Annotated in this window: 50 protein-coding genes, 3 pseudogenes and 1 riboswitch (2 of these 54 only partly in view); of the genes and pseudogenes, 32 read left to right on the forward strand and 21 right to left on the reverse strand. The window is 72.4% G+C overall.

Annotated features, from left to right (window positions below; translation table 11 throughout):
* The 4 genes from PUR71_RS17995 to PUR71_RS18010 all read left to right on the forward strand — a co-directional run.
* A protein-coding gene (locus PUR71_RS17995; protein WP_329928024.1) for an ABC transporter substrate-binding protein crosses the window boundary here: on the forward strand, positions 1-632 show its 3' portion. 301 nt of this gene lie to the left of the window's left edge; the window shows 632 of its 933 coding nt (coding positions 302-933); its start codon lies beyond the left edge, outside the window; its stop codon occupies positions 630-632.
* A gap of 121 nt (positions 633-753) precedes the next feature.
* Complete coding sequence (locus PUR71_RS18000; RefSeq protein ID WP_329928025.1) at positions 754-1,644, forward strand: amino acid ABC transporter permease; 891 nt, start codon at positions 754-756, stop codon at positions 1,642-1,644.
* A 38-nt stretch (positions 1,645-1,682) separates the two neighbouring features.
* Complete coding sequence (locus PUR71_RS18005; RefSeq protein ID WP_329928155.1) at positions 1,683-2,435, forward strand: amino acid ABC transporter ATP-binding protein; 753 nt, start codon at positions 1,683-1,685, stop codon at positions 2,433-2,435.
* A gap of 124 nt (positions 2,436-2,559) precedes the next feature.
* Positions 2,560-3,183, forward strand: a complete 624-nt coding sequence (locus PUR71_RS18010; RefSeq protein ID WP_329928026.1) for a CGNR zinc finger domain-containing protein — start codon at positions 2,560-2,562, stop codon at positions 3,181-3,183.
* Here the strand turns inward: PUR71_RS18010 and sodX are convergent.
* The gene (gene sodX, locus PUR71_RS18015) at positions 3,180-3,617 is read right to left on the reverse strand and encodes a nickel-type superoxide dismutase maturation protease (RefSeq protein WP_329928027.1); all 438 of its coding nucleotides are present in this window, start codon (positions 3,615-3,617) and stop codon (positions 3,180-3,182) included. The genes PUR71_RS18010 and sodX overlap by 4 nt on opposite strands.
* A 185-nt stretch (positions 3,618-3,802) precedes the next feature.
* Here sodX and sodN point away from each other — a divergent pair, with 185 nt between their 5' ends.
* The 8 genes from sodN (at position 3,803) to PUR71_RS18055 (ending at position 10,234) form a co-directional block, all read left to right on the forward strand.
* Positions 3,803-4,198, forward strand: coding sequence for a superoxide dismutase, Ni (gene sodN / locus PUR71_RS18020; RefSeq protein WP_238865337.1), 396 nt, complete (start codon positions 3,803-3,805; stop codon positions 4,196-4,198).
* Between the two features lie 423 nt (positions 4,199-4,621).
* Entirely contained in the window at positions 4,622-5,677 is a 1,056-nt protein-coding gene (locus PUR71_RS18025) for a FecCD family ABC transporter permease (protein WP_329928028.1), read from the forward strand.
* Entirely contained in the window at positions 5,677-6,471 is a 795-nt protein-coding gene (locus PUR71_RS18030) for an ABC transporter ATP-binding protein (protein ID WP_329928029.1), read from the forward strand. Before PUR71_RS18025 ends, PUR71_RS18030 begins: the two co-directional genes overlap by 1 nt.
* A 47-nt stretch (positions 6,472-6,518) precedes the next feature.
* The gene (locus PUR71_RS18035; RefSeq protein WP_329928030.1) at positions 6,519-7,514 is read left to right on the forward strand and encodes an ABC transporter substrate-binding protein; all 996 of its coding nucleotides are present in this window, start codon (positions 6,519-6,521) and stop codon (positions 7,512-7,514) included.
* A 78-nt stretch (positions 7,515-7,592) separates the two neighbouring features.
* On the forward strand, positions 7,593-7,976 hold the full coding sequence (locus PUR71_RS18040) for a nuclear transport factor 2 family protein (RefSeq protein ID WP_329928031.1): 384 nt from the start codon (positions 7,593-7,595) through the stop codon (positions 7,974-7,976).
* 10 nt (positions 7,977-7,986) lie between these two features.
* On the forward strand, positions 7,987-8,463 hold the full coding sequence (locus PUR71_RS18045; protein ID WP_329928032.1) for a GNAT family N-acetyltransferase: 477 nt from the start codon (positions 7,987-7,989) through the stop codon (positions 8,461-8,463).
* Positions 8,464-8,658: 195 nt separating this feature from the next.
* Positions 8,659-9,069 carry an anti-sigma regulatory factor gene (locus tag PUR71_RS18050; RefSeq protein ID WP_270144190.1) on the forward strand — a complete coding sequence of 137 codons (411 nt, stop codon included), beginning with the start codon at positions 8,659-8,661 and terminating at the stop codon, positions 9,067-9,069.
* Between the two features lie 172 nt (positions 9,070-9,241).
* Complete coding sequence (locus tag PUR71_RS18055; RefSeq protein WP_380438546.1) at positions 9,242-10,234, forward strand: RNA polymerase sigma factor SigF; 993 nt, start codon at positions 9,242-9,244, stop codon at positions 10,232-10,234.
* A 51-nt stretch (positions 10,235-10,285) separates the two neighbouring features.
* Here the strand turns inward: PUR71_RS18055 and PUR71_RS18060 are convergent, their stop codons facing one another.
* Positions 10,286-10,729: a hypothetical protein gene (locus PUR71_RS18060; RefSeq protein ID WP_329928033.1), complete on the reverse strand. Its 444-nt coding sequence runs from the start codon at positions 10,727-10,729 to the stop codon at positions 10,286-10,288.
* A gap of 50 nt (positions 10,730-10,779) precedes the next feature.
* Between PUR71_RS18060 and PUR71_RS18065 the strand changes: the two genes are divergently transcribed.
* Positions 10,780-11,751, forward strand: coding sequence for a diacylglycerol/lipid kinase family protein (locus PUR71_RS18065; RefSeq protein ID WP_329928034.1), 972 nt, complete (start codon positions 10,780-10,782; stop codon positions 11,749-11,751).
* Between the two features lie 370 nt (positions 11,752-12,121).
* Positions 12,122-12,373, forward strand: a complete 252-nt coding sequence (locus tag PUR71_RS18070; RefSeq protein ID WP_014138019.1) for a WhiB family transcriptional regulator — start codon at positions 12,122-12,124, stop codon at positions 12,371-12,373.
* 441 nt (positions 12,374-12,814) lie between these two features.
* Here PUR71_RS18070 and PUR71_RS18075 read toward each other — a convergent pair whose 3' ends face one another.
* The 7 genes from PUR71_RS18075 to PUR71_RS18105 form a co-directional block, all read right to left on the reverse strand.
* Positions 12,815-14,335 (reverse strand): sensor histidine kinase, encoded by a 1,521-nt coding sequence (locus PUR71_RS18075; RefSeq protein ID WP_329928035.1) that lies wholly within the window; start codon positions 14,333-14,335, stop codon positions 12,815-12,817.
* A 416-nt stretch (positions 14,336-14,751) separates the two neighbouring features.
* Positions 14,752-15,810 (reverse strand): SIS domain-containing protein, encoded by a 1,059-nt coding sequence (locus PUR71_RS18080; RefSeq protein WP_329928036.1) that lies wholly within the window; start codon positions 15,808-15,810, stop codon positions 14,752-14,754.
* Positions 15,811-15,978: 168 nt separating this feature from the next.
* The gene (locus PUR71_RS18085) at positions 15,979-17,289 is read right to left on the reverse strand and encodes an extracellular solute-binding protein (RefSeq protein ID WP_329928037.1); all 1,311 of its coding nucleotides are present in this window, start codon (positions 17,287-17,289) and stop codon (positions 15,979-15,981) included.
* Between the two features lie 428 nt (positions 17,290-17,717).
* Positions 17,718-19,271 carry a glycoside hydrolase family 3 protein gene (locus PUR71_RS18090; protein WP_329928038.1) on the reverse strand — a complete coding sequence of 518 codons (1,554 nt, stop codon included), beginning with the start codon at positions 19,269-19,271 and terminating at the stop codon, positions 17,718-17,720.
* A gap of 6 nt (positions 19,272-19,277) precedes the next feature.
* A complete protein-coding gene (locus PUR71_RS18095; protein WP_329928039.1) occupies positions 19,278-20,108 on the reverse strand; it encodes a carbohydrate ABC transporter permease in 831 nt (276 codons plus the stop codon).
* Positions 20,105-21,067: a carbohydrate ABC transporter permease gene (locus tag PUR71_RS18100; RefSeq protein WP_443077481.1), complete on the reverse strand. Its 963-nt coding sequence runs from the start codon at positions 21,065-21,067 to the stop codon at positions 20,105-20,107. The genes PUR71_RS18095 and PUR71_RS18100 overlap by 4 nt, the downstream gene beginning before the upstream one ends.
* A gap of 153 nt (positions 21,068-21,220) precedes the next feature.
* On the reverse strand, positions 21,221-22,501 hold the full coding sequence (locus PUR71_RS18105; RefSeq protein WP_329928041.1) for an extracellular solute-binding protein: 1,281 nt from the start codon (positions 22,499-22,501) through the stop codon (positions 21,221-21,223).
* A 337-nt stretch (positions 22,502-22,838) separates the two neighbouring features.
* Here PUR71_RS18105 and PUR71_RS18110 point away from each other — a divergent pair, with 337 nt between their 5' ends.
* The 4 genes from PUR71_RS18110 to PUR71_RS18125 all read left to right on the forward strand — a co-directional run bounded on the left by PUR71_RS18110 (position 22,839) and on the right by PUR71_RS18125 (position 26,791).
* Positions 22,839-23,630, forward strand: coding sequence for a GntR family transcriptional regulator (locus tag PUR71_RS18110; protein ID WP_329928042.1), 792 nt, complete (start codon positions 22,839-22,841; stop codon positions 23,628-23,630).
* A 295-nt stretch (positions 23,631-23,925) separates the two neighbouring features.
* Positions 23,926-24,222 (forward strand): DUF3311 domain-containing protein, encoded by a 297-nt coding sequence (locus tag PUR71_RS18115; protein ID WP_329928043.1) that lies wholly within the window; start codon positions 23,926-23,928, stop codon positions 24,220-24,222.
* Entirely contained in the window at positions 24,219-25,835 is a 1,617-nt protein-coding gene (gene mctP / locus PUR71_RS18120; RefSeq protein ID WP_329928044.1) for a monocarboxylate uptake permease MctP, read from the forward strand. The genes PUR71_RS18115 and mctP overlap by 4 nt, the downstream gene beginning before the upstream one ends.
* 158 nt (positions 25,836-25,993) lie before the next feature.
* Complete coding sequence (locus PUR71_RS18125; protein WP_329928045.1) at positions 25,994-26,791, forward strand: histidine phosphatase family protein; 798 nt, start codon at positions 25,994-25,996, stop codon at positions 26,789-26,791.
* Positions 26,792-26,795: 4 nt separating this feature from the next.
* Here the strand turns inward: PUR71_RS18125 and PUR71_RS18130 are convergent, their stop codons facing one another.
* Complete coding sequence (locus tag PUR71_RS18130) at positions 26,796-27,767, reverse strand: helix-turn-helix domain-containing protein (RefSeq protein ID WP_329928046.1); 972 nt, start codon at positions 27,765-27,767, stop codon at positions 26,796-26,798.
* A gap of 398 nt (positions 27,768-28,165) precedes the next feature.
* On the opposite strand from PUR71_RS18130, the gene PUR71_RS18135 reads away from it, so the two are divergent.
* The 7 genes from PUR71_RS18135 to PUR71_RS18165 all read left to right on the forward strand — a co-directional run bounded on the left by PUR71_RS18135 (position 28,166) and on the right by PUR71_RS18165 (position 38,665).
* Positions 28,166-28,660, forward strand: a complete 495-nt coding sequence (locus PUR71_RS18135; RefSeq protein ID WP_329928047.1) for a GNAT family N-acetyltransferase — start codon at positions 28,166-28,168, stop codon at positions 28,658-28,660.
* Positions 28,661-28,747: 87 nt separating this feature from the next.
* Entirely contained in the window at positions 28,748-29,875 is a 1,128-nt protein-coding gene (locus tag PUR71_RS18140) for a DUF2510 domain-containing protein (RefSeq protein WP_329928048.1), read from the forward strand.
* A 261-nt stretch (positions 29,876-30,136) separates the two neighbouring features.
* On the forward strand, positions 30,137-32,173 hold the full coding sequence (locus tag PUR71_RS18145) for a glycosyltransferase family 2 protein (RefSeq protein ID WP_329928049.1): 2,037 nt from the start codon (positions 30,137-30,139) through the stop codon (positions 32,171-32,173).
* Entirely contained in the window at positions 32,173-33,492 is a 1,320-nt protein-coding gene (locus PUR71_RS18150) for a glycoside hydrolase family 26 protein (protein WP_329928050.1), read from the forward strand. The genes PUR71_RS18145 and PUR71_RS18150 overlap by 1 nt, the downstream gene beginning before the upstream one ends.
* Positions 33,493-33,554: 62 nt before the next feature.
* Positions 33,555-34,841, forward strand: coding sequence for a GH12 family glycosyl hydrolase domain-containing protein (locus PUR71_RS18155; protein WP_329928051.1), 1,287 nt, complete (start codon positions 33,555-33,557; stop codon positions 34,839-34,841).
* A 78-nt stretch (positions 34,842-34,919) separates the two neighbouring features.
* Positions 34,920-35,050: riboswitch (cobalamin riboswitch) on the forward strand.
* A gap of 166 nt (positions 35,051-35,216) precedes the next feature.
* The gene (locus tag PUR71_RS18160) at positions 35,217-37,646 is read left to right on the forward strand and encodes a ribonucleoside-diphosphate reductase subunit alpha (RefSeq protein WP_443077473.1); all 2,430 of its coding nucleotides are present in this window, start codon (positions 35,217-35,219) and stop codon (positions 37,644-37,646) included.
* Positions 37,646-38,665, forward strand: coding sequence for a ribonucleotide-diphosphate reductase subunit beta (locus PUR71_RS18165; RefSeq protein WP_329928052.1), 1,020 nt, complete (start codon positions 37,646-37,648; stop codon positions 38,663-38,665). Before PUR71_RS18160 ends, PUR71_RS18165 begins: the two co-directional genes overlap by 1 nt.
* Before the next feature lie 62 nt (positions 38,666-38,727).
* Here the strand turns inward: PUR71_RS18165 and PUR71_RS18170 are convergent.
* Positions 38,728-38,886, reverse strand: a pseudogene (locus PUR71_RS18170) (DUF397 domain-containing protein); the annotation flags it as partial.
* A 192-nt stretch (positions 38,887-39,078) separates the two neighbouring features.
* On the opposite strand from PUR71_RS18170, the gene PUR71_RS18175 reads away from it, so the two are divergent.
* On the forward strand, positions 39,079-40,140 hold the full coding sequence (locus tag PUR71_RS18175; protein WP_329928054.1) for a ferritin-like domain-containing protein: 1,062 nt from the start codon (positions 39,079-39,081) through the stop codon (positions 40,138-40,140).
* A gap of 67 nt (positions 40,141-40,207) precedes the next feature.
* Here PUR71_RS18175 and def read toward each other — a convergent pair.
* The 8 genes and pseudogenes from def to PUR71_RS18215 all read right to left on the reverse strand — a co-directional run.
* Positions 40,208-40,747: pseudogene (gene def / locus PUR71_RS18180) on the reverse strand (peptide deformylase); the annotation flags it as partial.
* Positions 40,748-40,888: 141 nt separating this feature from the next.
* Positions 40,889-41,881 carry a tetratricopeptide repeat protein gene (locus PUR71_RS18185; RefSeq protein ID WP_329928055.1) on the reverse strand — a complete coding sequence of 331 codons (993 nt, stop codon included), beginning with the start codon at positions 41,879-41,881 and terminating at the stop codon, positions 40,889-40,891.
* 299 nt (positions 41,882-42,180) lie between these two features.
* On the reverse strand, positions 42,181-43,536 hold the full coding sequence (locus PUR71_RS18190) for an HD-GYP domain-containing protein (RefSeq protein ID WP_329928056.1): 1,356 nt from the start codon (positions 43,534-43,536) through the stop codon (positions 42,181-42,183).
* Positions 43,533-44,972: an HD-GYP domain-containing protein gene (locus PUR71_RS18195; RefSeq protein WP_329928057.1), complete on the reverse strand. Its 1,440-nt coding sequence runs from the start codon at positions 44,970-44,972 to the stop codon at positions 43,533-43,535. Before PUR71_RS18195 ends, PUR71_RS18190 begins: the two co-directional genes overlap by 4 nt.
* Before the next feature lie 434 nt (positions 44,973-45,406).
* A pseudogene (gene rsrA, locus PUR71_RS18200) lies at positions 45,407-45,700 on the reverse strand (mycothiol system anti-sigma-R factor); the annotation flags it as partial.
* Entirely contained in the window at positions 45,697-46,440 is a 744-nt protein-coding gene (locus PUR71_RS18205; RefSeq protein ID WP_329928158.1) for a sigma-70 family RNA polymerase sigma factor, read from the reverse strand. The gene PUR71_RS18205 and the pseudogene rsrA, both read right to left, overlap by 4 nt.
* Before the next feature lie 322 nt (positions 46,441-46,762).
* Positions 46,763-47,401 carry an alpha/beta hydrolase family protein gene (locus PUR71_RS18210; protein WP_329928059.1) on the reverse strand — a complete coding sequence of 213 codons (639 nt, stop codon included), beginning with the start codon at positions 47,399-47,401 and terminating at the stop codon, positions 46,763-46,765.
* Between the two features lie 41 nt (positions 47,402-47,442).
* Positions 47,443-48,195, reverse strand: coding sequence for an SOS response-associated peptidase (locus PUR71_RS18215; RefSeq protein WP_329928060.1), 753 nt, complete (start codon positions 48,193-48,195; stop codon positions 47,443-47,445).
* A 151-nt stretch (positions 48,196-48,346) separates the two neighbouring features.
* Here PUR71_RS18215 and PUR71_RS18220 point away from each other — a divergent pair, with 151 nt between their 5' ends.
* The 5 genes from PUR71_RS18220 to hisN all read left to right on the forward strand — a co-directional run bounded on the left by PUR71_RS18220 (position 48,347) and on the right by hisN (position 52,913).
* Complete coding sequence (locus tag PUR71_RS18220; protein WP_329928061.1) at positions 48,347-49,081, forward strand: M50 family metallopeptidase; 735 nt, start codon at positions 48,347-48,349, stop codon at positions 49,079-49,081.
* A 96-nt stretch (positions 49,082-49,177) separates the two neighbouring features.
* Complete coding sequence (aroA, locus tag PUR71_RS18225) at positions 49,178-50,509, forward strand: 3-phosphoshikimate 1-carboxyvinyltransferase (RefSeq protein WP_329928062.1); 1,332 nt, start codon at positions 49,178-49,180, stop codon at positions 50,507-50,509.
* A gap of 15 nt (positions 50,510-50,524) precedes the next feature.
* Positions 50,525-51,580, forward strand: coding sequence for a ribosome small subunit-dependent GTPase A (gene rsgA / locus PUR71_RS18230; protein ID WP_329928063.1), 1,056 nt, complete (start codon positions 50,525-50,527; stop codon positions 51,578-51,580).
* Between the two features lie 138 nt (positions 51,581-51,718).
* The gene (locus tag PUR71_RS18235; RefSeq protein ID WP_329928064.1) at positions 51,719-52,042 is read left to right on the forward strand and encodes a DMT family transporter; all 324 of its coding nucleotides are present in this window, start codon (positions 51,719-51,721) and stop codon (positions 52,040-52,042) included.
* Positions 52,043-52,115: 73 nt separating this feature from the next.
* Positions 52,116-52,913, forward strand: a complete 798-nt coding sequence (gene hisN, locus PUR71_RS18240) for a histidinol-phosphatase (protein WP_329928065.1) — start codon at positions 52,116-52,118, stop codon at positions 52,911-52,913.
* A 90-nt stretch (positions 52,914-53,003) separates the two neighbouring features.
* Here hisN and PUR71_RS18245 read toward each other — a convergent pair whose 3' ends face one another.
* The gene (locus PUR71_RS18245) at positions 53,004-54,479 is read right to left on the reverse strand and encodes a catalase (RefSeq protein WP_329928066.1); all 1,476 of its coding nucleotides are present in this window, start codon (positions 54,477-54,479) and stop codon (positions 53,004-53,006) included.
* A 105-nt stretch (positions 54,480-54,584) separates the two neighbouring features.
* Between PUR71_RS18245 and PUR71_RS18250 the strand changes: the two genes are divergently transcribed.
* Positions 54,585-55,028 carry a Fur family transcriptional regulator gene (locus tag PUR71_RS18250; RefSeq protein ID WP_329928067.1) on the forward strand — a complete coding sequence of 148 codons (444 nt, stop codon included), beginning with the start codon at positions 54,585-54,587 and terminating at the stop codon, positions 55,026-55,028.
* A 55-nt stretch (positions 55,029-55,083) separates the two neighbouring features.
* Here the strand turns inward: PUR71_RS18250 and PUR71_RS18255 are convergent, their stop codons facing one another.
* Positions 55,084-56,991, reverse strand: the 3' portion of a protein-coding gene (locus tag PUR71_RS18255) for a tetratricopeptide repeat protein (protein WP_329928068.1). It continues 66 nt past the right edge of the window; the window shows 1,908 of its 1,974 coding nt (coding positions 67-1,974); its start codon lies beyond the right edge, outside the window; it ends in the stop codon at positions 55,084-55,086.

Consider the following 56,991-nt stretch of genomic DNA (forward strand, 5'->3'; position numbering starts at 1 on the left):
CCAAGAAGCTGGGTCTGACCGCCGACGTGCAGAACGCCACGTTCGACTCGATCATCCCGGGCATCACGGGCAAGAAGTACACCCTCAGCATGAGCTCCTTCACCGACACGAAGGAGCGCGAGGCCACGGTCGACATGGTCACGTACTTCAGCGCCGGCACGGGCGCCGCGGTCAAGAAGGGCAACCCGGAGAAGGTCGACCCCAAGGACCTGTGCGGCAAGAAGGTCGCCGTCCAGACCGGCACCACCCAGGCCGACTCGATCAAGGACACGATCAACCCCGCCTGCGTCAAGGCCGGCAAGCCGACCGTCCCGAACGACGGCGACAAGTTCGACCTGCAGACGGACGTCACCCAGGCACTGGTCTCCGGCCGCGACCAGGTCATGCTGGCCGACTCCCCGGTCGTCGACTACGCGATCAAGCAGACCAACGGCCAGCTGGAGAAGGTCGGCGACGTCACCGACACCGCCCCGTACGGCGTCGTGCTCGCCAAGGGCTCGGACCTGACCAAGGCCGTCCAGGGCGCCGTCCAGTCCCTGATGGCGGACGGCACGTACAAGAGCATCCTGGAGAAGTGGGGCGTCCAGGCGGGCGCGATCGACAAGCCCGTCGTCAACGGCGCCACCAGCTGAACCCGCTCTTCGGACACACAACCCCTGAGGCCACACAGTGAACCCTTCCGACCAGGGGTCGGTGCCCCCGGGACGGCCTGAGACCATCAAGGCCGTCCCGGTCCGCCACCCCGGACGCTGGGTGGGAGCAGCCGTCGTCGCCGTCCTCGCGGCGATGCTGATCCACGCCCTCATCACCAACAGCCAGTTCCAGTGGGACGTCGTCGGGAAGTACCTCTTCGACCCCTCGATCACGCACGGCCTCGGTGTCACGCTCGAACTGACCTTCCTGTCGATGGCGATCGGCATCGCCGGCGGCATCACGCTGGCGATCATGCGCCTGTCGCCGAACCCGGTGCTCTCCAGCACGGCCTGGTTCTACATCTGGGTCTTCCGCGGCACCCCGGTGCTCGTGCAGCTGCTGTTCTGGAACTTCCTGGGCTCGCTCTGGGCCAACATCTCCATCGGCATCCCGTTCGGCCCGGCCTTCTGGTCCGAGCCGACCAACAAGGCGATCCCGCTGTTCGTCGCGGCGCTGCTGGGCCTCGGCCTCAACGAGGCCGCGTACATGGCCGAGATCGTCCGCGGCGGCATCCAGTCCGTGCCGCTCGGCCAGACCGAGGCCGCGCACGCGCTGGGCATGAGCCAGTTCAAGACCATGCGGCGGATCATCCTGCCGCAGGCGATGCGCGTGATCATCCCGCCGACCGGCAACGAGACCATCTCGATGCTGAAGACCACCTCGCTGGTCTCGGCGATCTCGCTGGAGGAGTTGCTCCGGGCCGGCCAGAACATCTACTCGCGCACCTTCCAGACCATTCCACTGCTGCTCGTCGTCAGCATCTGGTACCTGCTGATGACCTCGATCCTCACCGTGGGCCAGTACTACGTCGAGCGCCACTACGCCCGCGGCGCCAACCGTGCGCTCCCGCCGACCCCGCTGCAGCGGCTGCGCAGGCTGTTCGCCGGCAAGCCGGTTCCGCCGGCGAAGGACGACGTGGTCCCGGGCATCGAGGGAGGCGGTCACGTATGACCGATCTGACCAAGCCCACCGACTCCCGGCCGGTGCCGATGGTCGAGGCACGGGGCGTGCGCAAGTCCTACGGCCTCGTGGAGGTGCTCAAGGGCATCGACCTGGAGGTGCGCAAGGGCGAGGTGTTCGTCCTGGTCGGCCCCTCAGGGTCCGGCAAGTCGACCTTCCTGCGGTGCATCAACCACCTGGAGAAGATCAACGGCGGCTTCCTCTCGGTCGACGGCGAACTCGTCGGCTACCGGATGAAGGGCGACCGGCTCCACGAGCTGAAGGAGAGCGAGGTCGCGCAGAAGCGCCGGGACATCGGCATGGTGTTCCAGCACTTCAACCTGTTCCCGCACATGACCGCGCTCGAGAACGTCATGGAGGCGCCGGTCCAGGTCAAGGGCGAGTCCAAGGCCGAGGCGCGCGAGCGCGGCATGGCGCTGCTGGAGCGGGTCGGCCTCTCCGACAAGGCGAAGGGCTACCCCTCGCAGCTGTCCGGCGGCCAGCAGCAGCGCGTCGCGATCGCCCGCGCGCTGGCCATGAAGCCCAAGCTGATGCTCTTCGACGAGCCCACCTCGGCGCTCGACCCGGAGCTCGTCGGCGAGGTGCTGGACGTCATGCGCGGCCTCGCCGAGGACGGGATGACGATGATCGTCGTCACGCACGAGATGGGCTTCGCCCGCGAGGTCGGCGACGCGCTGGTGTTCATGGACGGCGGCGTGGTCGTCGAGTCCGGCAACCCCCGCGAGGTCCTCACCAACCCGCAGCACGAGCGCACCCGGTCCTTCCTCTCGAAGGTCCTCTGAGCGTGCGCTGAGCGAACGACCCTTGGCGCCCGGCAGGCCGGTCCTGCCGGGCGCCGCCGTTTCCCCGATCCAGGTAATAGGCTGGAAGCAATCAGCCCGTTACCGAACCACTGGAAGGACCGCCGTGGAGCTCGCCTCCTACGCCGATCTCGCCGTTCGGCTGGTGAACACCGAGGAACCCGAGCGCGGCACCGACACGCTGACCTCGGTGGACGCCGTGCGCGCCCTGTTCTCCGAGTCCTCTCGCGCCGCCGCCCTGGCGGACGAGTCCGACCTGCCGCGGCTGCGGGCGGTGCGGACCAGGCTGCGCGGGGTCTTCGAGGCCGCCGCCGAGGGAGACGAGGTGCGTGGCGTCGACCTGCTGAACAGCCTGCTCATGGAGTACCCCGTCAGCCCGCTGGTCTCCGGCCACGACTACCTCGACGACGCCGGCCGACCGCGCTGGCACCTGCACCTCGCCGACAACTCACCCACCGCCACCGCGCACTTCAGCGCCGTCGCGTGCATGGGCCTGGCCGTCCACCTCACCGAGCTCGGCGCCGACCGGCTCGGCATCTGCCAGGCCGCGCCCTGCCGCAACGCCTACCTCGACACCTCCACCAACCGGTCCCGGCGCTACTGCTCCGACCGCTGCGCCACCCGCGCCAACGTCGCGGCCTACCGGGCCCGCAAGCGCCAGGAGGCCCAGGACGCGGCGCTCGGGCCGCAGCGGTCGCCGGACCACGAGGGCCGCGCCCGGACGGCCTAGAGCTCGGCGTCCACCCAGACGCCGAGGCGGCGGGCCAGCCCCGGGACCCGGGCCAGCCAGGGGGTCAGCAGCAGCCGCTCCAGCCGGCGCCCGGGCGCCAGCCAGGCCGGGCGCGGGCGCAGCCGCAGCAGGACCCGGCCGAGCACGAGCTCGTCCGGGACCGCGCCGTAGCTGCGGCTGTCGCTGTCGACCGGCCGGTTGTCGGACAGCAGCCACCAGCCCTTCGCCCGGCGCTCGGCCGCGCGCTTGACGACCAGCAGGTCCTGCTGGAAGGGGTGCCGGAAGAGCACCACCGCGCCCGGGCGGATCCGCGCGCCGTACCTGACCAGCAGTTGGTCGCCCTCGCGCAGGGTCGGGACCATCGACGGTCCCGCCACGTCGACCAGCCCGAACGGCACCGCGCCCGCCCGTGCACCGCCCCCCGGTTGCGTCATCCGCGCCACCACTCCTCCTCCCGGCCGCCGCGTCCCAGTGTGCCGTACGGGCCGTCACCTGTCCGGTGTCCGGATTACCCCGGTTCCGGCTCGGCCTTTTGCCCTAGGCCCACCGCCCGATCGCGAAACCGGGAGGCCGGAAGGGTAGTCTCGGGCGCGGGAAGACGATCTAAGGAAGGACTCCCATGTTCTCTCGTCTGTTTGCACCGCGCGCCACCGCCCACGCCCACTGCGACCTGCCCTGCGGTGTGTACGACCCGGCGCAGGCCCGGATCGAGGCCGAGTCGGTCAAGGCCACCCAGGAGAAGTACCAGGCCAACGAGGACCCGCACTTCCGCGCCCGCGCCATCATCATCAAGGAGCAGCGCGCCGAGGCCGTCAAGCACCACATCTCGGTGCTGTGGAGCGACTACTTCAAGGCCCCGCACTTCGAGAAGTACCCGCAGCTGCACCAGCTGATCAACGACACCCTGAAGGCCGCCTCGGCCACCAAGGCGTCCACCGACCCGGCCACCGGCCAGGCCCTGCTGGACCTGATCGCCGAGGTCGACAAGATCTTCTGGGAGACCAAGCAGGCCTGAGCCTGACGCGTCGCCACCTCGTAAGCCCCCGCCCGGACCGCCGGACGGGGGCTTTCGCGCGTCCGGGCCGTGCGTTCACGCCCGTTCATCTCCGTATACCCACCTGTAAGGACTGATGTGCCGTAGTGGCTGTTATGCTGCCAGGGCGTCCGAGGGGAGAAGTCCGGTGTGAATCCGGCGCTGACCCGCAACGGTGAGCGCGGCCCCGCGGCCGTGCCAGCCCGATCGCCCCCGGTCGCCGAACTCCCGACAACTCGCCGAGGACTGCGAGGGGATGGCGCCCGGGACCGCACCCGGCCGACGCCGGCCCCGGCACACCCACGGCCCGACGCAAGGCGCCCCTTTCGTGAGTGAGCGAAGCGAGCGAACCGTCAAAAGGCGCGCGTGGAGGCATGCTCCCGCCGCACGCAGCGAGGCGGACGCATGAGCAGCCCACCGGACTCCCGCCGCGTACCCGCCGGGCCCCTCGCCATCGGCCTGGCCGCCGCACTGCTGGTCTCCCTCGTCTGCGGCGTGGCCCTCGGCGCCGCCGGGCTCGGCTGGTCCCGCGTCCTGCGGCTGCTCGGCGCCGGACTGACGGGTGGTCGGCTGGAGGCCGAGGAGGCCGCCGCCTACGCGATCGTCTGGGAGATCCGGCTGCCGCGCACCGTCCTGGCCGCCGTGGTCGGCGCCGGGCTCGCCGCCACCGGGGTCGCCGTACAGGCCCTCGTGCGCAACGTCCTCGCGGACCCGTTCGTCCTCGGTGTCTCCTCCGGCGCCGCCGTCGGTGCCAACGCCGTCCTGCTGCTCGGCGCCTTCGCCTCGCTCGGCGTGTGGGCGATCTCCGCCTCCGCGTTCGGCTCCGCGCTGATCGCCATGGTGCTGGTGTACCTCGCCGCGCGCACCGCCTTCGGGCTCACCCCACTGCGCCTCGTGCTCACCGGCACCGCCCTCTCGTACGGCTTCTCCGCGCTCACCGCGCTCATGGTCTTCGCCGCCGCCCGCGGCGAGGCCGCCCGCGACGCCATGATGTGGCTGCTCGGCAGCCTCGGCGGCGCGACCTGGGGCTCGGTGCCGATCGCCGGCGCCACCGTGCTCGCCGGGCTCGCCCACCTCACCTGCACCGCGGGGCGGCTGGACGCGCTGGCCATGGGCGACGAGACCGCCGCCTCGCTCGGCGTCGACCCCGACCGGCTGCGCCGCGAGCTGTTCGTGGTGACCGCCGCCGTCACCGGCACGGTCGTCGCCGTCAGCGGGGCGATCGGCTTCGTCGGGCTGATGGTCCCGCACCTCGCGCGGATGCTGGTCGGCGCCGGGCACCGCCGGGTGCTGCTGGTCGCGCCGCTCGCCGGGGCGCTGCTGCTGGTCTGGGTGGACATCGTCGCGCGCACCCTCCTCGCCCCCGCCGAACTGCCCGTCGGGGTGGTCACCGCCGTGCTCGGGGTGCCCTGCTTCCTGCTGCTGATGCGCCGTCGCGGCCACGCCCTCGGAGGCCGCTGATGGACCTCGCCCTCGACTCCGTCTCGGTGGAGCTGGCCGGCACCCGGCTGGTCCACGACGTCGCCCTCAAGGCCTCCGCCGGTCAGATGGTGGGGCTCGTGGGGCCCAACGGCAGCGGGAAGTCGACGCTGCTGCGCTGCGTCTACCGGGCGCTGCGCCCCGCGACCGGGGCCGTCCTGGTGGGCGGCGACGACCTGCACGCGCTCGCCCCGCGCGAGGCCGCCCGGCGGGTGGCCGCACTGCCGCAGGAGCACTCCGCCGAGTTCGACTTCACGGTGGCCGAGGTGGTCGCCATGGGCCGGCTGCCGCACCGGCGGGGCTTCGGCGGCCCGTCGGACGGCGACCTCGGACGCTGCACCGAGGCGCTGCGGCAGGTCGGCGCCGGGCACCTCGCCGAGCGCGGCTTCCTGAGCCTGTCGGGCGGCGAGAAGCAGCGCGTGCTGATCGCCCGCGCGCTCGTCCAGGAGCCACGCCTGCTGGTGCTGGACGAGCCCACCAACCACCTCGACATCGGGCACCAGCTGGAGGTCCTGGCGCTCGTCCGCGCGGCCGGGCCGACGGTGCTCACCGCGCTGCACGACCTCAACCTGGCGGCCGGACACTGCGACCTGCTGTACGTCCTGCGGGCCGGGCGGATCGTCGCCTCGGGGCCGCCCGCCGAGGTGCTCGAACCCGGGCTGCTGGCCGAGGTGTTCGGCATCCGGGCCACTCCCGTGCGGCATCCGGGGACCGGGGCCGTCCACCTGCTCTTCGACCGGCTCCGACCGGACCTGGCCAGCTCCGACCAGATCTGACCGGCTCCGACCGGCCGTCATCGTCTCTTCGACCCCGAGGAACCCACTTGCGCACCAAGGCCGTTGCCGCCGTCGCCCTGCTCGCCCTGGGACTCACCGCCTGCGGCGCCGAGATCGCCCCCGCCGACGGGGCCAGCGCCGCGTCCGCCCACTACCCGGTGACCGTCGACAACTGCGGCACCAAGCTCACGTTCGCGCAGAAGCCCGCCCGCACGGTCACCAACGACGTCGGCATCACCGAGCTGATGCTCTCCCTCGGCCTGGCCGACCGGATGGCGGGCTACGTGATGCCCGACGACAAGGGCCGGATCGACCGGGTGGCCTGGAGGGACGGCTACCAGCGGACCTCGTGGCTCTCCAAGAAGCAGATCTCCAAGGAGATCGTGCTCGACGCCAAGGCCGACCTCGTCCTGGCCGGCTGGCACTACGGCTACGACGAGGGCCGCGGGTTCACCCCGCAGGCGCTCAAGGCCGTCGGCGTCGACTCGTACGTGCTCACCGAGTCCTGCCGCAGCGGCAAGGGCACCGAGCGCGGCGTGATGTCCCCGCTGGACGCGCTCTACACCGACCTGGCCAACCTCGGCGCGATCTTCGACGTCGAGGACCGGTCCGAGCGGCTGATCGCCGACTTCAAGGCGCAGGTCGCCGCCGTCCCGCAGCCCGAGCGCCGACCGTCCGTCTTCCTGTACGACAGCGGGCAGGACAAGCCGTACACCGCGGGGAGGTTCGCCGCGGCCGACGAGATCATCACCCGGGCCGGCGGACGCAACGTGATGGGCGACATCGCCGACTCCTGGATCACCAGCGGGTGGGAGAGCGTCGTCCAGCGCGACCCCGAGGTGATCGTCGTCAACGACTACGGCGACACCACCGCGGACGCCAAGCGGGCGTTCCTGAAGTCCTTCCCGCCGCTGGCCGGGGTCAGCGCGATCAGGAACGACCGGATCTTCGTCCTCGACTACGCCGACCTCGTCGAGAGCCCGCGCAACCCGGCCGCGATCACCGCGCTCGCCGCGTACCTGCGCGGCGGGCAGAACGGCTGACCGACCCCGCCCCGGCCCCGGCGGCCGGGCGTACGCTCGGAGTACGAACCGACGGACCCCGACCGGAGGAGCGACATCATGACCACCATGGCGGCGCCGACGGCCTTCGACGCCCGCGCCCTGCGCGAGGGCATCGAGCGCAGCGACGCCGGGATCCTGCTCGCGCTGTACGCCGAGGACGCGGAAATGCGCGTCGTCGACCACCGGACCCAGCCCAGCCACCCCCTGGTGATGCACGGGCGGGACGAGATCGGGGCCATGCTGAACGACGTCTACGGCCGCGAGATGACCCACACGCTGGAACAGGTGGTCGTCCAGGGCGACCACGTCGCCTTCATGGAGTCCTGCCGCTACCCCGACGGCGTGCGGGTGCTGATGACCTCCATGGCCGACCTGCGGGACGGGCGGATCGTCGACCAGACCTCCGTCCAGGCCTGGGACGAGACCGGTCCCGGCCAGTAGGCTCGGCCCCATGATCCGCACCGCCCTCCCCACCGACGTCCCCGTCATCCGCGCCATGATCGGCGAGCTAGCGGAGTACGAGAAGGCCCCGCACGAGGCGGTGGCCACCGACGAACAGCTGCACGACGCGCTGTTCGGCCCCGCACCGGCGCTGTTCGGCCTGATCGCCGAGGACGACGCCACCGGCGAACCGGTGGGCTTCGCGGTCTGGTTCCTCAACTTCTCCACGTGGCGCGGCACCCACGGGATCTACCTGGAGGACCTGTACGTCCGCCCGGAGTCCCGCGGCGGCGGCCACGGCAAGGCGCTGCTGCTGGAGCTGGCCAGGATCGCGGTGGAGCGCGGCTACTCGCGGATGGAGTGGTCGGTGCTCGACTGGAACGAGCCCTCGATCGACTTCTACACGTCGCTCGGCGCGGTGGCGATGGACGAGTGGACCGTCTACCGGCTCACCGGCGACGCCCTCGCCGCCGCCGGGAGCCGCTGAGACCCGCTGAGAAAGCGCTGAGAATGCGCTGATCAGCTGCCCCGAACCCCTGCCACCGTGCGTCGCGATGCCTTACCATGAGTAACTCCCGCACCGGTATCGCGGCAGACCCCCGGAGGGGGGTGCAAACGGGGTGCGAACAGGGGTACCCCCAGAGGTACCAAGCAAGCACAGCGCGTCACCCAGGAGGCAAGGGTGTCCCAGATCGACAGCGATCTCGGAGTTCAGGACTTCGTGGAGGTCCGGCTGCCCGCGGCGGGGGCCTACCTCTCCGTGTTGCGCACCGCGACGGCCGGGCTGGCCGCCCGGCTCGACTTCACGCTGGACGAGATCGAGGACCTGCGGATCGCGGTGGACGAGGCCTGCGCCATCCTGCTCCAGCAGGCGGTGCCCGGTTCCGTCCTCTCGTGCGAGTTCCGCCTGGTCGGCGACTCGCTCAAGGTGACCGTCGCCGCACCGACCACCGACGGCAAGGCTCCCGAGCGGGACACCTTCGCCTGGACGGTCCTCTCCGCCCTGGCCGGCGAGGTGGACTCCTCGGTGGGCGAGGACAACACCGTCTCGATCAGCCTGCACAAGAAGCGCGGCGGTTCGGCCGCCCACTAGCCGGCCGCGCCGGCAGCGCCGCCGGCCGCACCGCGCGCAAGGGCCGCCGGCCGGCACCCCGACCAGGGGCCGGCCCGGCGGCGCCCGGTACCGCCCACCACGCGGTACGACCACAGAGACGAATCCGGGGCCGAGGGCCCCGGTGCTCCCGGAACGGAACGGGGGAATGGCCGTGAGTGATCTGGACCGTACCGGCCTCGCGACGGCGGGCCCTGCCGTACCGACCCAGGCGAGCGTTCCCGGCCTCGCCGCCAACGACGAAGCGCACCCGAAGGACGCCCACCGGATGAGCCAGCCGACCGAGCCGACGTCTGAGCCGACGCCCGCCTCCCCGACCCCGCCCGAGCCGGCGGACGGGGCCGCGGACCTGCACGGCGCCGTGCCCGCCCAGGGCTCGCACCGCACCGGCGCGCCCGACCGGGAGGCCGCCCGGGCGCTGTTCGTGCGGCTGTCCGCGCTGCCCGAGGGCTCCCCGGAGCGCGTCGAGCTGCGCAACCAGCTGGTGCGCATGCACATCCCGCTGGTCGAACACCTGGCCCGGCGCTTCCGCAACCGCGGCGAGCCGCTGGACGACCTGACCCAGGTCGCCACCATCGGGCTGATCAAGTCGGTGGACCGCTTCGACCACGAGCGCGGGGTCGAGTTCTCGACCTACGCGACGCCGACCATCGTCGGTGAGATCAAGCGCCACTTCCGCGACAAGGGCTGGGCGGTCCGGGTGCCGCGCCGGCTCCAGGAGCTGCGGCTGTCGCTCACCACGGCGACCAGCGAGCTCTCCCAGCGGCACGGCCGCTCCCCCACGGTGCACGAGCTGGCCGAGCACCTGGGCATCTCGGAGGAGGACGTCCTGGAGGGCCTGGAGTCCGCCAACGCGTACTCCACGCTGTCGCTGGACGTCCCGGACAGCGACGACGAGTCGCCGGCCGTGGCGGACACCCTGGGCGCCACCGACGAGGCCCTGGAGGGCGTCGAGTACCGCGAGTCGCTCAAGCCGCTGCTCGCCCAACTGCCGCCCCGGGAGCAGAAGATCCTGGTGCTGCGGTTCTTCCGCAACATGACCCAGTCGCAGATCGCCGCCGAGGTGGGGATCTCGCAGATGCACGTGTCCCGGCTCCTGGCCCGCACGCTGGCCCAGTTGCGGGAGAAGCTCCTGGTCGAGGAGTAGGAGAGGCCGGCCGCTCGGCGAGCGGCCGGCCGTCCCGGCGGTCCTGTGCGCTCAGCCCTCGTGCTCGGCGTACAGGACCGCCGTCGTCTTCGGGCTCAGCATCGCGACGATGCCCGCCAGCCCGAGCAGGCCGACCAGCGCGCCGACGCCGATCATCGCGCCGCCGCTCTTCACCATGTAATAGGCGACCGGCAGGCAGATCGAATTGGTCAGCACCGCCGGACTGCGGCCCCAGCGGCGGCCCTTGAGCAGCGCCCGGGCGGCCAGCACCGGCAGCACGCCGAGCAGCACGATGACCGCGCCGCCGAACTCGTTCAGGGCGAGCTGCTTGGCCTGGCCGGACAGCGCGGACACCATGTCCGAGACGCCGACGACGGCCAGCGCGGTGCCCTCCAGGGCGGTGATGGCGGCACCGACGGTCAGCGCGACCGGGCGGGCGCGGCCGGCCGCGGGCGCGGACGCCGGGGGTACGGGGGCGGAGGATTCTGCGGTCACTCCAGCAGGGTAGCCGCCGGTCGGACCGTACCGACCCGTAGGCTTTCCCCATGCGCGCTCTCCTGGTCGTGAACCAAAAGGCCACCACCACCAGTGGCCGCACCAGGGACGTACTGATCCACGCCCTGCGCAGCGACCTCAAGCTGGAGGTGGCGGAGACCGCCTACCGCGGCCACGCGCGCGACCTGGCCCGCGAGGCCGCGGAGGACGGCACGGTCGACCTGGTGGTGGCACTGGGCGGCGACGGGACCGTCAACGAGGTGGTGAACGGGCTGCTGGCGCACGGGCCGGGCGAGAAGGTCCCGCGACTGGCCGTGGTGCCGGGCGGTTCGACCAACGTGTTCGCCCGCGCGCTGGGCCTGCCCAACGATCCGGTGGAGGCCACCGGGGCGCTGCTGAACGCGCTGGAGCACGGGCGCGAGCGCCCGATCGGCCTGGGCAAGGCGATGACCGACGGGCTGCCGGACCGCTGGTTCACCTTCACCGCCGGCCTCGGTTTCGACGCCGGCGTGGTCGGCCGGGTCGAGGAGCAGCGCAGGGCCGGGCGCAAGTCCACCCACGCGCTCTACATCGGCCAGGCGATCCGGCACTACATCACCCAGCGTGAGCAGCGCCGTTCCGGCCCGGTGGCCCTTCGCCTGCCGGGCCACGAGGCCGTTCCGGGCCTGGTGCTGGCGATAGTCAGCAACACCTCGCCGTGGACGTTCCTGGGCAACCGCCCGGTCTACCCCTCGCCCCTCGCCTCCTTCGACACGGACCTCGACGTCTTCGGCATCACCCGGATGACGGCGTTCGGTACGGCTCGAACGGTCCGTCAGATCCTGCGGTCGTACGCGCCTTCGAGCGACGGCGCCCCGTCGGCCGGCCCCTCCGGGAAGCACGTCGTCTCCTATCACGACGTCAGACACTTCACCTTGGTTTCAGAGGAACCAGTGCCGTTCCAGGTCGACGGGGACCATCTTGGAGACAGGAGTCGCGTCAGTTTCACAGGCGTACGGCGGGCACTGCGTGTGATTGTGTGACCGGAAGTGGGGTTCGCCCTTCTTCTCGAACGCACAAGCCCCCTTCACTCCATAGAAGTACTGGCTGTGAGCTAGGCGACACCGAAGAATCAAAAATTCCTCCCCGAAGGGGGTTGTATCCGAGCCCGAGGTTTGCGAACCTCTACATGGCGATCGGGACACATCGCAGCGACGGCAACCTCAGCACCTGACGGAGGCCGACCGCGGAGTGTCCCTCGAATCGCCGAATCCCTCCTCAGCACAGACCACCCGGGCCCGGCGGGCCTTTGGTCTCTTTTGCTGTTGCGGGATTCGTGAAAGCGTTCACATTCACAAGCCATCGATTATGCCGATCAGGGCCACCCCCGTCGGCAGGAGGAGTTGGACGACCATGGACTGGCGCCACCGCGCTGTCTGCCGCGAAGAGGACCCGGAGCTGTTCTTCCCGATCGGGAACACCGGTCCTGCTCTGCTGCAGATCGAGGAAGCCAAGGCCGTGTGCCGCCGCTGTCCGGTCATGGAGCAGTGCCTGCAGTGGGCTCTTGAGACCGGCCAGGACGCCGGCGTCTGGGGCGGCATGAGCGAGGACGAGCGTCGCGCGATGAAGCGCCGTGCCGCCCGCAACCGCGCCCGCACCGCCTGATCACACGCCGTAGTACCAGCAGTGACCGCTGTACCGATCAACACATGATCAAAGGCTTCCCTGCAGTTCCTGGTGAAGCCTTCCGCACAAAGGACCTTGCCCGGCAAAGTCCCGCGACACCGGTCCGTCCAGCCACTTGATACTGTTCACTTAGAGCAATATCGTGGAGCTGAGGCGCTCACCGTGTGCAACGCACCGAGCGGTGTCGCACCACCCAGAGCCCCCGTTCCGGCCGACTCCCCCCGACGGCCGGAACGGGTTGAGAGGCCCTGTCGACCCACCCCCCCCGGTCGACAGGGCCTCGTTTCTGTTTCCGCACCCGGTTGCCGGCCCCGACACCCGACCGGCACCCCGCACTCGACCGGCGGCCGACGCGAGGGCGCGCGGAGTGCACACCCGGCGCTCCGGCCGGACGCGCGCCCCGACGCGCACCTCAACGCCTCAACGCACCGGGATCTCCAGGATCACCTTGGTGCCGCCGTCCGGTCCGGCCACCATGTCGAAGGTGCCGCCCAGCTCGCCGGTGGCGAGCGTGCGCACGATCTGCAGACCGAGGTTGCCCGCCGTCTGCGGGTCGAACCCCTCGGGCACGCCCCGGCCGTCGTCCTGCACGGTGATCAGCAGGTACTCCTCCGGCCGGGCGCCGCCGTTCCAGCTGTCCGACCAGCCCATGCCGGTGGCCGGAGCGCGGCCGCGCAGCGCGCTCACCTCCAGGTGGCCGGAGGCGGTCGGGCCGAAGGCGTGCTCCAGCGCGTTCTGCAGCAGTTCGGTCAGCACCATCGACAGCGGGGTGGCCACCTCGGCGGACAGGATGCCGAAGCTGCCGCTGCGGCGGGTCTCCACCCGGCCGTCCTGGGACAGCTCCATCACCATCGCGAGGACCCGGTCGGCGATCTCGTCGAAGGCCACCTGCTCGTCGAGCGCCTGGGAGAGCGTCTCGTGCACGATCGCGATCGAGCCGACCCGGCGCACCGCCTCGTCCAGCGCGGCCCGGCCCGCCTCCGACTCCATCCGGCGCGACTGCAGCCGCAGCAGGGCCGCGACGGTCTGCAGGTTGTTCTTCACCCGGTGGTGGATCTCCCGGATGGTGGCGTCCTTGGTCATCAGCTCGCGGTCGCGGCGCCGCAGTTCGGTGACGTCCCGGCAGAGCACCAGCGAACCGGTCAGCGTGCCCTTGGGCTTGAGCGGGATCGCGCGCAGGGTGACCACTCCCCCCTGCGCCTCGATCTCGGTCTGCCGCGGCGCCCAGCCGCTCGCCAGCTTGACCAGCGCCTCGTGCACCGCGGCGCGCGAGGGCGGGGTGAGCTCGGCGGTGGCGCGGCCGAGGTGACTGCCGACCAGGTCGGTGGTCAGGCCCAGTCGGTGGTAGGCGGAGAGCGCGTTGGGGCTCGCGTAGGTGACGATGCCGTCCGCGTCGAGGCGGATCAGGCCGTCACCGACGCGTGGCGCGGCGTCCATGTCGACCTGCTCGACGTCCGGGAACGGGAAGCTGCCGGCGGCGATCATCTGGGCCAGGTCGGAGGCGCTCTGGAGGTAGGTGAGCTCCAGCCGGCTGGGGGTGCGGACGGTCAGCAGGTTGGTGTTGCGGGCGATGACGCCGAGGACCTTGCCCTCGCGCCGCACCGGGATGGACTCGACCCGGACGGGCACCTCCTCGCGCCACTCGGGGTCGCCCTCGCGCACGATCCGGCCCTCGTCGAAGGCGGCGTCCAGCAGCGGGCGGCGGCCGCGGGGGACGAGGTGGCCGACCATGTCGTCCTGGTAGGAGGTCGGGCCGGTGTTGGGCCGCATCTGGGCCACCGAGACGTACCGGATGCCGTCCCACGTGGGGATCCACAGCACGAGGTCGGCGAAGGAGAGGTCCGACAGCAGCTGCCACTCCGCGACCAGGTGGTGGAGCCATTCCACGTCGGCCCCGGTCAGGGTGGTGTGACGGCGGACGAGTTCGTTCAGCGAGGGCACATGGCGAGGGTATCGCCGCCGGTCGGGCGGGGGCGCGGCGGACCGCCGGGTGGACCGGCCGACCCGGGGAGTTGTTTAGACCAATTTGCCGAGGGACCTGGACAACCGAGATTGGTCTAGTCCACAATGGAAGGGCACCAAGGAGAGGCCACCGCGCAACTGCCCTGACCGCGCGCGGCCGCTCCTCGGTCGGACGCCACCGAGCGAGGACCCCGCACAGTTCTCGGTCGGCCCCGGCGCCCGACGACAGCTCCGGGCTGCGGTGCCGCATGGGTTGAGGGTCCCGTGTCGGCGCCGTGGCCCGTAGTGCTTTCCGGGTGCGGTGCCCCCGGGCACGAATCGGGCCATGTTCCGCCGCTCAACGAACCGGCCCCCGTCCACAGCCTGTGGACGGGGGCCGGTTCTGTCGTTCGGCGTCAGTGGGTCTCGGTGACCTTGGCCAGCGCGCGCGGGGCGTCCGGGTCCTGGCCGCGGGCGATGGTGACCTCGTAGGCCAGCAGTTGCAGCGGCAGGATCTCCAGGATCGGCTGCACCTCCTCGGGCACGTCGGCCGGCAGTGCGAAGCCCGCCGAGGCGGCGTCCACCTGCGCCTGCTGACCGATGACGACCAGGTCCGCGCCGCGGCCGCGCAGGCGGTCCAGCACCGGCTGCAGGGCCTCGCCGCCCTTGCCGTCCGGGACGATCGCGATGACCGGCGAGACGTTGTCCACCATGGCCAGCGGGCCGTGCAGGAGGTCGGCCCCGGAGAACGGGGAGGCCGGGATGTAGGTGGTCTCCATGAGCTTCAGCGCCGCCTCGCGGGCGGTCGGGTAGCCGTAGCCGCGCGAGGTGATGACCAGGCGCTGGGCGAAGCGGTAGCGCTCGGCCAGGGCCCTCACCTCGGCCTGGCGGGCCAGGACGCCCGCGGCCAGGGCCGGCAGCTCCTTGGCGGCCGAGCCGTCGCCGCCGCGCAGGCCCTCGATCAGCAGGTACAGCGCCAGCAGCTCGGCGGTGTAGGTCTTGGTCGCGGGCAGCGCCTTCTCCGGGCCGGCCAGCACGTCGATGTGGAACTCGGAGACCTCGGCCAGCGGCGAGGCCGCGTTGTTGGTGACGGCGAGCGTGATCGCGCCGGCCTCGCGGGCGGCCTTGGTGGAGGCCACCAGGTCCGGCGAGCCGCCGGACTGGCTGACCGTGATCACCAGGCAGTCGGTGAGGTCCGGCGTGGCGCCGTAGGCGGTGGTGGTGGACATCGAGGTCAGGCCGGCCGGCTTGCCGAGCAGGATCTCGATCAGGTACTTGGCGTACAGGGCCGCGTTGTCGGACGTGCCGCGCGCGGTCAGCAGGACGAAGCGCGGGTTGCGGGTGGCGATCTCGGCCGCGACCTCGCGGATCTTCGGGGCGCCCTCGTCGAGGATGCGCTGGAGGACGGCCGGCTGCTCGGCCATCTCCGCCGCCATGATCCGGCCGGGGACGGAAACAGTCTGCGTGTCGGACATCTGGGTGTGCCTCCGATGAGTGGTTCCACCCCGCTCGGGCACGACTGCCCGGCGGGGACCTCTACGGCGGCGAGTCCGCACACTCGCTGCGGTGATTCCTGCCGCAATCCTACGGGGGCGGCGCCCCGCCTGCTCGCCCCGGGCCGGGGCGAGCAGGCGGGGAGGGGTTCAGGACGGGTTGTTGATCAGCTGGTCGATCGCCGCGTCGGCGTCCTTGGTGGCCTGGTCCACCGACTTGCCCTTGAGGATCGCGGCCAGCATGTCCGGGATGATCTTCTGCTTCTCGACCGCGCCCCAGCCAGGGGCCAGCGGGGTGAACCAGGCGTCCGGCACCGCGTTGGCCGCGGCGGCGGTGTTGGGCCGGCTCTTGAGCGGGTTCAGCTGGGTGAGGTTGTTCGGCAGGATGTCCTTGTCGGCGAGCGCCTGCTGCGACTTGGTGCCGGTGAACATCCGGATCCAGTCGGCGGCCAGTGCGACCTGCTGGGACTTCGCGGTGACGGCGAGGTCCGAGCCGCCGATGAAGGTGGGCAGCGGCTTGCCGTCCGGGCCGGGCATGGTGGCCACCTTGACGGCGTCCTTGAGGGTCGGATCGCCGGTGCCCGGCGCGATGACGCTGGCCGCCTCGTAGCCGTTGCCGTAGAACGTCGCCGCGCGCCCGCGGGCCATCGCCTCGTACTGGTTCTGCTCGTTGACCGTCAGGTCGCCCTTGTTGTACTTGCGGACCAGGTCGGCGAAGTGCGCGATCCCCTGCTGGGACTTGGCGTCGTGCAGGGTGCCGTGCCAGTTGCCCGAGCTGTCGAACTTGGCGATGCTGCCGCCGGCCGCGGCCACGTAGCTCATCGCCGCGTACCAGTACGGGCCCGGCAGGTAGAGCGGCGAGTAGTTCCGGTCCGCCTTGGTCCTGTCCGCGATCTTGTCGAGGGCGGCCGTCAGGTCGGCCTCGGTCTTCGGGAAGTCGGCGCTGCCGGTGGCCTGCTGGAACGCGGTCGCGTTGTAGATCGCGACTCTGGCGCCCGCGTAGTAGGGCACGCACCAGAGCTTGTCCTGGTAGGTGCAGGTGTTGGCGAGCGCCTTGATCCAGCTGTCGGAGTTGTCGAAGGTGGTCCGGTCGACCGCGGCCAGCGCGCCGGACAGCACGTACTTCATCGTCTCGGTGTTGCCGAGCTCGACGACGTCGGGCGCGTTGCCGTCGGCGATCGCCTTGTCGAGCTTGCCGACCTTGTCCGCCCAGCCCTGGTAGGCGAGGCGCAGGGTGACCTTCGGGTACTTCGCCGCGAAGTCGTCGTTGACCCGCTGGACCAGGTCGGGCCAGTTCTTCTGGGCGTCGTCCATCAGCCAGACGGTGACGGTGCCGGTCGCGTTCTTCGGGTCGGCGGCGGAGCCGCCGGCGTCCTGCGACGGTCCGCCGGCCGAGGAACAGGCCGTCAGGCCCACCGCCAGTGCCATGATCCCGAATTTCGACACGAGCTGACGCTTCATCACGCCATCCTCCGAGGGTGCTAGAGCCTTTGGTGCCCGCCGGCAGCGTGATGGCGCCCGCAGCGGAGGGTCCGGGCAGGGGCGTAGAGCTTCGGGGAGGGCCGATACCACATCCGGCGAGGCCGAATCTCGAACCGGATGGACTGGACTCTGGCCTAGACCAATGGTGGTGTCAACGGCCAAATGCCGCTCCCGCCAAGGCCGTTGCAGAGCCGTTGTACCGCGAAGCATTCCCGTGGCGATCAGTCGCGCCGCCGTCACCCTAAGTAGGACTTAAGGTGGATTTAAGGCCCTCTTGAGAGAACACGGTCATACGCGCGCCCCGCCGGTCGACGCCGGGAAAACGGGACGGGCCCGCCATGCGACATGCGCATGACGGGCCCGTCGGCGGACGTCCCGGGTTCGGCCGGTGACGTCCTCGTGGAGGTTCAGCCGATCGCTCCCGGCTGGCCGGTGAGCACCTCGACGGCGGCCAGCCCGCAGACCCGGGCGGCGCCGTGGGTGGCGATGTGCAGCGCGCCGACCGGCTCGGACTGGGGCAGGCCCATCTCGACCACGGCGGCGTCCGGACGGGCCGCCACGAGGCGGCCCAGCACGGCCGACATCCAGGCGTGCCGGTGCGCGTCGCGCACCACCAGCACCATGCGGCGGCCGTCCGCCTCGGCCGCCAGCCCGGCGACCAGCGCCTCCAGCAGGTCCGGCGCGGCCTCGGCCGCCGACACCTCACGGGTGCGGGTGCCGGGGAAGCGGTCCGCCAGCATGCCGGCCACGCCCCACGGGGTGACGTCCCCGACGGCGATGTTCGGCTCGTCCGAGAACGAGGCGACGAACGGGCGCTCCGTCACCGGCAGGACCTCGCGGCCCGGCGCCCGCACCACCCGCAGCGCCCGGCGGGCGGCCCGCAGGCCCACCGCCAGGTCCGGCTCCGGCCGCTCGCCCTGGGCCGAGATCCGGCCCCAGCTGCCGAGCGCCCGCACCCGGGCGGCGGCGTCCGCCAGCCGCTCCTCGGCGAGGCGCCCGGCCCGCACGCCCGCCACGATGGCGTCGCGCAGCATCAGCACGGTCTCCTCGTCGGCGAGGCCGCCGCCGACGCAGATCGCGTCCGCGCCGGCCGCCAGGGCCAGCACCGTGCCCTCGCCCATGCCGAAGGTGTCGGCGATGGCGCCCATCTCGATCGCGTCGCTGACGATCAGGCCCTGGTAGCCGAGGCCGCCGTCGGCCGGGGCCGCGCGGAGCAGGTCGCGCAGGACGGTCGGGCTGAGCGTGGCCGGCAGCTTCGGGTCCAGCGCCGGGATCATGATGTGGGCCGTCATGACGGCCTTCGTGCCGGCCGCGATGGCGGCCTGGAACGGGATCAGGTCGCGGGCGCGCAGCACGTCCAGGTCGACGTCGATGACCGGCAGGCCGTGGTGCGAGTCGACGGCGGTGTCGCCGTGGCCGGGGAAGTGCTTGGAGCAGGCGGCCACGCCGGCCGACTGCAGGCCCTCCACCCAGGCGGCGGTGTGCCGGGCGCACAGCTGCGGGTCGGCGCCGAAGGAGCGCACGCCGATGACCGGGTTGCGCGGGTTGGAGTTGACGTCCGCGGTGGGCGCCCAGTTGTAGTTGACGCCGGCCGCGGCCAGCGCCCGGCCGAGCTCCCGGGCGACGTCCCGGGTCAGCGCCGGGTCGTCGATCGCGCCGAGGGCGAGGTTGCCGGGCCAGGACGAGCCGGAGCCGGCCTCCAGCCGGGTGACGTCCCCGCTCTCCTCGTCGATGGCGATCAGGAGGTCGGGGTTCTCCGCCCGCAGCGCCCGGGTGAGGGCGGACAGCTGGTCGAGGTCGACCACGTTGCGGTCGAACAGGGCGACCGAGCCGAGCCCGGCGGCGAGGTGGCGGCGCAGCCACTCCGGCGGCTCGGTGCCGACGAAGCCGGGCTGCAGGACGGTCAGCGCGTCGCGGTGCAGCTGGTCGCTGTCCGGGACGGTGGGGACGAGGATGCTCACGGTTTCTCAGCCCTTCACTGCGCCGTCGGTCAGACCACTGACCGCCTTGCGCTGCAGGAAGACGAACAGGATGAGGATGGGCAGCGCGAAGAGGGTGGACGCGGCCATCGTGGCGCCCCAGTCGGTGCCGGAGTTGGTCTGGAACGAGGAGAGCCACAGCGGCAGGGTCTGCGCCTGGACCTGCTTGCTCAGGATGTTGACCAGCGGGAACTCGTTCCAGGCGGTGATGAAGCCGAACAGCGAGGTCGACATCAGGCCGGGGGCGAGCAGCGGGAAGATCACCTTCACGAACGCCTGGGTGCGGGTGCAGCCGTCCACCATGGCCGACTCCTCCAGCTCCTTGGGCACGGCGGCGATGAAGCCGCGCAGCGTCCAGATCGTGAAGGGCAGGACCATCATCATGTAGAAGGCGGTCAGCGGCACCAGGCTGTTGAGCATGTCGCTGTCGCGCACGATCAGGTAGGCCGCGATGATCATGACCTCCCAGGGCGCCATCTGCGCGGCCATGACGACCAGCACGAAGCCCTTGCGGCCGCGGAAGCGCATGCGCGCGATCGCGAACGCGGCCAGGGTGGCGATCAGGAGCGAGCCGACCACGGCGCCGGCCGTGACGATCAGGCTGTTGGTGACGTACGTCCAGAAGTGGTCGACGTGCACCGCGCGGTCGAAGTGGGCCAGCGTCCCGTCGAGCGGGAGGAAGACCGGGTCCCGGCTGACGATGTCCTTGTCCTGCTTGAAGGACGTCGAGAACATCCAGTAGACGGGGAAGAGGAAGAAGACCAACAGGACCGACGCGACGGCGTTCGGCCAGGTGCGTCCGATGAGCGAGCGCCTCACAGCTCGTCCTCCTGCTTCAGGATGATGCGGAAGTAGTAGGCCATCAGCAGGCTCAGCATCAGGATGGTCAGGACCGCGATCGCGGACCCGACGCCGAAGCGCTGGGCGCCGAAGCCCTCCAGGAAGGCGTGGACCGGAAGGGTCCGGGTGAGTCCGTCCGGGCCGCCCTTGTTGATCAGGTAGACCTGGGTGAAGGACTTGAAGACCCAGATGACCTCGAGGAAGGTCGTGGCCAGGAAGAAGGGCTTCAGGATCGGGAAGATCACCGAGCCGAAGACCTTGAAGGAGCCGGCGCCGTCCATCCGGGCGGCCTCGTAGAGCTCCTTGGGGATCGTGGTCAGGCCCGCGTAGGTGTTGAAGGCCACGAACGGGATCGACTGCCAGACGATGAGCAGGATGACCACGAAGAAGGTGGAGTACTCGCCGCTGGTCCAGCTGAAGTCGGCCATCGAGTGCCAGCCGAGCTTGTCCAGGAACCAGTTGACGACGCCGTAGTGCTGGTCGAACAGCCAGGTGTAGACGGTGGTCGCGGCGACGATCGGCATCGCCCAGGCCAGCAGCAGCGCGACGGACAGCGCGAGGCGCATCCTCTTGCCGAGCCGGTCGAGCAGCAGGCCGATCAGCGAGCCGAACACCATGATGAGGACGACGTTGACCGCGGTGAAGACCACGGTGCGCAGCGTGATCGCCCAGAACTCGGAACTACCCAGCTGCTCGGTGTAGTTGGCGAAGCCGTTCCACTCGGTCAGGTGCTGGATGAACTGCCGCTTGTTGAGGTTCTGGAACGACACCACCGCGATCTTGAGCAGCGGCCACCCCAGCAGGAAGACGGTCGCCGCGACGGCCGGCAGCAGCAGCAGGTACGGCGCGCTCCGGGCACCGAGGCTGCGCCCCTGCGCCGGTCTGCGGCCCTTCTTCGGGGTGCGCTCGGCACCGGGAGTGGCGAACTCCTCTGTCATTGCCACCGCGGTCTTCCCTGGTTCCGGGGACTGTGTCTGCACCCGCTGCGATTGCACAGCCATCGCTCTCTCTTCCTGACAACCCGTCACGACGGACGGGCGCCGCCCACCGGCCCCCCGCCGGGAGCCGGTGAGCGACGCCGCTCGACTGCCTTACTGCTTCTGGTTGAGACGCTTGGCGATCTCGTCGTCGGCCTTCTTGGCGGCGGCGGCGTAGTCGCCGGTGAGCGCCGCGGTCAGGAAGTCCTTGATCGGGTTCGGCTCGTTCTCGACGTTGGTCCAGGTCGGCACATTCGGGGTGGTCGCACCGTTGGCCGAGGCCGGCAGGGCGGCCTTGGCGAAGTCGCCGACGACCTGGCTGTTGAGCGAGGTCTTGTTCGGGATGAGGCCGGCGCCGGCCATCAGGCCCTCGTTCTTGTCGCTCATGGCGATCTTGAGGAAGCCCTTGGCGAGCTCGGGGTTCTTGGTCTGCTGGGCGATGGCCAGGTTCGAGCCGCCGAGGAAGACGCTGGAGGGCTTGTCCGCGGTCTTGCCGGGCAGCGGGAAGTAGCCGATCTTGTCGGCGGACAGCTCCTCGGGCTTCGGGATCTCCCAGCCGAGGCCGATGATCGTGCCGATGTTGCCCTTGGCGAACACGTCCTTCTGCTGCGGGGTGGCCTCGTCCTTGTCCTTCGGGGCGGTGGCCGAGTAGCTCTGCAGCTTCTTGTAGGTCTCGAAGGCCTTCTGCGCCTCGGGGGACGACAGGCCGCCGGCCCACTTGTCGCCGTCCTTCTTCGCGAACTTGCCGCCCTCGCTGGTCAGCAGGCCGAAGTAGGCGTACCACTCCTGGCCGGGCATGTAGAGCGGGTCGGTGACGCCCTGGACGGTCTTGACCTTGTCCAGGTCGGCGTAGAACTCGTCGAGGGTCTTCGGCGGGGTGGTGATGCCGGCCTTGCCCCAGATGTCCTTGTTGTAGGTCACCACGCGGTTGGTGAAGTACCACGGGGCGGCGTACTGCTTGCCGTCCAGGGTCGAGGACTCGTTCAGGTTGGCGGCCCAGTCGGCGCCGCCGACGTTGGCCTTGTCCTTGGTGATGTCCATCAGGCCGCCGGTGGCCGCGTAGCCCGCCGTCTGGGTGTTGCCGATCTCCAGGACGTCGACCGAGCCCTCGGAGAGCGCGGCGGTGACCTTCTGGCCGATGCCGTTCCACTTCTGGGTCTGGATGTCGAGCTTGGCGCCCGGGTAGGCGGCGGTGAAGTCGGCCTTGACGCTGTCCTCCCAGCCCTTGGGAGCGGAGCCGTCCATCAGCCACACGGTGAGGGTCTTGCCGTCGAAGTTCTTGGCCGCCGAGGACGAACCGCTCTTGCTGTCGTCACTCTTGCCGTCCGAGCCGCAGGCCGCGAGACCGACGACCATTGCCGCGACGCCGACCGCCGCGATGAGCTGACGCTTCACGCCATCCTCCTGAGGGATGCCTGGATTGCCCCCGTCGGGTGGCAGCGGCTTATCCACGCATAGCGGGAGGAAAGGTGCCGCGGACCCCTTCGAACGGGTGGGGGGATTCGTAGTCACCGGCCTAGTGGTGTAGACCAGATGCCTGGAGCTTGGCCTAGACCAATGGGCCTGTCAACGGCTGTCCGTCCGATCAGGACCACCCGTTATCAAGCCGACACCGCGCATCGTTCATCGCGTGATGAGGTATTCGTTCCTCAGCCATACATGCAACGATGTGACCCGTTAACGATGTGGCGGGGCCGGTGAAGGCCCCGCGAGAAGCGGGAGAACAGGTCCGATGAGCAGCGACGGGGGAACCAGCGCCCAGGTCAACGACCCCGGGGTGAAGAACCTCCCCGCGCAGGCCGGCACCGACCCGACCGCGCGCGTCCCCAAGTACTACGGCCTCAAGCGCCACCTGCTCCAGCTCACCGAGACCCAGCCCGCGGGCACCCCGGTCCCGCCGGAGCGCGCCCTCGCCGCCCAGTTCGACACCTCCCGCACGACCGTTCGCCAGGCCCTCCAGGAGCTGGTCGTCGAGGGCCGTCTGGAGCGCATCCAGGGCAAGGGCACCTTCGTCGCCAAGCCCAAGGTCGCCCAGGCCCTCCAGCTCACCTCCTACACCGAGGACATGCGGGCCCAGGGCCTGGAGCCCACCTCCCGGCTGATCGAGATCGGCTACATCACCGCCGACGACCGGCTCGCCCCGCTGCTGGACATCAAGCCCGGCGGGCGCGTGCTGCGCATCGAGCGCCTGCGGCTGGCCAACGGCGACCCGATGGCCATCGAGGTCGCCCACCTGTCCGCCAAGCGCTTCCCGGCCCTTCGGCGCAACCTCGCCAAGCACGACTCCCTGTACGCGGCCCTGCGCGAGGTGTACGGCGTCACCGTCGCCGAGGCCGAGGAGACCATCGAGACCACCCTCGCCAACCCGCGCGAGGCCGGCCTGCTCGGCTCGGACCTCGGCCTGCCGATGCTCCAGCTCTCCCGGCACTCCTTCGACGGCGACGGGAACCCGGTCGAGTGGGTGCGCTCGATCTACCGCGGCGACCGCTACAAGTTCATCACCCGCCTGAAGCGCCCCGAATAGAGAATCCCCCACCACTCCCCCGCTTCCGAACCCCGGGCACCGGCGCACGCGCCGGTGCCCGTTTCGGCATTACCCGACGTCCACCCGCGGACGCGCGCCGGCGGGGCGCCCGCGCGCGCGTCCGGATGGCGGGAAGTTCCGCCATATCCGGTGACATGGATCACTCCATGGTCTAGATTGCGCAGCCGTACTGACAGCCGATCACCGATGGTGCTGCTCGGCGGGTCCCGGGGGTGCGCACGGCGTTCCGGGGCTGCGGCGCCGACGGGGTGGACCCTCCGGAGCGGAGCCGCAGATGCCGTCTGATCCCGACGTCACCGAAGATGTCATGCCCGAGCCACCGGGGGCCCCGCTCCCGGCGGTGACGCCCGAACGGGTGCTGGCCGGGCTCGCCCTGCTCGTGCCGATCGTGGCGATGCTCTGGGTGTCCTCCTACGACAAGACCGGCCCGGCGGTGGGCGGGATGCCGTTCTTCTACTGGTACCAGCTGCTCTGGGTACCGGTGTCGGCCGTGTTCACCGTCGCCGCGTACCTGCTGATCAACCGCGACGAGAAGGCCCGCAAGGCCGCCGAGGCGGGTGGCGCGCGATGAAGGACGTCAACGTCCCCGCCCTGACCGTGTTCGTGCTGTTCTTCCTCCTGGTCACCGTGATGGGCTTCCTGGCCTCGCGCTGGCGCCGGGCGGACGACGCCCTGCACCTGGAGGAGTGGGGCCTCGGCGGGCGCAGCTTCGGCACCTGGGTCACCTGGTTCCTGCTCGGCGGCGACCTCTACACCGCGTACACCTTCGTGGCCGTCCCCGCGGCGGTGTACGCCACCGGCGCGGCGGGCTTCTTCGCGGTGCCGTACACGATCGTCGCCTACCCGCTGGTGTTCCTCTTCCTGCCGCGGCTGTGGTCGGTCTCCCGGGTGCACGGGTACGTCACCCCGGCCGACTTCGTGCGCGGGCGCTACGGCTCCCGGCCGCTGTCGCTGGTCGTCGCGCTGACCGGGATCCTCGCCACCATGCCGTACATCGCGCTCCAACTGGTCGGCATCCAGGCGGTGCTGGACGTGCTGGGGGTCGGCGGCGGCGCGAACGCGAACTGGTTCGTCAAGGACCTGCCGCTGTTCATCGCCTTCGGCGTGCTCGCGGCCTACACCTACTCCTCCGGGCTGCGGGCGCCGGCGCTGATCGCCTTCGTCAAGGACGCGCTGGTCTACATCGTGATCATCGTCGCGGTGATCTACATCCCGATCCGGCTCGGCGGGTACGGCCACATCTTCGAAGCGGCGCAGCACAAGTTCAGCGCGCCGAAGGCGACCGGCTCGCTGACCGTCCCGGGCGACAAACAGTGGACGTACGCCACGCTCGCGCTCGGCTCGGCGATGGCGCTGTTCATGTACCCGCACTCGGTGACCGGCGTGCTGGCCTCCAAGTCCCGCAACACGGTGCGCCGGAACATGGCGATCATGCCGGCGTACTCGCTGATGCTGGGCCTGCTGGCGCTGCTGGGCTTCATGGCGATCGCGGCCAACGTCAGCAAGGGCGACAAGACCTTCAACGCCCAGCTGTCGGTGCCGCGGCTGTTCGCGGACATGTTCCCGGACTGGTTCACCGGCGTCGCCTTCGCGGCGATCGGGATCGGCGCGCTGGTGCCGGCCGCGATCATGTCGATCGCGGCGGCGAACCTCTTCACCCGCAACGTCTACAAGGAGTGGCTGAAGCCCTCCGCCACCGCGGCCGACGAGACCCGGATCGCGAAGCTGGTCTCGCTGCTGGTCAAGGTCGGCGCGCTGGTCTTCGTGCTCGGCATGGACAAGCAGGCCGCGATCAACCTCCAGCTGCTGGGCGGCCTGTGGATCCTGCAGACCTTCGTCGCGATCGTCGGCGGCCTGTTCACCCGCTGGTTCCACCACTGGGCGCTGTTCGCCGGGTGGGCGGCCGGCATGTCCTACGGCACCTGGGAGGCGTACCGGATCGCGAGCCCGGCCACCAAGCACTTCGGCGGCAACGCGGCCGAGATCCCCGGCATCGGCCAGTACGGCTACATCGGCCTGACCGCCTTCGTGCTCAACCTGGTCGTCGCGGTGGTCCTCACCCTGGTGCTGCGGGCCGTCAAGGCGCCGTACGGCCCGGACGAGACGAAGCCGGCCGACTACAGCGCCGAGGTCGGCGGCGGCGACGAGCCGGAGAACGCGCCGGAGCCCGTAGCGGCGCACTGATTGGCCGTGCGCGCGCCCTGTGATCGCGCCGTCTTCTCCGTGAACACTGGGAGAAGGCGGCGCGATCATATGTATGAACGGGCGCGCACGCCGGGCACCACCAGACCGGACCGGAGACCACCGGCCGGCACCTGATCGACCACGGGGAGCTCGCGGCCATGGCAGAACTCGGCACCACCCTCAACGGCCAACACCAGTCCACCCGTCCGCCGGTCACCACGAACGGCCAGCCCGCGAGCGGCCAGCCGCCCGCGGTGCGGTTGCCGTCCGTGCTGATCGCCACCCGGCACGGCGAGTCCACCGCCAACGTCGAGTTCCAGCTGGCCGAGGCGGCCGGCGCGCTCAGCGTGCCGATCAGCTGCCGGGACGCCGACATCCCGTTGTCGCTGCACGGGCAGCAGCAGGCCCAGGCGCTCGGCCGCTGGTGGGCCGCGCTGCCCGGCGTCGACCGCCCGCGCAGCGTCTGGTGCTCGCCGTACGTGCGCACCACCGAGACCGCCCGGATCGCGCTCGCCCAGGCCGCCGGGCTCGGCGCCGTCCCGGTCACGCTCGCGGTGCGCCACGACGAGCGGCTGCGCGACCGCGAGCTCGGCGTCCTGGAGATGCTGCCGAAGGCCGCGATCGAGGCCAAGTACCCGGAGGAGGCGGCCCGGCGGCGCAAGATGGGCGAGCTGTACTACCGACCGCCCGGCGGCGAGTCCTGGGCGGACGTCGCACTGCGGGTGCGCAGCCTGCTGCGGGACGTGTGCGAGGAGGAGGCCGGGCGGCCGGTCCTGCTGGTGGCGCACGACTGCACCGTGCTGATGCTGCGGTACGCGCTGGACCGGCTGACCGAGGAGCGGCTGATGGCGCTCGGGCCGGTGCACAACTGTTCCACCAGCCTGTGGCGGGCCCGGGACGGCCGGCTGCGGCCCTCGCACTGGAACGAGACCGGGCACCTGGCAGCGACGGACTGACGCGTCAGCCCTCCCCTCCCGCGGCGACGGCGGGCCCGGCGAAGCACCGCCGGTAGGCCAGCGGCGTCGTCCCGAGCCGGCGCCCGAAGTGGTGGCGCAGGGCCGCCGCGTTGCCGAAGCCGCAGCGGGCGGCGATCGCGTCCACCGGTTCGGTGGTGGACTCCAGCAGCCGCTGGGCGAGCAGCACCCGCTGCCCGGTGAGCCAGCGGTGCGGGGTGGTCCCGGTCTCCTGCTGGAAGCGGCGGGCGAAGGTCCGCGGCGACATGTGGACCCGGGCGGCCAACTGCTCGACCGTGGACTCCCGGTCCAGGTGGTGGCGCATCCAGTCGAGCAGCGGGGCCAGGGAGTCGCCGTCCCCCTCGGGCAGCGGGCGGTTCACGAACTGGGCCTGCCCGCCCTCCCGGTGCGGGGCCACCACCATCCGGCGGGCGATCCCCCGGGCCACCTCGGCGCCCTGCAGCTTGCGCACCAGGTGCAGGCAGGCGTCGATGCCGGCGGCCGTCCCGGCCGAGGTGATCACCGGGTCGTCGTCGACGTAGAGGACGTCCGGCTCGACCCGGGTCCTCGGGAAGCGCTCGGCGAGGTCGCCGGTGTACCGCCAGTGGGTGGTGGCGCAGCGGTCGTCCAGCAGGCCGGCGGCGCCGAGCACGAAGGCGCCGCTGCAGATGGAGAGCACCCGGCCGCCGTCGGCGACCGTCGCGCGCAGGGCCTCCAGCAGCGGTTCGGGGTAGCGCGGGCGGACCGAGGAGGCGGTGACGATCACCAGGTCGGCCCCGGCCAGCCGCTCCGGGCCGTGCGGGACGTCCATCGAGAAGCCCGCGTGGGTCCGGTGCGGGCCCGGGTGGGCGCCGGCCAGCGCGAAGTCGTACCCGGGCAGGCCCTCGGCGGTGCGGTCCAGGCCGAACACCTCGCAGGCGACCCCGAGCTCGAAGGGGTGGATCTCCTCCAGCACGACCGCGACCACGTTCTTGAGCATGCGGATCAGGATGCCCGGCGGAGCACGGCGACGGAAGGGCCGGGGTGGCAGGATTTCGACGTGAATGGTCATTCCTGCCACTCGTGGGCACCCGCACCGTCCGGCCAGGGTGGAGCCATGGACTCCGAAACGATCGCGAGCGCAATCGCCCTGGCCGGCGCCGTCGGCGGGTTCGGCCTGCTCGGCACCCTGATCGGCCGCGAGGTCTCCCGCGGCGGCGCCGCCGGCCGCGACAACTGGCACCGCGCCGGCGGCTACCCGGCCGGCCCGGAACGCCTCGACCGCCTGTACGGCACCATGCCCGCCGCCTCGCTGCGCCCGTCCGCCGATCCGGCGGTGCTCCCGGTGCGCACGACCCCCGAGATCAGGACGCCGCACGGCTCCGGCACACTTTCCGCATGGACATCGTCATCCGCCCGGCCCGCGAGGAGGACCTCGCCGACGCCGGCCGCATCACCGCCGAGGCGTTCGTCGGCGACGGCCACACCGCGCCGGACAGCAGCTACGTCGAGCTCCTGCGCGACGCCGGCCGCCGCTCCCGGGAGGCCGAGCTGCTCGTCGCGGTCGACGCGGCCGACGGACGGGTCCTCGGCTGCGTGACCTTCGCGGTCGGCGGCACCGAGTGGGCCGACATCGCCCTCCCGGGCGAGGGCGAGATCCGGATGCTCGCCACCGCCGCGGCCGCCCGCGGCCGGGGAGTCGGCGAGGCCCTGGTGCGGGCCGCCCTGGCCCGCACCCGCGAACTCGGCCTGGGCGGGATGGCGTTCTCCACCCAGCCGCGGATGAAGGCCGCCCACCGCATCTACGAGCGGGTCGGGTTCCGGCGCGCGCCCGAGCGCGACTGGGCCCCTTTCCCCGGCATGGACCTGATGGTCTACGCGATGGCCTTCTGACCGCGTTCCGGCAGCGTGCGCGGCCGGTGGCCGAAGGTCGGTGACTTGAAATGACCATCTGATCGGGACACTGCTAGGATCCGCCGCATGACGACGGGGAGTGCGCCTAGCGGCTGGTACGACGACCCTTCCGGCCAGCCCAACACGCTGCGCTGGTGGGACGGTTCCACGTGGACGGACAAGATTCAGGCCAAGCCCGGAGGCGCCGTGGGCGCGCCCGCGGACGCCACCCCCGGCCGCGACGCCGCTGCCGCCGCGGCCCCGACGGCCGTCGCCGCGCCCGCGCCGGGCCCGGCCGCCGCGCCGCCCACCCCGACCATGCCGGCCCTGCCGACCCAGAGCGCCGCGCCGGGCCCGCAGTCCGGACCTGCCCCGCAGCCCGTCCAGCCGCAGGTCCAGCAGCCCGCGCCGCAGCCGAACCCGCTGCCGGGCCCCGGTCCCGCCGCCTCGGCGCCGCAGCCGATCCCGACCTCGGTGGTCTTCGAGACCGTCGACCCGAAGCGCGGCAGGAACCGGCTCCTCCTGGCCGTCGGCGCCGTGGTGCTGTCCCTCGCGATGGCCGGCGCCGGCTACGTCGTCGGCCACAAGACCGGCGGCTCCCCGAAGGACTCACCGACCACCGCGGCCGCGGCCGCCGGCGACCCCAAGAGCCCGAACGGCTTCATGGGCACCGCGCTGACCGGCGGCCAGCCGCTCGCGGGCGGGCGTCAGGTCACCGGCCAGGACGGCAAGATGAACTTCATGGTGCCGCAGGACTGGCAGGTCCAGAACGACGCCAAGACCCCGACCGACGTCCGGTACGCCGTCAACCCGTACGCCTGCGTCGGCCACGGCAACGGCGCGTGCACCCGCGGCCTGGTCGTCCAGAACCTCCGGGTGTTCAACGGCGGCTGGTCCGACCCCAAGTCCCTGGTGCTCGGCATGGGCCAGCTGCTCTACAACTCCCGCTACGGCTCGGAGCCGCCCACCCCGCCGGAGCCGGTGAAGCAGTCGGCCGTCAAGATCCAGGGCCTGGACGGCTACCTCGCCCTGTGGCACGTGCCGATGTCCAGCGGCTCCTCGACCCCGGACAGCTACTGCGGCGTCCTGGAGGTCACCCCCGCGGCCGGCGCGACCACCGTCCCGGTGCTGCAGATCTGCCTCGACCAGGCGGCGGAGGCCCCACCGCTGACGGTCATGGACCAGATCGCGAACTCCGTCAAGATCACCCCCTGATCGGTGGAAACTCCCCGCAGGCCCCGCCCCTACCGGCGGGGCCTGCGGCGTTTTCCAGCCGTGGCGACCGCGAGACCCCCGGCTGTGAGCGGCCCACCGCTGCCCGTATGCTGACCGCTTGAACGACAATCCGACCCCATGTATAACGTGTCGGTCCCGCCGAACCGTTCAGCAACGGGCGGATGACCACGGCCCGGGGACGGCGACAGAGCGGCAAACCAACAGCTCCGGTGCGACGGGGCGTTGTATGGGGGAATACCGGTGGACTCCACCAACGAACACGCGGCGAACCGGACCGGCCGGGGACGAGGGCGCCACGGACGCGTACTCCCCCGGGCCCGCCACGAACGGCGGCTCGTCCGCCGCGACCTGCGCAACAGCGCGGCCCAGCGCGCCTACACAGCCGGCGCCGACGCGACCGGCCCGCTGGCCCCTGGCGAGGACGGCGCCGCCGTGCGCTACCGCTCGGTGTCCTCCCGCGGCGTCAAGTTCGTCATGACCGTCCTGGTCACGGTCAACGCGCTGGCCGGCCTCGCCTTCGTCGGCTGGCTGCTGCTTCCCGAGCACATCCCCGGATCCGGCGTGGGCTGGTCCCCGGACTGGCGGATCAACCTGGCCCGCATCTGCTTCTGCGCGGTCATCACCGTCGAGGTCATCCGGCTCGTCCAGAACCTCGCCGTCTGGGTCTTCGCGTTCCGCGCCAAGGACCCCCTGCCGGTCACCCCGCCACCCGGCCTCAAGGTCGCCGTGCTCACCACGATCGTTCCCTCCAAGGAGCCGATCGAGATCGTCGAGCGCACCCTCGAAGCGATGCTGCGCATCGAGTACGACGGCCAGGTGGACGTCTGGATCCTCGACGAGGGCGACGACGACCGGGTCAAGAAGATGGCCGCCCGCCTCGGCGTCCACCACTTCAGCCGCAAGGGCCGCCCCGAGTACAACCAGGCCGAGGGCGAGTTCCGGGCCAAGACCAAGTCCGGCAACCACAACTCCTGGCGCGCCGAGCACGAGCACGGCTACGACGTCGTGGCCCAGATGGACCCCGACCACGTCCCGCTGCCCTGCTTCCTGGAACGCACCCTCGGCTACTTCCGCGACCCCGACACCGCGTTCGTCGTCGCCCCGCAGGTCTACGGGAACATGTACGACAACTGGGTCGCCCACGGCGCCTCGGTGCAGCAGTACCTGTTCTCCGGCCTGGTCGAGCGCGGCGGCAACGGCATGGACGCGCCGCTGCTGATCGGCACCAACCACCTGTACCGGCCCACCGCGTGGCAGCAGATCGGCGGCTACCAGGACTCGATCATCGAGGACCACCTGACCAGCATGCGGATCCAGGCCACCGTCAACCCGGCCACCGACCGCCGCTGGAAGGGCGTCTACACACCCGACGTCCTCGCGGTCGGCGAGGGGCCGACCTCCTGGACCGACTACTTCAACCAGCAGAAGCGCTGGGCCTACGGCATCTGGGAGATCCTGCTCAAGAGCCGCCTGCGCTCGGGCCTCAAGCTGCGGCTGCGCCAGCGCGTGCTCTACGGGCTCGTCCAGTTCTACTACCCGAGCGTCGCGGTCAACACCGTCCTCGGCAGCCTCGCCACCTCCGTCTACCTGGCCCTCGGCGTCACCTCCATCCACCTCAACAGCGCCCACTGGATGGCCCTGTGGGGTGCCAGCATGGGCAGCTGGTTCGTGCTGTGGCTGTGGCTGCGCCGGTTCAACCTGGCCGCGCACGAGCGGCGCGAGATCGGCATGGCCGGCATGGGCCTGGCCCTGTTCGCCGGCCCGGTGTACGTGGCCGCGGCGCTGGCCGCACTGCTGCGCCGACCGCTCGCGTACGCCGTCACCGCCAAGGGCGACCTGCGCAGCGCCGAGTCGCTCTCGACGTTCCGGCTGCACCTACTGTGGGCGGCGGTCGCGGGCGGGCTGCTCGGGGCGAGCTTCACGCTGCACCACGACATCTGGATCCTGCGGTTCTGGGCGGTCGTCAGTCTGTTCACCGGGGTCGCCCCGCCGGTGATCTCCTTCGTGAGCGGCCGCCGCGAGGCCCGCGCCCAGCGCGCCGCCGAGGCCAGGGCCGCCGAAGCCGCCGGCGCCCTGGAGGCCGCCCCGGCCGTCGAGGTCCCGGAACCCGCCGCCGTCACCGCCGCGCCCGGGGCCGGGGAGGCGCCCGGCCCCCGGCCGGTGCCGACGCAGCGCCGCCGGTCCGCGCAGCCCGCAGGGGCCGACGCCGACGAGGAGTTCGAGGAACTGCTGGAGCCCGCACGGGCCGGCGGCCGGCGTGAGCAGGAGGACCGCTGATGCTGCGGATCACCGTCCCCCGGATCGCCGCCCTGGTCGCCCTGGCCCTGATGGTCGGCTACACCTTCGTGCTCGCGCCCCGGCTGTCACGGGGCCACGACCAGGACCCGTACGGCTTCGCCGGCGCCGCCCCGACCGCGATGCCGACCTGGCTCACCAGCGCCCTGGCCGCGCCCCCGACCGCCGCGCCCACGACGGCCACCCCCGGCGCGAGCGCCGTCCCGGCCCCCACACCCGCCCCGGCGCCGCAGTTCCCGCCGGCCGGCGAGGCGTTCACCGGCATCATGACCAAGACCGGCCCCTACGACCTCTCCCCGCTCGACGAGTTCACCTCCGCCGTCAAGCACCAGCCCAACGTCCTGGAGTTCTCGGTCGGCTGGTGGGACCGCAAGTTCGACCGCCGGATCTTCGACACCGTCGCCCAGCGCGGCATCATGCCGATGGTCGCCTGGGAGCCGTGGGACTACCGCAAGGAGGCGAAGGAGGACAAGCTCCGCGGCGAGCAGCCCGAGTACGCCCTCTCCAACATCATCGACGGCAAGTTCGACGACTACATCAGGACCTGGGCCGAGGGCGTCAAGGGCCTCGGCTACCCCGTCGCGCTGCGCTTCGCCCACGAGATGAACGGCTACTGGTACCCCTGGGCCGAGCAGGCCAACGGGAACAAGAAGGGCCAGTACGTCCAGGCCTGGAAGCACGTCCACGACCTCTTCAAGCAGGTCGGCGCGACCAAGGTCACCTGGGTGTGGAGCCCCAACGTCGACTACGAGAACGCCACCGGTCTCAACACGCTCTACCCCGGTGACGACTACGTCGACTGGATCGGCCTGTCCGGCTACTACGGCACCACCGGCGTCGAGAAGTACAAGTCCTTCGACCAGATCTTCCAGCCGACGATCAAGGAGCTGCGGGACTTCACCCAGAAGCCCGTCGTGATCACCGAGACCGGCGCCACCGACACCTCCGGGCTCAAGGCGCAGTGGATCAGCGAGATGTTCACGCAGCTGCCCCAGCACCCCGACATCATCGGCGTGATCTGGTACGAGGCGCGCAAGGAGGTGGACTGGCGGGTCGCCGCCTCCGACGCGGCCTCGCAGGCCTACGCCGCCGGGGTCTCCGCGCCCCGCTACAGCACGCCGTGGACCGTCCGCTCGGTGCCGGCCCTGACCACGGCGCCACCGCCGCCCGCGCCCTCCCCGACGCCCGACCCCTCCCCGTCGCCCTCGGCCTCCCCCTCGGCCACCAAGCCGAACCCGCCGGCCCGGAAGCCGACCAGCACCGCCACCCGGCCGCGGTCGAGCTCCACCCCCGCCGGGTGAGCGCGCCCCAGGCCCGGCCGACGGACCGCACGACCACGCAGCAGCAGGGAGGCGAGCACCCCATGACCAACCCCGCCATACCCGGCGCCGGACCCGCCGGCCGGCGCCCGTGGTGGGCGCTCGCGCCGGCCGCCGTCCTCGCGCTGGTCCTGTGCGCCCTGCTGCTCCCCCGGGACCAGAAGGACCCCGCCGGGCCGGTGAAGGCCGCCCCGGTGGTCACCCCGCTGCCCGCCGCGACCGCCGGCGAGCTGTGCTCCACCGCGCAGAACCGTTACCCCTCGCAGGCCGTGGACTCCGGCCGCTACCTGATCAACCCCAACGAGTGGAACGCCACCGGGGGCCTGTGCATCAGCAGCACCGACGGCGCCACCGGCTTCCGGGTCACCCGCAGCGGCGTCGGCCCGGCCAGCCTGACCGATCCGCTGCGCGGCCCCGGCGCGTACCCGCACATCAGCACCCAGCTCCAGCCGGGCACCGGGCCGCTGCCGATCCCCGTCAGCAACCTGCGCTACGCGACCAGCAGTTGGCACACCACCCAGGTCGACTCCGGCGTCTACAACGCCTCGTACGACATCTGGTACAGCAACAGCCGCACCAGCTGCTCGTTCACCGAGAGCGCCGAGCTGATGATCTGGCTGCGCGGCAACGGCAAGACCCCCTTCGGCGACGAGGCCGGCGAGCTCAAGGCCGGCGGCACCTCCTACCGCGTGTTCCAGGCGCCGAAGACGGGCAGCCACACACTGATCACCTACGAGATGGCCACCAGCACGGCCTCCGTCACCGACCTGGACCTGCGGGCCTTCACCCGCGACGCCGTCCAGCGCGGCTACGTCCCGGCCGGCTCCTACCTGTGCGCCGTCCAGGCCGGCTTCGAGATCTGGGACGGCGGCGCCGGGCTCAGCAGCGACTCGTTCTCCTTCCAGGCCGCCGCCGGGCAGCCCAGCGGCGCGATCACCTCGGCCCTGCCGGGCCTGTGCCTGGACAGCCGGGTCAGCGGCGACCCGGCGGCGGTCGGCGCGGGCACCTGCGACGGCTCCCCGGCCCAGACCTGGACGATGGCGGACGACGGCTCGATCGGCCAGTCCGGCCGCTGCGTCGAGGACCCCGCGATCGGCTTCCCCGTCCTCACGGCGTGCACCTCACGGCCCGACCAGCGCTGGCGGGTGACCCCGACGGGACAGCTCGCGAACCAGGACTCGGGGCGCTGCATCGAGAACCCGGCGAACCCGGCGGCCCCCGCGGGCGCCTCTGCGGGCGGTTCTCCGGGGACGGCGACGGGCGGCTCGGCCCAGGTGCGGATGCGCCCGTGCGACTCCCGCACCGGCCAGGAATGGCACCCCCCGGCCTGAGCAGTTTATCGCACGCCAGCTCGAACAACTGTGCCGCGCGACACTACATGTGGGGCTGCATCGGATTACCGACACTAGATGTATGCTCATCCCTGCTGTCGACGCAGGGGAACCCGGTGCGAGTCCGGGACTGCCCCGCAGCGGTGTGCGGGCGGCTCAACCGAGCCTCTCCCGCGAGTCCGAGTACCTGCCGACGGTGTGCAGAGGCCCTCCCGCAGAGGCCGGCAGCACCAGCACCACCTTCCGGGCCTCGCGGGCGGGCCGGGGCTGACACCGTCGCGCGACGCCGCCATGTGCGCCCGCGCGCGTGCGCCCCTGCCCCGAACGGTCCGGTACTCCGATCACCGCCGCCGATCGCCGCCAGGAGAGAGCGCCTTGACCATCGCTGCCTCAGTTACCCTGCCCGCCCAGGGCACCGGCTCCGCCCCCGCCGACCCCACGGTCTCCGACCCCGGCGGCGCGCTCCTGCGACTCCTCACCGACCGCAGCGCCGATCTCCCCCAGGTGGACCCCGGTCACGTCGCCGCCGCCGCGCTGCGCGGGCGCCACGCCGGCTCGGACTTCGCCGAGCTGCGCGGGCTGGCCGTGGACGCCGCCGCGTCGATGATCGCCGAGGACCCCCAGTACTCGAAGCTGGCCGCCCGCCTGCTCGCGCTGGAGATCGTCGACGAGGCCAGCAGCCAGGGCGCCGTCTCCTTCGCCGCCTCCGTCGCCGTCGGCCACGCCGAGGGCCTCATCGGCGACACCACCGCCGCCTTCGTCACCAAGCACGCCGCCGCCCTCGACGAGCTGATCGACCCCCAGGGCGACGACCGCTTCGAGTACTTCGGCCTGCGCACCGTGCAGTCCCGCTACCTGCTGCGCCACCCGATCACCCGCAAGGTCGTCGAGACCCCGCAGCACTTCCTGCTCCGCGTCGCCTGCGGCCTGGCGGTCGGCGACAGCGAGCAGTCGGTGCGCGAGGTCGCCGAGCTGTACGGCCTGATGAGCCGCCTGGAGTACCTGACCTCCTCGCCGACGCTCTTCAACTCCGGCACCCGCCACCCGCAGATGTCGAGCTGCTACCTGCTCGACTCCCCGCTGGACAACCTCGACTCGATCTACAACCGCTACGCGCAGATCGCCCGGCTGTCCAAGCACGCCGGCGGCATCGGCCTGTCCTACTCGCGCATCCGCTCGCGCGGCAGCCTGATCCGCGGCACCAACGGCAAGTCCAACGGCATCGTCCCGTTCCTGCGCACCCTCGACTCCTCGGTCGCCGCGGTCAACCAGGGCGGCCGCCGCAAGGGCGCGGCCTGCGTCTACCTGGAGACCTGGCACGCGGACATCGAGGAGTTCCTGGAGCTGCGCGACAACACCGGTGAGGAGGCGCGCCGCACCCACAACCTGAACCTGGCGCACTGGATCCCGGACGAGTTCATGCGCCGTGTGAACGCCGACGCCGACTGGTCGCTGTTCTCCCCCGCCGACGTGCCCGAGCTCGTCGACCTGTGGGGCGAGGAGTTCGACGAGGCCTACCGCAAGGCCGAGCAGGCTGGCAAGGCCGTGCGCACCATCCCCGCGCAGACCCTCTACGCCCGCATGATGCGCACCCTCGCGCAGACCGGCAACGGCTGGATGACCTTCAAGGACGCCTCCAACCGCGCCGCCAACCAGACCGCGCTGCCGGGCCGCACGGTGCACTCCTCCAACCTGTGCACCGAGATCCTGGAGGTCACGGACGACTCCGAGACCGCCGTCTGCAACCTCGGCTCGGTCAACCTCGGCGCCCACGTGGCCCCGGGCGCCTCGGCCGACGACCTGCTCGCCGCGATGGACTGGGAGCGGCTGGACGCCACCGTGCGCACCGCCGTCACCTTCCTCGACCGCGTGGTGGACATCAACTTCTACCCGACCCCCGAGGCCGGTGCCTCCAACTCCCGCTGGCGCCCGGTCGGCCTCGGCGTGATGGGCCTGCAGGACGTCTTCTTCCAGCTGCGGATCGACTTCGACTCCGCCGAGGCCGCCCGCCTGTCCACGCTCATCGCCGAGCGCATCATGCTCACCGCCTACGAGCGCTCCGCCGACCTGGCCGAGCGGCTGGGCCGCCACGAGGCCTACGGCGAGACCCGCGCCGCCCGCGGCGAGCTGCACATCGACCACTTCCCGAGCGCCACCCCGCAGTGGGCCGCCCGCTGGGAGGCGCTGCGCTCCCGCATCGCCGTCACCGGCCTGCGCAACTCGCTGCTGCTCGCCATCGCCCCGACCGCGACGATCGCCTCGATCGCCGGCGTGTACGAGTGCATCGAGCCGCAGGTCTCCAACCTGTTCAAGCGCGAGACCCTCTCCGGCGAGTTCCTCCAGGTCAACCCCTACCTGGTGCGCGAGCTCAAGGAGCTCGGCGTCTGGGACGAGCAGACCCGCGACGCCCTGCGCGACGCCAACGGCTCGGTCCAGGACTTCAACTGGCTGCCCACCGAGGTCCGTTCGCTCTACCGCACGGCCTGGGAGCTGCCCCAGCGCGCGCTGATCGACCTGGCCGCGGCCCGCATGCCGTACATCGACCAGAGCCAGTCGCTCAACCTGTTCATGGCCGCGCCGACCATCGGCAAGCTGAGCTCGATGTACGCGTACGCGTGGAAGGTCGGTCTGAAGACCACCTACTACCTGCGCTCGCGCCCGGCGACCCGCATCGCCCAGGCCGCGCCGGGCGCCGCCCGCACCGCCGTTGCCACGCCGATCCCCGTCGCCACTCTTACCCCGGAGCAGGAAGCCGCCCTCGCGTGCTCCCTGGAGAACCCCGAGTCCTGCGAGGCCTGCCAGTAATGCCCCAGTCCGAAGACCGCAAGATGCTGCTCGACCCCGGCTTCGAGCTGACGCTGCGCCCGATGCGCTACCCGTCGTTCTACGACCGGTACCGGGACGCGATCAAGAACACCTGGACGGTGGAGGAGGTGGACCTGCACTCCGACGTCGCCGACCTGGCCAAGCTCAGCGAGGGCGAGCGCCACCTGATCGGCCGCCTGGTCGCCTTCTTCGCGACCGGCGACTCGATCGTCGCGAACAACGTGGTGCTGAGCCTCTACAAGCACATCAACTCCCCGGAGGCGCGCCTGTACCTGTCGCGCCAGCTGTTCGAGGAGGCCGTGCACGTCCAGTTCTACCTGACGCTGCTCGACACCTACCTGCCCGACCCCGAGGACCGCAACGCGGCCTTCGCCGCGGTGGAGAACATCCCCTCCATCCACCAGAAGGCCCAGTTCTGCTTCAAGTACATGAACGCGGTCGACCACATCGACTCGCTGCAGACGAAGGAGGACCGCCGCGCCTTCCTCCTGAACCTGATCTGCTTCGCGGCCTGCGTCGAGGGCCTGTTCTTCTACGGCGCCTTCGCGTACGTGTACTGGTTCCGCTCGCGCGGCCTCCTGCACGGCCTCGCGACCGGCACCAACTGGGTGTTCCGCGACGAGTCCATGCACATGGACTTCGCGATGTCGGTCGTCGACACCGTCCGCGAGGAGGAACCCGACCTCTTCGACGACGAGATGGCCAAGCAGGTCACCGAGATGCTGGAGGAGGCCGTCGCGGCCGAGCTCCAGTTCGCCCAGGACCTGTGCGGTGACGGCCTGGCCGGCATGAACACCGACTCGATGCGCCAGTACCTGGAGGCCGTCGCCGACCAGCGCCTGGCCCGCCTCGGCCTGCCGATCCGGTACGGCTCGACGAACCCGTTCGGCTTCATGGAACTGCAGAACGTCCAGGAGCTGACGAACTTCTTCGAGCGCCGGGTCTCCGCCTACCAGGTCGCCGTCGAGGGCTCGGTCTCCTTCGACGACGAGTTCTGAGCAGTCAGATACGACGGTGGTGCCCCGCACAGGCCTTGGCCGTGCGGGGCACCACCGTCGTCTCAGTCGGCTGGAAACTCCCCGAACTCCCCACCGTGGACCCCGGTGAGGAAGGACGACCACGCCTCCGCCGCGAACAGCGGAGCCGGCCCATCCGGGTCCTTCGAGTCACGAACGGGCACCGCGCCAGTCACGCCGACCGCGATCTCCCCACAGTTGCTTTGCGCGCCCGACCATCACCACCCGCCGGCGCTGAACTCGCCCGCCCCCGCCCGGCGTTCGCGCCGGGCGGGCGCGGGTCGGCCGCGTGCCGCCCGTCCGGATGAACTCCCGGGCCACACCGGTATCACACGCATACACACGACCCGCCTCCGAGTACGGTCCGGCCGACAGCCGAACGAAAGGGGCTCACCGTGACCACGGTGCTGGACTACCGCAGCGACGCGATCGTCCACCTCATGCGCGTGCCGGCGCAGGAGTGCGACGAGCAGTGGCTCAAGGACGCTCTGCAGCGGGCCATCATCCTGGAGCTGGCGACGATCCCGCCCTACGCCGCCGCCCTCTGGTCGGTCAAGGACGGCCAGGAGGAGGTCGCCAAGGCGATCCGCGAGATCATCTTCGACGAGATGTCCCACTTCGGGCTGGTGTGCAACATGCTCACCAGCATCGGCGGGACGCCCAAGGTGACCGGCGCGGCCACCGTCCCGCAGTACCCGGGCCCGCTGCCCGGCGGCGTCCGGCCCGAACTGGAGGTCTACCTCAGCGGGTTGAGCCGGGAGTCGGCCTTCCTGTTCTCGGAGATCGAGAAGCCCGACCACCCGATCGCGCACGCCGAGACCTACACCTCGATCGGCGCCTTCTACGCACGGATCGCCGAGGTCTTCCCCACCTACGCCCATCTGCTCACCGGGCAGCGGCAGATCGAGTTCAAGATGGCCGCGCAGCACGGCGCGGGCAACGACATCGAGCCGATGACCACGATCGACGACGTGCTCCAGGCCATCGCGATCATCAAGGCCCAGGGCGAGGGCACCGACGCCTCCCCGGAGAACCCGTTCCCCGGAAAGCCGGACGAACTCGCCCACTACTACCGCTTCCGCGAGATCTACCACGGTCGCAAGCTGGTCAAGGTCTCCGACTCCGACCATCCGAAGTGGGACTTCCAGGGCGACCCGATCCCGCTGCCCGACCGCGACCCGGCCGCCCGGGTGCCGGCCGGCGGCTGGGCCAACGACCCGGCGAACCGGCCGACTGCGCAGACCGCGGCCAAACTCCAGACCTTCAACGGCCACTACAGCACCATGCTGCGCAAGCTGGAGGAGGCGTGGCAGACCGGGTCGACGACGCCGTTGTTCTCGGCGATCGGCTCCATGGGGTCCATGCGCAACGCCGCCCGGGAGATCCTGGCGATCCCGCTGCCCGACGGCACCGGCGCCACCTACTGTCCGGAGTACCTGTACACCGACCAGGCGTAGCGGTTTCCCCAAGCACGAAGGCCGGTGCGGGAACCGCCCGCACCGGCCTTCAACCACCGAACGGGGTCTACTCGTTCGGCACGGTCGCGTAGCGCGCGGTGCCCTCGGCCATCTGGCGCAGGGCGTCCTTGCGGTCCCGCTTGGACAGCTTGTCGATGTAGAGGAAGCCGTACAGGTGGTCCGTCTCGTGCTGCAGGCAGCGGGCGAAGAAGCCGGTGCCCTCGACGCGGACCGGGTTGCCGTCCTTGTCGACGCCGGTCACCGCGGCGTAGTCGGGCCGCGGCAGCTCGGCGTACGCGGTCGGCACCGACAGGCAGCCCTCGTTGCCGTCGTCCAGCACGCGCTTGCGGTCGGCCGGGTACTCCTCCAGCACCGGGTTGATCACGTGGCCGATGTGGCGCACGCCCTCGTCGTCCGGGCAGTCGTAGACGAAGACCTTCAGGTCCACGCCGATCTGGTTGGCCGCGAGGCCCACGCCCTCGGCCGCGTACATCGACTGGAACATGTCGTCGATCAGGGCCGCCAGCTCGCCGTCGAACGCGGTCACGTCCTTGACCTCGCGGTGCAGGACGGGGTTGCCGACCACGGTGATCGGACGCGCGGTGCCCTTGGTGAGGTCGGGCTCCTCGCCGATCACCTTCACGGGTGCCTCGGGCGCCGTCCCCTCGACGTCGTGCTCGTGCTCGTGGTCGTGCTGCTCCGCCATGTCTTCCGCTTCCATAGGTCTACGCGTACCTCACCAGGGTACTCAGCAGACTTCTTCGAGATCCCGGTAAGCCCGCGTTCCGGGGGCCGCCGCGACCCAGCGGTCCAGCAGCGCGCGCACCAGGTGCGCGGGGGCGGCGATGCCGCACTCGCGCTCCACCAGCCACGACATCCCGGCCGCGCCGCCCTGGCTGAGGTGGCTCAGGTGGCCGGGGTGCGCCGCGTCGCCGTCGTCGTGCGGGTCGTGGTGGGCGGTGTGGCCGTCGTCCGAGGCCATCCGGCTCTCGGAGCAGGCCCGGCACAGCAGCCGCACCGAGGACGTCCAGTCCTCCGCGGCGTAGCCCGCGTCCGCGACCATCCGCTCCAGCGCGTCCCGGTCGCCCGCCGTGGCCGCCTGGAGCAGCACGACGTAGGTCGGCACCGGGGACGGCGCCCACAGCTCGATCTCGTCGAACACCGGGTAGGCGATCCCGTCCGTGACCCGCTCGCCGTGCGGGGCGCCGTCGTGCAGCACCACCTCGCCCCAGCGGCGGCCGGAGGACGGCAGCGGGATGGACAGCACCTCGATGCGGGCCGGGTCCAGCCGCCGGCCCCACACCACCTCGGACTCGCCGTCCGGGGACAGCCGCACCGGCGTCGTCCCGAGGTCCAGGGCGACCGGGCCGTCCTGCTGCGCGCCCGGGCCACCGGGCAGCTTCAGCCCGTAGGCCTGCCAGGCGCGGCGGGCCAGCGGCCAGTCCTGAAGGGCGGTCGCGGTGATGCCGAGGTTCCACCAGTCGGGGGCGCCCTGCTCGCGGTCCAGCAGGGCGACGGCCCGCAGGCCGGCCGAGCGGGCCTGCTCCCAGTCCCGGCGGAACTTGTGCAGCAGGGCGAGGTTGAACCAGGAGTCGGACAGCCACGGCTCCAGGTCGGCGGCCATCACGAGCAGCGCGCCGGCGTCCTCGTAGCGGCCGTCGCCGATCAGCGTGAAGGCACGGTCGGTCGTCTGCCGCCAGGTGGCGGACGGCCGGTGCCGTGCCCGGTGGAAGATCCTCACGTTCGTCCCTGCCGTCGTCGTCCGCTCAAGTCCCGTACCGCCGCTCCCGCATCCGCGACTTCCGGGGGTGCGGGCCCGGTGCCCCGGGTCGGTGTTCCACGCTACGACCGCATCCAACCACGCCCGCCCCCGCGCGCGCTCCCCACCGCCGGGGTCGGGGACGCCCCTACCCAGCCTGCCCGCCCCGCCGCCGCACCTCAACCCCCGGGGGCGCGGAGCCCGCGCCGGGGCCGCACTCCGCTTGCGGCCGCCCCGCCGGACCGGGGGTGCGCCGGGTGTCCGCCCCCGCCCGGCGGCGGTCAGTTCCTGGTCTGGCCCCCGACCCTGGCCAGGGCGTCGACGACCCTGGCGTCGTACACCCGGCCGCGGCCCAGGCGCAGGACCTCCATCGCCTCCAGACGCCCCACCGCCTCGCCGACGCCGCGCCCCCGGGCGGCCGTCAGCAGGTCGTCGTGGGCGTTGGCCACCCGGATGATGCGGGCCGCGAGCGGCACCGAGCCGTCGCCGCCGGCCGGTCCCGGGTAGGGGTCGGCCAGCCGGGCGACCTGCTCGGCGACCTGCCGGGGCACCCCGGTGCGGCTGATCACCTCGCTGCCGAGGCGGGCGATGCGCTGCTGCTCGACGCAGGGCAGCAGGGCGGTGGCGCCGTCGGGCACCGGCTCGACCAGCGACAGCTGGCCGACGTCGTGCATCAGCGCCGCGTACTCCAGCAGGGCGAGTTCGCGGGTGCCGAGCCCCAGCTCGCGGCCGAGCGCGCAGGCCGTGTCGGCGACCCGCCTGGCGTGCCCGTGCGGGGTGTAGCCGGCCACCTCGGTGGCGCGGGCCAGGCTGGCGATGGTCTGCCCGGTGGTGGCGCGGACGGCCGCGGCGCGCCGGAACGACACCTGAGCGAGCAGCAGCGGGGTGCAGAACAGCGGCAGCGCCCACAGCCCGACCTCGCCGGCCGCCAGGCTGACCAGCATCCCGGTGGCGACGATCGCCGAGCCGATGCCGAACAGCGCGTGCAGCTCGTCCTCCAGCGCGGCCGAGAACCGCAGTCCGGCCCTCGGGCCCGCCTTCTGGCCCCGGGCACGGGCCCAGTCGCGGCGCAGCAGGGCCGCGAGGGTGGCGTCGCAGAGCGCGGCCAGGGCGGCGACGGCGGTCAGGAACACGCCGTAGGCGGGGCCCTCGGGCGAGAAGTGGTCGACCAGGCCGCTGTTGTAGAGCGGCTGGAAGACGGCGGCGGCGAACCCGACGCCGAGCAGCCGGCGGGCGGCGCTGTCGCGCCGGACGGGGTCGGCCCAGGGCGGGCGACGGTGCGGGCGCCCCGGGTGGGGCAGGGCGAGGCCGGGCAGCCAGGCGAGCAGCAGGCCGACGCCGGTGACGGCGACGACCTGCAGCGTGCCGTGCGCGGTCGGCAGCCCGCGCAACGGTCCGAGCAGCGCGTACGCGAGCGCGCCGGCCGCGCCGATGGGCGCCTGCTCGCGATCGCCCGGAAGGGTGATCCGGACGCACTCGCCGAGCGCGATCAGCCCGGTGAAGGCGAGCGCGACCCGGGGCTGCTCGACGCCGCGCACCACGACCGCCACGAGCGCCGCGGCCAGCAGCCCGGCCGCCGCCACCCGCACCGCGTACGCCGCCCACCGGCCGTCCCGGGCGCGGCCGCCGCCGCTCACGGCTGCCCGGCCGAGGGGACGCTCGCGCCCTGGGCGGGCACCCGGCCCGGCGCGACCCGCACGGGCTCCGGCACGCCGAGCGGGATGTCCGGGACGGCCCGCAGGCACTCCCCGGTCGGGGCGGGCAGCACCGGCTGCCAGTCGTGGACGGCGAGCGCGCCGATCAGGGCGCGGACCATCACCGGGTCGAACTGGCTGCCCGAGCACCGCTCCAGCTCGGCGACGGCCTCGGACACCGGCCGCCCGCGGCGGTAGGAGCGGGTGGAGGTCATCGAGTCGAAGGCGTCGGCGACGGAGATGATCCGGGCGAACTCGGGGATCTGCTCGCCGGCCAGCCCGCTGGGGTAGCCGCGCCCGTCCATCCGCTCGTGGTGGTGCAGGATCCCGGCGTGCGCCTCGCCGAGGAAGGCGATGCCGCGCACCAGCTCGTACCCGTACACCGGGTGGACCTCGACGGCCCGGCGCTCGGCGTCGCTGAGGGGACCGTTTCTGCGGAGCAGCTCGGTGGCGACGCCGAGCTTGCCGACGTCGTGCAGGATCGCGGCGAAGCGCAGGGTGCGCAGCCGCTCGGCCTCCATCCCGAGCTGACCGGCGATCAGGACGGCGGCCCGGCCCACCCGTTCGCTGTGCCCGCGGGTGTAGGCGTCCTTGATCTCGACGGCCTGCACGAGCGCCTGGACGGTCGCCTGGTGGGCGTCGCGCTCGCGGTGCCCCTGGGCGAACACCCACGCCGAGATCGACAGCGGCAGCAGCGCGAGCAGCGCCGCGAACGCGCCGTACGGGCCCTGCCACAGGACGGCGACCATGAGCCCGCCGGCGGCGTGGACCAGCACCGGCAGCCCGCACACCGTGCACGCCCCGCGCAGCAGGACGTCGGCCCGGCTCCCCTCGCTGAGCATCAGCATGATGCCCACCAGGGCGCCGTTGACCAGGCAGAACGCGATGAGCGCGGCGAGGCCTGGCACCAGCGCGGCCGGGAAGCGGGAGCCGAGGAGCAGTTGCGGGCCGCGCAGCAGGTGGAAGGCGGCCGCGCCGGCGAAGGCGCTCAAGGCGAGCTGGGAGCCGTTCCACAGCTGCCGCTGGCGGTAGTGGCGCCCGCCCGGGCCGCCGAGCAGGGCCGCCGGCACCGCGACGAACGCGGCGGCGGCCGGCGGGAGCATCAGCACGCCGGCGAACAGCACCGGGAAGAACGCGTTCACCCCGGGCCGCACGGGCGCCCGCTCAGCCGGCAGCGGGCGGCGCAGCAGCCGGCGCACCAGCCGCTGGCAGGGGGTGGGCAGGCCCTGGGCGAGCGACTCCCAGCAGCCGTGGAGGAATCCGAGCAGTCCGACCTTGGGCCAGTCGACCGGGGAGCCGAGCCAGCGCGGCACCCCGGGCGGGGACACGGTGGGCAGCAGCGGCAGCAGGCAGCAGAGCGCCACCACCGGAACGGCCACGAGGTACCGCGTCGCCCCCTCCGGCAGGGCCGCGCCTCCACTGTCGCTAGCGATCTCGACCTCCCCGCCGTCCTGGCCCGCTCTCCGCGCTCAGCACGCCGGGCGGACCGGCGGTGAGTGCCCGTCAGGAGGATAGGCCGCTCGTCGGGCGCGGGGACGCATGATCGCGCAATGCCGCAGTTGGCACACCGCCAACTCACTCGAACGAGTGAGGGGCGCACGCGGGCAGCACGGGAGCGGCCCCGGGAGCACACGCTCCCGGGGCCGCTGAACTCCGTGTCCGGACCGTCCGGCCCGCCCTCGCCGGCGGGCCAGGCCGGTTACTCCGCCTGGGCGCCAGCCTCGACCGGCGCACCGGGGCGCACGCCCGGCTGCGGCGCGCCCGCGCCCACCTCGGGGACCGGCCGCGCCGTCTCCGCGTGGATCTCGACCGTGGTCTCGACGGACACCACGACCTGCTCGCCCGAGCGCTGCCCGGAGCGGATCGAGTCGATCCGGGCCAGCACCTTGCTGCGCAGGTCGGCCGGGGTGTCGTCGCAGCCGCAGGAGCGCTTGATCAGCGCCTTGATCGCCTGCTCCAGGCCGTACTGGCGCAGGCACGGCGAGCACTCCTCGAAGTGCTCGCGCAGCTTGGCGCAGTCGCCCTCGGCCATCTCGTTGTCGAGGAATTCGTAGAGGTGGTCGAGGACCTCGCCACACTCGGTGTCGTGCGGATCGCCGCAGCTCATGAGCCCGAGCCCTTCGCTTCCTGCCCTGCCCCGCTGCCGGCCGGGACGAGCCCGCGCTCACGGGCGTAATCCTCCAGCATGCCGCGCAGTTGACGGCGGCCGCGGTGCAGCCGGGACATCACCGTACCGATGGGAGTACCCATGATGTCCGCGATCTCCTTGTACGCAAAGCCTTCGACGTCCGCGAGGTACACGGCGATCCGGAACTCCTCCGGGATGGCCTGGAGGGCGTCCTTCACGTCGCTGTCGGGGAGGTGGTCCAGGGCCTGGGTCTCGGCCGAGCGCAGCCCCGTCGACATGTGCGACTCGGCGCGCGCGAGCTGCCAGTCCTCGATCTCCTCGGCGGCGGTGCGCTGGGGCTCCCGCTGCTTCTTGCGGTACGAGTTGATGAAGGTGTTGGTGAGGATGCGGTACAGCCAGGCCTTGAGGTTCGTGCCCTCGCGGAACTGGTGGAACGAGGCGTACGCCTTGGCGAATGCCTCCTGGAGCAGGTCCTCCGCGTCCGCCGGGTTGCGCGTCATGCGCAGCGCGGCCGAGTACATCGGATCCAGGTAGCCCAGGGCGTCGCGCTCGAAGCGCTCCCGCCGGGCCGCCTCGGTCTCCTCGGCCGACACCCGGAAGGTGTCCTCACCGATCGCCTCGGCCAGCTCCTCACCGGTGAGCGCCTCGCCCTCGGGCCGGCCCTCATCCGGGCCACGGCCGGGTTCGGCCTCGTGCTCGGTCCCGACGACCGGACCCACCTCCTCGGCATGGCGCGCACGGCCCACGGCGGGCCGCCCCGCAATGGAGGATATCGGGCTGACGGGCTTCTCGCCCGCGACAATCCAGTCGGACCAGGCGGGAGCGAACGCCGTGGCGGCCTCGCGCTCCTCCGGCCGCTCCGGGCACGCGATCGAACCCATCTGCCCTGCCTCTCACCGGTTAATCTGCTGACGAGGGTGTCAACCACCCGGCCCCCGCCCGCATTCCCGGCCCCGCGAGGCTTTCACCCCCACGGATGAGCGAGCGGCCAACGAGCGCCGGACGGGCGGGACCGCCCCAGGTCAGCGGCCGGTCCCGCGGTCACAGCAGCCCGAGCACCCAGTCCCCGACCGCCCCGCAGATCAGCTCCAGCACCTCGTCCTGCCCCACCGGCGCCCGCTTCGGCACCTCGAAGCCGTGGCTGCCGTACGGCACCTCCACCAGCGCGTGCCCCCGCGGCAGCTCCGGGAACTCGGCCGGCCCGCCGAACGGGTCCGCGGCGCTCTGCACCACCAGCGTCGGCAGCCCCGACTCCACCAGCTCCTGCGCCCTGCTCTTCTCCGGCTTGCCCGGCGGGTGCAGCGGGAACGCCAGCGCCACCACCCCCACCGCCCCGCTCTCCGCGCCCGTGCGGCACGCCACGCGCGCCCCGGCGCTGCGCCCGCCGACCACCAGCGGCAGCCCCTGCCCGGCCAGCCGCCCCGCCACCGGCCGCCAGCCGAGGTCCAGCGTCCGCGGCGCCGGGCCGAGCTTCTTCCCGGCCACCCGCCACGGCTGCTCCACCAGCGCCACGGTGATCCCGCGCGGCGGCAGCGCCGCGGCCAGCGCGACGAGGTCCCGCGCCTCGATCCCGCCGCCCGCGCCGTGCCCGAGCGCCAGCAGCGCCTTCGGCGCGGCGGCCCGGTGGTAGGTGACCCGGGCGTCCCCGGCCTCGGTGGGCACCAGCTCGGTGGTCGTCACAGCACACTCCGGAAATGGGGTCAGGGATCAGGGATCAGGGGTCAGAACAGCGTGGTCTCGTACTCGACCTCGGTCCACGGCTCCTTGAGCTCCGGGCCGTTGTTGCGGATGCTGCCGACCGCCGGCGACACCGGGACGGCCCGCAGCGCGCCGGGCGGCGGCGGTATCAGCAGCCGGCGCAGCTCGTCGGGGTCGCTCAGCCCCGGGTCCAGCCACTCGTCGAACGAGGACGGGTCGAGGAACAGCGGCATCCGCTCGTGGATCGGCGCGAGCAGTTCCTCCGCGTCCGTCGTCACGATCGTGAACGTCACCAGCCACGCCTCCGGGTGCCCGGCCGGCACCGCCCGGTTGCGCCAGAACTCGTACAGCCCGGCCAGCGCCAGCGGGGCGCCGTCCACCCGGGAGACGAAGAACGGCTTCTTGCGCGGCTTGCCGCGCTCGCCGGGCACCGTCTGCCACTCGTAGTAGCCGTCCACCGGCAGGATGCACCGCCGCGAGGCGAACGCCTGCCGGTAGGAGGGCTTCTCGTGCACGGTGTCCGACCTGGCGTTGATCATCTTCACGGCCGTCCCGGCCGAGTCCGACCACTGCGGCACCAGGCCCCAGCGCAGCACCCGCAGCTGGCGCACCGCGTCCGGCCGCTCCTTCGACATCCGCTCCAGCACCACGAACGCGCTGTTCGTCGGCGCCACGTTCCAGTTCGGCGCGAGGGTCTCCTCCGGATCCCACCACTCGACCCCGAAGAGGTCGACGAGGTCCTCGGGCTTGCTGCTGGAGGCGAAACGACCGCACATGCGGGCCACTTTGCCATGCCGCCCGGTCCCACCACTTCGCCTCTCCCCGTCCGCGGCCCGAAGTGCGCAACCACCGCCTCCCCCGCTCCCGTCCCCGCATGGGAGGCTGCTCCGAACGGCCCAGCACAGCGAACGGAGGCGAGACGACGCCATGACCGCCACCCCGACGACCGGACAGAACCTCGGCGACCTGTGGGACCGGGTGACCGGCGCCCAGCCCGCCCCGCCCGGCTGGCTGGTCCTCGCCACCGGCGCGGTCGCCCTGCTCGCCGTCCTCGCCCGCCCCCTGTGGCACGTCACCCGCAACGCGGTGACCATCGCCCACGAGGGCGGCCACGGCCTCGCCGCCCTCGTCACCGGCCGCAAGCTCGCCGGCATCCGGCTGCACTCCGACACCTCCGGCCTCACCCTCTCCTACGGCCGCCCCACCGGCCCCGGCATGGTCCTCACCGCCGCCGCCGGCTACACCGCCCCCGCCCTGCTCGGCCTCGGCTGCGCCGCCCTGCTCGCCGCCGACCGCATCACGATGCTGCTGTGGCTCGCGATCGTGCTATTGCTCGCCCTGCTGATCCGCATCCGCAACGCCTACGGCCTGTTCACCGTCCTCGTCGCCGGCGGCGCCTTCTTCCTCGTCTCCTGGTTCGGCAGCGCCCAGGTCCAGGCCGGGTTCGCCTACCTCGGCTGCTGGTTCCTCCTGTTCGGCGCCGTCCGCCCGGTCCTGGAGCTCCAGCACCAGCGCCGCACCGGCTGGGCCCGCGACTCCGACGCCGACCAGCTCGCCCGCCTCACCCACGTCCCGGGCCTCGCCTGGGTCACCGTCTTCCTGCTGGTCGCCCTCGCCTCGCTCGCCCTCGGCGCGACCTGGCTGCTCCAGCCGCTGCACTGACCCGGCCCGCCTCGGCGCCCGCCCGTGGAGCGCCACCGCCGTCCGCCATCCGGCCGCAGCGGGGGCCGTTGCGGTACGGCCCCTAAACTGGCCCCCATGACCGAGACCCTGTGGCCCGCCCCCGTCGCGACCACCCCCGTTGACGCCACCGTCACCATCCCCGGCTCCAAGTCGGTCACCAACCGGGCCCTGGTGCTGGCGGCACTGGCCGACGAGCCCGGCTGGGTCCGCCGCCCGCTGCGCAGCCGCGACTCCCAGCTGATGGCCGACGGTCTGCGCGCCCTCGGCGTCGGCATCGAGGAGAAGGTCAACAACGACTCCGGCGGCACCGGCGGCGGCGAGGCCTGGCGCGTCATCCCCGCCCCCGCCCTGCTCGGCCCGGCGTCCATCGACGTCGGCAACGCCGGCACCGTCATGCGCTTCCTGCCGCCGCTCGCCGTCCTCGCCGACGGCCCCGTCCACTTCGACGGAGACCCGCGCAGCTACGAGCGCCCCCAGCACGGCGTGATCAACGCCCTGCGCGCCCTCGGCGCCCGCATCGACGACGAGGGCCGCGGCGCCTTCCCGCTCACCGTGCACGGCACCGGCGCCCTCGACGGCGGCCCGGTCGAGCTCGACGCCTCCTCGTCCTCCCAGTTCGTCTCCGCCCTGCTCCTGTCCGGCGCCCGCTACAACCACGGCGTCGAGGTCCGGCACGTCGGCGGCCCCGTCCCGTCGCTGCCGCACATCCGGATGACGGTCGAGATGCTGCGCCTGGCCGGCGCCCAGGTCGACGCCCCCGAGGACGGCGGTGAGAAGGACGTCTGGCGGGTCACCCCCGGCGCGCTGATCGGCCGCGACCTGGTCGTCGAGCCCGACCTGTCCAACGCCGCGCCGTTCTTCGCCGCCGCCCTCGTCACCGGCGGCCGGGTCACCGTCCGCGACTGGCCCAGGCACACCAGCCAGCCCGGCGACCAGCTGCGCGAGATCTACTCCCGCATGGGCGGAGCCTGCGAGTTCACCGACGAGGGCCTGCAGTTCACCGGCACCGGCCGGATCCACGGCATCGAGGCCGACCTGCACGACGTCGGCGAACTCACCCCGGTGATCGCCGCCGTCGCCGCGCTCGCCGACTCCGAGTCCCACCTCTACGGCATCGCCCACCTGCGCCTGCACGAGACCGACCGGCTCGCCGCGCTCGCCAAGGAGATCAACGACCTCGGCGGCGACGTCACCGAGACCGAGGACGGCCTGCGCATCCGCCCCCGCCCGCTGCGCGGCGGCGTCTTCCACACCTACGAGGACCACCGCCTGGCCACCGCCGCCGCCGTCATCGGCCTGGCCGTGCCCGGCGTCCGGGTGGAGAACGTGGCCACCACCGCCAAGACCCTGCCCGACTTCCCGAACATGTGGACGGACCTGCTGGGCGAAGCGGCGGCGGACGCCTGAGCGGAGACTGAAGCCATGCGCCGCTACGGCAAGGACGCCGACGAGGACGACATCCGCAACCGCCCCGCCCGCCGGGGCTCCCGGCCGCGGACCCGGATCCGGCCCAAGCACGAGGACGCCGCCGAGGCGATGGTGCTGACCGTCGACCGCGGCCGGCTCACCTGTCTGATCGACCCGGGGACCAAGCAGGAACGCCAGGTCCTCGCCATGAAGGCCCGCGAACTGGGCCGCAAGGGCGTCGTCGTCGGCGACGTCGTCAACGTCGTCGGCGACCTCTCCGGGGACGCCGACACCCTCGCCCGCATCGTCCGGGTCGAGGAGCGCACCTCCGTGCTGCGGCGCACCGCGGACGACGACGACCCGTACGAGCGGATCGTCGTCGCCAACGCCGAACAGCTCGCCATCGTCACCGCCCTGGCCGACCCCGAGCCCAGGCCCCGGCTGATCGACCGCTGCCTGGTGGCCGCCTACGACGCGGGCTTGGAGCCCCTGCTCGTGCTCACCAAGGCCGACCTCGCGCCGGCCGGGCCGCTGCTGGAGTCCTACGCCCCGCTCGGCATCGACTACGTCGTCACCCGCCGGGACGAACTGGAGAGCGCGGGCGCCGAGGCCGTGCGCGAGCACCTGCGCGGCCGCTCCACCGTGTTCATCGGCCACTCCGGCGTCGGCAAGACCACCCTGGTCAACGCCCTCGTCCCGGACCGCCAGCGGCAGACGGGCCAGGTGAACGCCGTCACCGGCCGCGGCCGGCACACCACCGTCTCCGCCCTCGCGCTGCGGCTGCCCCCGCCGCCGGGCGCCAAGGCCGGCTCCAAGAAGGCGCTGAACTCGGGCTGGGTGATCGACACCCCGGGCTTCCGCTCCTTCGGCCTCTCCCACATCGACCCGTCCCGGGTCATCCACGCCTTCCCCGACCTGGAGCCCGGCACCGCCGACTGCCCCCGCGCGTGCGGCCACGACGAGCCCGACTGCGCGCTGGACGCCTGGGTCGCCGACGGCCACGCCGAGGCCGCCCGGCTCTACTCGCTGCGCCGCCTGCTGGCCAGCAAGGAGGCCCGCGAGGACGACTGACCCGGCCCGGCCCCGCCGCCTGCGCCTCTCCGGCGGGCCGGTGGCCCGTTCGAGGTGTCGGACCGCGCCGCCCTGGCGATCATAGGAAAGTCGGGCCACAGCGCGGTCCGTCCCGCCGATCGACAGGAAGGGCACGCGATGGCATGGGCCCTGGTGATCCTGGCCGGCCTGCTGGAGACCGGCTTCGCGATCAACCTCAAGCTCAGTGAGGGATTCACCAGGCTCTGGCCCACCATCAGCTTCTGCGTGTTCGCCCTCGGCAGCTTCGGCCTGCTGACCCTCTCGCTCAAGAGCCTGCCGATCGGCCCGGCCTACGCGGTGTGGACCGGCATCGGCGCGGCCGGGACCGCCGTCTACGGCATGGTCTTCCTGGACGAGACGACCTCGGTGCTCAAACTCGTCTCGATCTCCCTGGTGATCGCCGGGGTCGTCGGCCTGCAGCTCAGCGGCACCACGCACTGACCGTCCGGGCCAATCGCGCCCACTCCGTGAGCCCGGCTGTGCCGATCCGGGCGGGCTCGCTAGGGTTTCGGACATGGCCGACTACCACGACGACCTCCGACTCGCCCACGTCCTCGCCGACTCGGCCGACTCGGTCACCCTGGAGCGCTTCCGCGCGCTCGACCTCGCGGTCGAGACCAAGCCCGACCTCACCCCCGTCAGTGACGCCGACAAGGCCGCCGAGGAACTGGTGCGCGGCGTCCTGCAGCGCGCCCGCCCGCGCGACGCCGTCCTCGGCGAGGAGTTCGGCCTGCAGGGCTCCGGCCCGCGCCGCTGGGTGATCGACCCGATCGACGGCACCAAGAACTACATCCGCGGTGTGCCGGTCTGGGCCACCCTGATCGCCCTGCTGGAGGACGGCCCGGACGGCGTCGAGCGCCCGGTGGTCGGCATCGTCTCGGCCCCCGCGATCGGCCGCCGCTGGTGGGCCGCCAAGGACCTCGGCGCCTACGCGGGCCGCAGCCTCGCCAAGGCCTCCCGGATCCACGTCTCCGGCGTCTCGCGCATCGAGGACGCCTCCTTCTCCTACTCCTCGCTGTCCGGCTGGGAGGAGCGCGGGCGCCTCGACCCGTTCCTCGACCTCACCCGGGCCTGCTGGCGCACCCGCGCCTACGGCGACTTCTGGTCCTACATGATGGTCGCCGAGGGGGCCGTGGACATCGCCGCCGAGCCCGAGCTGTCGCTGTGGGACATGGCCGCCAACTGCATCATCGTCGAGGAGGCCGGCGGGCGCTTCACCGGCCTGGACGGCGTCCCCGGCCCGGGCGGCGCGGACGCCGTCGCCAGCAACGGCCTGCTGCACGACGAGACGCTGCGGCGCCTGAGCGTCTGACGCCCCGCCGTTCGGACACGGTCGCGGGCCCCCGACCGGTGGGAGCTGGTCGGGGGCCCGCCGTCTGTCTCCGGCCGGGAGGCCGCGCGCCTACTTCTTGCGCAGCTCCCGGACGGCCGTCTCCAGCCGCTGCCCGTAGTCGGCGTCGGCCTTGCGGAAGTTGTCGATGGCCCGCTCCACGATGTCCTCGCGGTCCTGCGAGACCTTGGCGATGAAGCCGGCCAGGTTCGCGATCAGGCGCTGCTTCTCCTCCTCGGAGTACAGGCGGTAGAGGGTGCCGGCCTGCACGAAGTCGTCGTCCTCGACGTGCGAGGGCGCCGCGTGGTCGCCGGTCGTGCCGGTGACGGCGGTCGGGGCCCACAGCGGGCGGCCGGTCTCGACCGGGCCGCCGAAGCTGTTCGGCTCGTAGTTCTTCTGGCGGCCGTGGCGGCCGTCGTACAGGTGGCCGTCGCGGCTGTTGGTGCGCGCCACGGTGGCGTGCGGGCGGTTCACCGGCAGGTGGTCGGCGTTGATGCCGACGCGGTAGCGGTGGGCGTCCGCGTAGGCGAACAGGCGGCCCTGGAGCATCTTGTCGGGGGAGGGGCCGATGCCGGGCACGAAGTGCGCCGGGGAGAAGATCGACTGCTCGACCTCGGCGAAGACGTTGTCGGGGTTGCGGTTGAGCTCCAGCGTGCCGATCTCGACCGGCGGGTAGTCCGCGTGCGGCCACACCTTGGTCAGGTCGAAGGGGTTGAAGCGGTAGTTCGCCGCGTCGGCCGCCGGCATGATCTGGACCTGGACGGTCCAGGTCGGGAACTCGCCGCGCTCGATGGCCTCGCGCAGGTCGCGCTGGTGGCTGTCCGGGTCCTCGCCGGCGAGGCGGTTGGCCTCGTCCTGGGTGAGGTTGCGGATGCCCTGGTCGGTCTTGAAGTGGTACTTGACCCAGAAGTGCTCGCCGGCCTCGTTCTGCCACTGGTAGGTGTGCGAGCCGTAACCGTTGAGGTGGCGGTAGGAGGCCGGGATGCCCCGGTCGCCGAACAGCCAGGTCACCTGGTGGGTCGACTCGGGCGACAGGCCCCAGAAGTCCCAGACGTTGTCCGCCTCCTGCGAGCCGGTGTACGGGTCGCGCTTCTGGGTGTGGATGAAGTCGGGGAACTTGATCGCGTCCTTGATGAAGAACACGGGGGTGTTGTTGCCGACGAGGTCGTAGTTGCCCTCCTCGGTGTAGAACTTCAGCGCGAAGCCGCGCGGGTCGCGCACCGCGTCGGCGGAGCCGAGGTTGCCCGCCACGGTGGAGAAGCGCAGGAAGACCTCGGTCTGCTTGCCGATCTCAGAGAGGAAGCCGGCCCTGGTGTAGGGCGTCACGTCGGCCGTCACCGTGAAGGTGCCGTAGGCCGCGGCGCCGCGGGCGTGCACCACGCGCTCCGGGATGCGCTCGCGGTTGAAGTGCGCGAGCTTCTCGAACAGCAGCTGGTCCTGGATGAGCGCCGGGCCGCCGACACCCGCCGTCTCGGTGTTCTGGTTGTCGGCGACGGGGGCGCCCGCCTCCGTGGTGAGGGTGGGGCGCAGCTCGTCCTGGGTCGTCATGAGAGAAGCCTCCGCGTGATCCGGTCGTGAGGACTCGATCCTAACTTGGACTTTGTCTAAGTCAACACTGGCACCAATCTCAGAGCGTGACCTACTCTGGTGCGCATGAGCGACCTGCTGGAACGACTTCGCGGACGTGGGTGGCGCCTGACCTCGCAGCGCCGGGTCGTGGCCGAGGTCCTCGACGGCGAACACGTGCACCTCACCGCCGAGGAGGTGCACGCCCGCGCTGCGCGGCTCCTGCCCGAGATCAGCCGCGCGACCGTCTACAACACGCTCGGCGAACTCGTCGCCCTCGGCGAGGTCCGGGAGGTCGCCACCGACGGCCGCGCCAAGCGCTACGACCCCAACGCCCGCCACGCCCACCAGCACCTGGTCTGCTCGGGCTGCGGCGCGATCCGCGACGTCCACCCCCACGGCGACCTTCTCGCCGCCCTGCCCGCCACCGAGCGCTTCGGGTTCGTCCTGTCCGGCGCCGAGATCACCTACCGCGGGCTGTGTCCGGACTGTACGGGCGCGCCGGACCGTACGGGCGCGCCGAGCCGCTAGGCCACGCCCGTCCGCCCCTGCGACGCACCGCGCCGGCGCACCGCACGCGGCCCTGTCACGCGCTCAGCTCCGCGTGCAGCGCCCCGAGCAGGCGCCCCGCCCGCTCCGCCACCTCGGCCGGCCCGTAGTCGGCCGCCCGGCGGCACCAGTTCTCCGCCTGCACCGGCTCCCCCCGCCGCAGCGCCAGCAGCGCCAGGCGCAGCGCCGCCCGCCCGTGCCCGGCGTCCGCCGCGCGGGTGTACCAGAGCATCGCCTCGGCCTCGCTGTCCTGCCGGGCCAGCAGCAGCCCCAGGTTGAACGCCGCGCTGCGGCTCCCGGCCTCCGCCGCCCGCCGGTACCAGCTCTCGGCGATCTCCAGCGCGCCGCGGTCGGCCGCCCGCACGCCCATGCGCACCTGCGCCCGGCGGTGCCCGGCGTCCGCCGCCACCGCGTACCAGTGCTCGGCGTCCGCGTCCGCGTCGCCCCGCCGGTCCAGCACCGACGCCAGGCGGAACGCCCCCTCGGCCGAACCGCCCGCCGCCGCCTGCCGGTAGCGCTCCAGCGCGCCCGCCAGGTTGCCGCGCTGCTCCTGGGCAACCGCGAGCTGCAGCGCCGCCTCGCCGTGCCCCTCGGCCGCGGCCCGCGCGTACCACTCCTGCGCCTGCTGGTGCTCGCCGCGCCCGGCGTGCAGCACGCCGAGGTTGAACGCGCCGTCGACGCTGCCCGCCTCCGCCGCCTTGGAGAACCAGGGCTCGGCGCCGGACTCGTCACCGCGCTGGAGCAGCACCACGGCCAGCGCGTTGCAGGCCTCCCGGTGCCCGGCGTACGCGGCCCGGCGGTACCACTGCTCGGCCTGCTGCTCGCGACCGGTGCCCGCGCACAGCAACCCGAGGTTGAAGGCGCCGTTGTGGTCGCCCGCGTCCAGGGCGGTGCGGTACCAGTGCTCGGCCTCCTTGGCCTCGCCGCGGCTCGCGTGCAGCGCGCCGAGCGCGTTGGCGGCGTTGCCGTCCCCGGCCTCCGCGGCCTCCCGCCACCACTCGGCGGCGGTCGCGACGTCCCCGGAGTCACGCAGCAGGAAGCCGAGCGCGCACGCGGCCCGCGGCTCGCCGTTCTGCGCGGACTGCCGGTACCAGCGGGCGGCCTCGTCCAGCAGCGCCTGGTCGGACCCGGCGCGCTCCTCCAGCAGCACGCCGAGGCGCAGCGCCGCCCGGGCGTGGCTGCGAGCGGCGGCGGTGCGGTACCAGGTCTCGGCGGTGTCCTTGTCGCCGGCGGCCTCGCGCATCCGGGCCAGCCGGTAGGCGGCCTCGCGGTGGCCGGCGTCGGCGGACACCTTGAACCAGCGCTCGGCGCGGACGTCGCGCCGGTGCTCCATCAGGTCGCCGAGCGCGTAGGCGCCGAGCGGGTGTCCGTGGTCGGCGGCGAAGTGCAGCCAGTACTCGGCGGCCTCCTCCTCGCCCTGGTCGCGCAGCTGGAGCCCGAGCGCGTGCGCGGCGGGGGCGCTGCCGGCGACGGCGGCCTGGCGCCACCACTGGGCGGCCTCGGCGCGGTGGCCCTGCTGGTGCAGCAGGACGCCCAGGTTGTTGGAGGCGGCGCGCACCCCGGCCGCGGCGGCGGCGCGCAGGTACGGCTCGGCGTCCTCCAGTTCGCCGCGGCGCAGCAGCAGCGTGCCGAGCCGGGAGGCGGCGTCCGGGTCGCCCTCCTCGGCGGCGCGGCGGTGCCGGGCCTCCAGCGCGGCCTGCTCGCGGGCGGCCAGCGCGGTCTCGAAGCTGGTGGTGTCCAGGCCCTCCGGGTCGAGGGCGCCGCCCTGGGCGCCGCCGGAGCCGTCCGCGCACTCGCCGTACGGCCCGACGGCGGAGGCGAACTGACGGGCGGGCACGTGAACGAGGCTGTCGGGGCCGGAGCCGGCCGCGCGGCGCTCGGCGAGGCCGCCGGTGCGCTGGGCGGGCAGGGCGCCGGGGCGGCTCTCGGGGCTCTGTGCCCAGGC

Origin of the sequence: Streptomyces sp. SP17BM10 (assembly GCF_036322405.1) — a bacterium.
Taxonomy (GTDB): domain Bacteria; phylum Actinomycetota; class Actinomycetes; order Streptomycetales; family Streptomycetaceae; genus Kitasatospora.

Excerpts from the sequence above, each read along its gene's own strand:
- PUR71_RS18005 (WP_329928155.1), top strand. The coding sequence starts at position 1,683 with ATGGTCGAGGCACGGGGCGTGCGCAAGTCCTACGGCCTCGTGGAGGTG.
- sodX (WP_329928027.1), bottom strand. The coding sequence starts at position 3,617 with ATGACGCAACCGGGGGGCGGTGCACGGGCGGGCGCGGTGCCGTTCGGG.
- sodN (WP_238865337.1), top strand. The coding sequence starts at position 3,803 with ATGTTCTCTCGTCTGTTTGCACCGCGCGCCACCGCCCACGCCCACTGC.
- PUR71_RS18025 (WP_329928028.1), top strand. The coding sequence starts at position 4,622 with ATGAGCAGCCCACCGGACTCCCGCCGCGTACCCGCCGGGCCCCTCGCC.
- PUR71_RS18030 (WP_329928029.1), top strand. The coding sequence starts at position 5,677 with ATGGACCTCGCCCTCGACTCCGTCTCGGTGGAGCTGGCCGGCACCCGG.
- PUR71_RS18040 (WP_329928031.1), top strand. The coding sequence starts at position 7,593 with ATGACCACCATGGCGGCGCCGACGGCCTTCGACGCCCGCGCCCTGCGC.
- PUR71_RS18045 (WP_329928032.1), top strand. The coding sequence starts at position 7,987 with ATGATCCGCACCGCCCTCCCCACCGACGTCCCCGTCATCCGCGCCATG.
- PUR71_RS18065 (WP_329928034.1), top strand. The coding sequence starts at position 10,780 with ATGCGCGCTCTCCTGGTCGTGAACCAAAAGGCCACCACCACCAGTGGC.
- PUR71_RS18070 (WP_014138019.1), top strand. The coding sequence starts at position 12,122 with ATGGACTGGCGCCACCGCGCTGTCTGCCGCGAAGAGGACCCGGAGCTG.
- PUR71_RS18080 (WP_329928036.1), bottom strand. The coding sequence starts at position 15,810 with ATGTCCGACACGCAGACTGTTTCCGTCCCCGGCCGGATCATGGCGGCG.
- PUR71_RS18085 (WP_329928037.1), bottom strand. The coding sequence starts at position 17,289 with ATGAAGCGTCAGCTCGTGTCGAAATTCGGGATCATGGCACTGGCGGTG.
- PUR71_RS18100 (WP_443077481.1), bottom strand. The coding sequence starts at position 21,067 with ATGACAGAGGAGTTCGCCACTCCCGGTGCCGAGCGCACCCCGAAGAAG.
- PUR71_RS18110 (WP_329928042.1), top strand. The coding sequence starts at position 22,839 with ATGAGCAGCGACGGGGGAACCAGCGCCCAGGTCAACGACCCCGGGGTG.
- PUR71_RS18115 (WP_329928043.1), top strand. The coding sequence starts at position 23,926 with ATGCCGTCTGATCCCGACGTCACCGAAGATGTCATGCCCGAGCCACCG.
- mctP (WP_329928044.1), top strand. The coding sequence starts at position 24,219 with ATGAAGGACGTCAACGTCCCCGCCCTGACCGTGTTCGTGCTGTTCTTC.
- PUR71_RS18125 (WP_329928045.1), top strand. The coding sequence starts at position 25,994 with ATGGCAGAACTCGGCACCACCCTCAACGGCCAACACCAGTCCACCCGT.
- PUR71_RS18130 (WP_329928046.1), bottom strand. The coding sequence starts at position 27,767 with ATGCTCAAGAACGTGGTCGCGGTCGTGCTGGAGGAGATCCACCCCTTC.
- PUR71_RS18135 (WP_329928047.1), top strand. The coding sequence starts at position 28,166 with ATGGACATCGTCATCCGCCCGGCCCGCGAGGAGGACCTCGCCGACGCC.
- PUR71_RS18140 (WP_329928048.1), top strand. The coding sequence starts at position 28,748 with ATGACGACGGGGAGTGCGCCTAGCGGCTGGTACGACGACCCTTCCGGC.
- PUR71_RS18150 (WP_329928050.1), top strand. The coding sequence starts at position 32,173 with ATGCTGCGGATCACCGTCCCCCGGATCGCCGCCCTGGTCGCCCTGGCC.
- PUR71_RS18155 (WP_329928051.1), top strand. The coding sequence starts at position 33,555 with ATGACCAACCCCGCCATACCCGGCGCCGGACCCGCCGGCCGGCGCCCG.
- PUR71_RS18165 (WP_329928052.1), top strand. The coding sequence starts at position 37,646 with ATGCCCCAGTCCGAAGACCGCAAGATGCTGCTCGACCCCGGCTTCGAG.
- PUR71_RS18215 (WP_329928060.1), bottom strand. The coding sequence starts at position 48,195 with ATGTGCGGTCGTTTCGCCTCCAGCAGCAAGCCCGAGGACCTCGTCGAC.
- PUR71_RS18220 (WP_329928061.1), top strand. The coding sequence starts at position 48,347 with ATGACCGCCACCCCGACGACCGGACAGAACCTCGGCGACCTGTGGGAC.
- aroA (WP_329928062.1), top strand. The coding sequence starts at position 49,178 with ATGACCGAGACCCTGTGGCCCGCCCCCGTCGCGACCACCCCCGTTGAC.
- rsgA (WP_329928063.1), top strand. The coding sequence starts at position 50,525 with ATGCGCCGCTACGGCAAGGACGCCGACGAGGACGACATCCGCAACCGC.
- PUR71_RS18235 (WP_329928064.1), top strand. The coding sequence starts at position 51,719 with ATGGCATGGGCCCTGGTGATCCTGGCCGGCCTGCTGGAGACCGGCTTC.
- hisN (WP_329928065.1), top strand. The coding sequence starts at position 52,116 with ATGGCCGACTACCACGACGACCTCCGACTCGCCCACGTCCTCGCCGAC.
- PUR71_RS18245 (WP_329928066.1), bottom strand. The coding sequence starts at position 54,479 with ATGACGACCCAGGACGAGCTGCGCCCCACCCTCACCACGGAGGCGGGC.
- PUR71_RS18250 (WP_329928067.1), top strand. The coding sequence starts at position 54,585 with ATGAGCGACCTGCTGGAACGACTTCGCGGACGTGGGTGGCGCCTGACC.